Here is a 44,258-nt window from a genome sequence, read left to right as displayed (position 1 = left end):
TGTTGCTCCAGACCGTGTCCTTGCTCTGCCCCTGGAAGTCCTTGCCGAGGCCGCTCTTGAACTCCCCGCCCTGGACGACGATCACATGGTCGGATTCACGGTGCCGGGGGAGCGGGCCGGCCGAGGGCCCCGGCATGAGGAGCGGCATGCCGTTCCATACGCGCGGGGCCGGTGGTGTGTTCAGCGGCGACCCGGCTTCTCGGCTTCCTCGGAGCTTCCTCTGAGCCTCCTCGGAGCTTTCTCGGAGCTTTCTCCAGGACCGAAAGCCGCGGACGCGGCCACTCCGGGCTCGGGGCTCGGGGCGGGGGCGCCCGCTCGTCAGCCCCGTACGCTCCCCGCCCCCCGGTCCAGATACGCCAGCACCGCCAGCACCCGCCGGTTGTCGTCGTCCGACACCGGAAGGCCCAGCTTCCCGAAGATGTTGGAGGTGTGCTTGGCCACCGCCCGCTCGGTGACCACCAACTGCGCCGCGATGGCCGCGTTCGACCGGCCCTGCGCCATCAGCTCCATCACCTCCAGCTCGCGCGGCGTCAGCCCGCCCATCGGCCGGTCCAGCGATCTGCGGGACAGCAACTGCGAGATGACCTGCGGATCCATCGCCGTACCGCCCAGCGCCACCCGCCGTACCGCGTCCACGAACTGGTCCGCGTCGAAGACCCGGTCCTTGAGGAGATAGCCCACCCCGCCGTCCCCGTCCGCCAGCAGCTCACGGGCGTACAACTGCTCCACGTGCTGGGAGAGCACCAGCACCGGAAGGCCGGGCCGGGCCCGCCGCGCCGCCAGCGCGCACTGCAACCCCTCGTCCGTATGGGACGGCGGCAGCCGGACGTCGACGACCGCGACGTCCGGCTCCAGTTCCGCGAACGCCCGGGTCAGCTCGGGCCCGGTCTCGACCGCCGCGAGTATCTCGAAGTCGTACGCCTCCAGTAGCCGCACCAGACCGTCGCGGAGCAGGAACAGGTCTTCGGCTAGGACAACGCGCAAGGGATCTCCATGGTGACCATGGTGGGACCGCCGGCTGGGGAGCTGACGGCGAGGACGCCGTCGAATGTACCCAGCCGCCGCTCCACCCCGCTCAGACCCGAACCGGCGCCGACGACCGCCCCGCCCCGGCCGTCGTCGGTGACGGAGATCCGCAGCGCGCCGTGCTCGTACGACACATCCACCCAGATCCGGCTCGCGCCCGCGTGCTTCACCGCGTTGGTCAGCGTCTCACTCACCGCGAAGTACGCGGCGGACTCCACCGGCGCCGCCATCCGGCCCGGCAGCTCGTCCACGTCCACCTCCGTGGCGACCGGCAGCCGCAGCGCCAGCGCCTTCACCGCGTCCCCGAGCCCCCGCTCCGCCAGCACCGGCGGATGGATGCCCCGGACCAGGTCCCGCAGCTCCGTCAGCGCCTCGGCCGACGACTCCCGCGCCGTCGCGATCAGCGCCTTCGCCTTCGCCGGGTCCTTCTCCACCAGCGCCTCGATCGCCCCCAGATTCATCCCCATCGCCACCAGCCGGGCCTGGGCGCCGTCGTGCAGATCCCGCTCGATCCGGCGCAGTTCCGCCGCCGAGGTGTCCAGCGCGTCGTGCCGGGTCTCCGTCAGCCGGTCGATCCGCCGCTCCAACTGCTCCTGCCGGTCCGGGGTGAGCACCGCCGCCACCAGCTGGAAGTGCACCCGCACCAGACCCGGCCCGAACACCAGTCCCGCGGTTAGCATGCCCGCGCCGACGACCCCGGCGAGCAGCGCCGAACCCCAGTCGCCGACCGGGACGAAGGTGTACCAGTGGGGATCGTCCACCGCCGTCACCGGCAGCCACAGGCCCCCGCCGAGCAACAGTCCGTACAGACCGTGCCCGGCCAGGCCGAACGCCAGCAGCGCGACGATCGCCCCGGCCGTCATGTCCACCAGCAGCCACAACAGGTCCCGCCAGGTCGCCGGGTCCTTCAGCAGGACCGCGCACCGCTCCACCTGGCCGGTGATCCCGGACCGCGGATCGCGGGGGAAGGGGCGGTACGAAGGGGGGATCCGGATGCCCGCCCAGCGCGCCGCCAGCAGGCGCCGCTGTCCGGCGTGGGTACGGACGAGACCGACCAGTACGGGGGTGGAGAACACCCCGACCCCCAGGGGCAGCAGCACGATCGACACCACGGTCAGGACGAAGAGGCTGATCGAGCCGACGAGCGCGTACAGACCCAACGCCAGCCCGCGGGCCGGTGCCGTCAGGAGCCTGAGCGCCGCGTTCCCCGCCCGGGCGGGCCCGGGGCCCGCCGTCACCACCCCGTCCCGCGCCGTATCCGTATCCACCGGCGTCGTCTCCATGAGCCCGTACCCCCTTATCCGTGCGACCGCTCATCGTTGCACCCCCGATTCTCCTTCCGGCCGCCGACCGGGGCACTGGGCCGGGCCCCCCGCCGGGGGTGTTGCCGGCACCACCCCCGCGACCTCGCCCTACGGCTCCGCACAGGGGCCTCTGACGGCTGGGGCCGCCGGGCCCGGATTCCTAACGTCGTCCCCGAACCGAAAACCGCTCGTCGAAACAGGGGGCCCCGGCACCATGAGACACAACCTCGCCGCACGCGTCGGCATCTGGAGCGCGCACCATCGAAAGACCGCCATCGTCGGCTGGCTGCTGTTCGTCGTCCTCGCGACCGTCGGCGGCAGCTCGGTCGGCATGATCGAGATGACCGAGTCCGAAGGCGGTGCCGGGGACTCCGCCCGGGCCCAGAAGATCCTCGAAGACGCGGACCTGGAATCACCCGCGGGCGAACTGGTCCTCGTCAGCAGCCGAACCGAGGGCGGCTGGAAGGCCACCGCGGCCGAACTGACCCGGACCGTCGCCGCGACCGGCGAGACCACGCGGATCGAACCGCCCCTGCCGTCGGCCGACGGCAAGGAAGCGCTGATACGGATCGAGATGAAGGGCGCCCCCGACACCGCGGGCAAGCGCGTCGAACCCGTCCTGAAGGCGGTCCGGGCCGCCGGGGACGCACACGAGGGCGTCGAGGTCCATCAGTTCGGGGCGGCCAGCGCCGACAAATGGCTCAACGACCTGCTCGCCGACGACTTCACCAAGGCCGAGTTCACCGCGATACCGCTGGCCCTCGGCATCCTGCTCGTCATCTTCGGTACCGTCGTCGCCGCCCTGCTGCCCGTGGCGCTCGCCCTCACGGCCTGCGCCGCCGCCTTCGGACTGCTCACCCTCGCCAGCCACCAGCTCCACCTCTTCCAGACCACCTACTCCGTGATGTTCCTGATGGGCCTGGCGGTCGGCGTCGACTACTGCCTGTTCTATCTGCGGCGGGAACGCGACGAACGGGCCGCGGGCCGCGACCCCGACACGGCCCTGCGGATCGCCGCCGCCACCAGCGGGCGGGCCGTCCTGGTCTCCGGCGTCACCGTGATGCTCGCCATGGCCGGGCTGTTCCTCTCCGGGATGATGCTCTTCGAAGGCTTCGCCCTCGCCACGATCATCGTCGTCCTGATCGCCGTCATCGGCTCCGTCACCGTCCTGCCGGCGCTGCTGGCATGGCTCGGCGACCGGGTCGACGCCGGGCGGATTCCCCTGGTCTCCCGGCGCGGCAAGCGGGCTCGCGACGGCCGCGTTCGGGGCGGTCGCGCCCGCGAGGGCGGTGCGCTCGCGGGCCGGATCCTGCGGCCCGTCCTCGCCAGGCCCGGACTCTTCGCCGTCCTCGGCACCGTCGTCATGCTCGCCCTGGCCGCGCCCGCGATCGGCATGAAGACCGAACAGCTCGGCATGGAGAAGCAGTTCGGCTCCGACGCGCCGCTCACCGTCGCCCATGCGAAGATCACCGACAGTTTCCCCGGCGGGCCGGACCCCGCGCGGATCGTGGTGAAGGCCGACGACATCGACGCGGCGCCCGTCCGTGCGGCGCTCGCCGCCTTCGACGCCGACCGCGTCACCGTGCACCGGGCCCGGGACATCGCCGAGATCGAGGTGCCCCTGCCCGGCGACGGCACCGACCAGCGCTCCCGGGACGCCCTCACCGACCTGCGCGAACGCACCGTCCCCGCCGCGTTCGACGGCAGCGGCGCGACGGCGTACGTCACCGGGGAGCTGGCCGAGTCCGTCGACTTCAACGAGAAGCTGAAGGACGGAATCCTCCCCGTCTTCCTCTTCATCACCGCGGTGACCTTCCTGGTGATGCTGTTCTGCTTCCGCTCCTCCCTCATCGCCGTCACCGCCGTACTGCTGAACCTGCTCTCCGTGGCGGCGGCGTACGGAGTGATGGTCGCCGTCTTCCAGCACGGCGTGGGCGCGTCGCTGCTCGGCACGGAGAAGGTGGGCGCCATCGAGAGCTGGCTGCCGCTGTTCGTCCTCGTCGTGCTCTTCGGACTCTCCATGGACTACCACGTCTTCGTGGTCTCCCGGATCCGCGAGAGCCGCGACGGCGGCGCCGACAACCGCACCGCGATCGCCGAGGGCATCCGCCGCACGGCGGGCTCGGTCACCGGAGCGGCCGCCATCATGGTCGCGGTCTTCGCGGTCTTCGGCACACTCACCATGCAGTCCATGAAGCAGATGGGCGTGGGCCTGGCGGTGGCGATCCTGCTGGACGCGACGCTGGTCAGAATGATCCTGCTCCCGTCGGTGATGTCCCTCCTGGGCGACCGCCAGTGGCACTCGCCGCGCAAGGCGCCCGCCTTGGAGCGCGTCGACTGACCGGATGACCGGATGACCGGATGGGTGCGGGGTCCTGTGGGGGTCTTGTCGGCTGGGCGTTGCTCCAGGACCCTGCGGGCCCTTGCTCTGCGCGGGTTGGTCGGTCGGTCCCGGGGCCACCTCCTCGCCATCGGCGGAACTCGGGGCCTTGGAAACGCTGACCGCTGCATCCCGCCGACGGCTGCGGGGGCGACCCCGCACCCGCCCTCCCCACGACGACGGACATGCCGCCGTCGAGCGGTCTCGCGTCAGTCCGCCCTCACTTCTACGAGACGATACGTATCGTCTTGACATGGGGGCCGGCGTCCCGTACCTTCTTGCTCATGGGAACTCTGTGATGACAGCACGCGCCACCGCGTAGAGCCTGGCTCCGCCGTGGGCGCACCGTCACCTGTCCGTCACCACCGAAGGGGGCCCTGTCTTGCGTACCCATACCGCCCAACTGGCCGTGCACGACCTCACCAAGCGCTACGACGAGAAGCTCGTCCTCGACCATGTCCATCTCTCCATCCGGCCCGGCGAGAAAGTCGGCGTGATCGGGGACAACGGCTCGGGGAAGTCCACGCTGCTCAAGCTGCTGACCGGCCATGAACGGCCCGACAGCGGCGAGGTCACCGTCAGCGCGCCCGGCGGCGTCGGCTATCTCGCGCAGGCGCTCGACCTGCCCGCCGACGCCACCGTCCAGGACGCCATCGACCTGGCACTGACCGAACTGCGAGCCCTGGAAGCCCAGCTGCGCCGCGACGAGGAACAGCTGGAGAGGGCCGGCGATGGCCCCGCTCTCGAATCCGCTCTCACGGCCTACGGGCGGCATCTCGCCCTATACGAGGCGCGCGACGGCTACCGGGCCGAGGAGCGCGTCGACATCGCCCTGTACGGGCTCGGCCTGCCCGGACTGGCGCGCGATCGCCGGCTCGGCTCGCTCTCCGGCGGTGAGCGGTCCCGGCTCGCGCTCGCCGCGACACTCGCGGCCCAGCCGGAGCTGCTGCTGCTCGACGAACCGACCAACGACCTGGACGACCAGGCCGTCGGCTGGCTCGAAGCGCACCTGCGCGAGCACCGGGGCACGGTGGTCGCGGTCACCCACGACCGCGCTTTCCTGGCCAACCTGACCAGCACGATCCTGGAGGTCGCAGAAGGAAGGATCACTCGGTACGGCGACGGTTACGCCGGCTACCGCACGGCGAAGGCCGCCGAGCGCAGTCGCCGTCTCCAGGAGTACCGGCACTGGCGTGACGAGCTCATACGCAGCCGTCATCTGGCCGAGTCGAACGGGGCGCGCCTCGGGGCGATCCCGCGCAAGGCGCCGATGGCGAAGTTCGGGCACGGCGCGTTCCGCGCCCGGGACCGCAGCCACGGGGTGATGGTACGGATCCGGAACGCGAAGGAGCGGGTCGCCCGGCTGACCGCCGCACCGGTCGGACTGCCGCCCGATCCACTGGTGTTCTCCGCGTCGGTGCCCACCGGGACGACCAGCGGCGAGCCCGCCGCCGAGCTGATCGACGTCCATCTGGACAACCGGCTCGACCTGCCGGAGTTGTCGCTCGCTCCAGGAGAGCGGCTGCTCGTCACCGGGCCGAACGGTGCGGGCAAGTCCACTCTGCTCGGCATCCTCGCGGGCGAGGTCCGGCCGCGGCGCGGCACGGTGCGGGTGTCCGGGAAGGTGGGGATACTGCGACAGCAGCAGGTGCCGTGGCCGTCGGACCTGAGCGTGCTCGGCGCCTTCGCCCACGACCGGCCCGGCGACCGGGAGGAGCAGCGCGACCTGCTGCTCTCCCTCGGCCTGTTCCGGCCCGCCGACCTGCGGCTGCGGATCGGCGAGCTGTCGTACGGCCAGCGGCGCAGGATCGAGCTGGCCCGGCTGGTCACGCGCCCGGTCGATCTGCTGCTCCTGGACGAGCCGACGAACCACCTCTCCCCGGCCTTGGTCGAGGAGTTGGAGCAGGCCCTCACGTCGTACGAGGGCGCGCTGGTGGTCGTCACCCACGACCGGCTCATGCGGGAGCGGTTCACCGGCAGCCGCCTCGAACTGGCAGGTGGGCGACCCGTCGTGAGCGTCCGACATAAGGAGGTCGCGAGAGGGACGGTCTAGTCGATCATGTCGTCGGGGGAGGGGCCCGCGCCGTGTCTGGTCGCGCAGGCGGGGCAGGCGTACTGGACCATCGGGGGGCCGCTCGCGCGTTCGGTCACACCGACTATGACCGGGGCTCCGGTGGTGTGCCCGCAGTACGCGCAGGGCGGGGTGAAGGGCTCCGGGGCGTCGTTGAGGAGTGCCTCGCGGGTCATGGGGTCACCTCGGTGGCGAGACGTCCGATCAGGCGTCGATCGCCGTCGTCGCCACGGGTACGTCGTCGTGCTGCGGATGGCGGCGGAGCAGAACACGGCAGTCGACGGCGAGGGTCTCGTCCTTCATCCGTAGTGCCTGCCACAGGCGAGCGCGGAGAACGTCGCACTCCCGGCAATCTTCCTTTTGGTTCACAGCGGACCTCCCGCGCGCCGGTTGGCGCTCTCCACCTGGGGGCGGAGGCGCGTCATGGTGGGACTGAAGGAGCGGTCGTCGCGGAGTGCGCGCTCGTCCTGCGGGACCGCGTCGGGGCATGTGGGGCCGCCGCACTCGCACGGCGGCCACGTGAGCGTCTTCACGGAGGCGGGCCGGTCCCCGTTCATCCGACGCCCGCCCTGCCATCCGTCGCCCGGCGGTGCGGATGCTGGGCGATGACCTCGTTGAAGTGATCCCGAGTGGACGTGTGCTCGGTCCACCTCCGTCCCCGGTCCGCCGCCGAGCAGATCCGGCAGCCCGCCACCGGGGCCGGTTCGGGCGGTGGCGAGGCGGTATGAACCCGTTCACGCCCCTCCGTGTTACCGGACCGTTGAGCACTGGTCACCCGGGGTACCTCCTTGTGCTCCACCGGGGTTTCGGTGGGTGACCAGATGAGCACAACTAGGGCTGGTCGAAACACCGTTGCTCGGCTGTCGTTAACAGGTCGAACGCCGTTCGGCAGCTCCGAAAGCAGAAAGAGTACGAGGTCGACATCGTGGACGACGACAACGCGCAGACTCCGTTGACTCCCGTTGAGCGCTTCGGGGTTCACGTTCGGGAGATGCGGATGGCTCGCAAGATCGGCGTCCGGGGGCTGGGCAAGGCAGTCGGCTGCTCGGGCGCGTATGTGTCGAAAGTGGAGAACGCCAAGCTTGTACCCAGCGCCCGTTTCGCAGAGGGGTGCGATCGCGTTTTCGGCACCGGAACCCTGTTGGCACAGCAGCGCCAACAGGCGATCGAAGGGGACCATCCGTCCTGGTTCGAGCCGTACACCCAGCGTGAACGCAAGGCGCATCAAATCCTTGACTACTCCACCGTGTTTGTGCCGGGGCTGTTCCAGACGCCCGAGTATGCGCGCGCCCTCTATCGTGCGAGCACTCCCCGACTCTCGGCGTCAGCTATCGAGTCTCGATTGGCCGCTCGTATGCGACGCCAAGAGATCCTCGGACAGGAGAATCCTCCGGAAGTTTGGGCAATTCTGTATGAAGCGTGCGTGCGAACGCTAGTCGGCTCACATCGCGTAATGGCTGAACAACTCGAGCGTCTGGTGTGCGAGGCGGAAGCGCCCAACGTCACATTTCAGTTCGTCCCCTTCGACGTGGTACCGCCGATCGGCACCGCTTTCACGTTGCTGGTCTTCGACCCTGGCCCAACGGTGCTGCATGTCGAAGGGCCCCAAGGGGGGCGTCCGTTGGAGACGCCGAAGGCCGTGAAGACGGGGCAGGCGATCTTTGATCGCCTGCGGTCTGAGGCGCTGGGGCATGATGCGTCCGTGGCCCGCATCCGAGAGATTCACGAGGAGTACGCGCAATGACTGCCAAATTCGATGCAAAGGCCGCTATATGGGTCAAGAGCATCTATAGTGGTCCTGATGGTGGTACCTGCGTCGAGTGGGCGCCCAAGCACGCGTCCGCGACCGGCTTGGTCCCCGTGCGGGACTCCAAGTGCGCTGACGGCCCGGTACTGATGCTCTCCGCCGACGCGTTCGCCGGGCTGGTGGCGCTCGCCAAGAAGGCGGACATCTAGTTCAGCGATACAAGGAGCCCCGCACCCCGGCCGATGAGGGCGGAAGTGCGGGGCTCTTGTTGTTCAGGTCCCGGCATCCCGATGTTGTTCAGGTCCCGGCATCCCGAGCTGTTGATGATGCGGCACGTTTATGAAACTCCTTTGAGGACCACGGTCCGCATGCCGCCCGGCCCGGTCTGCTCGTGCGTGACATGAAGTCCGGCGAGGCGAAGCTGCTCCAGTACCCAGGCATGGTCGAGCCGCAGTTTCCGGTAGCTGTGGGAACCCAGGTTCCAACTGCCGCCGGGGCGGTCTCGGGTGTGAACCAGGTCGTGCACCAAGACGGTGTAGTCGTTGTCGTCGTCCGGGTACTCCAGGAAACAGGTCATGATCCGGTCTTCGGTGGAGTGGACCGGGAGGAAGCGGTCCGTGCCCGTGAGCGGGACTGTCAGATCGCGGTAGGCGAACACGGCGATACCCTCGGGCGCGAGTGCGGCGGTGACATCGGCGAACAGCGCGGCCACGTCCCCTCTGGCGGGCAGATGGGTCAGCGTGTCGCCCAGACACACGATGGCTCCCGCCGAACCCGGACGGACCAGGTCCGCCAGGACGGTACGCACATCCGCCCGCACCGGACGCACGGCGGGCAGGTCGGAGGCGTGCCCGGCCAGCTCGCCCAACAACGGCCGGCTCAGGTCGACGGCCAGTACGGGATCGAAGCCCAGACCGGCCAGGGCGAGGCTGGTGTGTCCCGGGCCGCAGCCCAGGTCCACGGCCAGTGACCCGGCCGGGCCGGGAACGACACCCCACTCCGACAGCTGGGTGCGCTGGACTGCGGCGAGCGAGTGGAGATCACCTCCCAGCATCCACGTGTAGTGCTCCGCGAGAAAACGGTCGTAGTGGTCGACGGCGGTCGTCATGGGATGTGAGCTCCCCTCGGATGCGGGCAGGCGAAGGGAAATCTAGAGGGTGATGCGGCGGTCTTGTGGACCGGCCGAATGATGTTCGGAGGACTGCGGAGAATGACGGCCATGGACGACACTGATTCGGCGATCCTCAGCCATCTGCAACGCGATGCACGGCTTACCAACCGCGAGTTGGCCCGCAAGGTCGGCGTCGCGCCGTCCACCTGTCTGGAGCGGGTGCGGGCACTGCGGGCCCGCGGTGTGATCACCGGCTACCACGCGGCCGTCCAGCCGCGCCTGCTGGGCCGCTCACTACAGGCCCTGGTCTTCGCCCGGCTGCGCCCCCTCAGCCGGGACGTGATCTCAGGCTTCGAGGCGTACCTTGCGCAACTGCCCGAGGTCGTGTCCGTGTTCGTGGTCTCCGGCGACGACGACTTCATCGTGCAGGTCGCCGTGCCGGACATCGAGCATCTCCACGCGTTCCTCATGGACCGGTTCAGCGCCCGCCGGGAGGTGGTGAGCTTTCGGAGTTCCGTGATCTACCAGCAGACCAGCACACGCGTGCTGACTCCCATGAACAGCTCTGATCGCGGCGACGGAATGTAAGGGGCCTCGGCTGCCACGCCACTTCCCGTGCCGGTGGACCCGCTTCGGCGTCCTCCCTCTCAGCGGAAGTCCGCCGCGTGATCCACCGCCCACTCCCGGAAGGAACGGGCCGGGGTGCCCGTGATGCGCTCGACTTCGTCGTTGACCGGCTCCGGATTGGCGAGCATCTCCGCCTGGGCCGGCACGATGGCCTCCACCAGCTCCGCCGGGTAGCCCGCGGCCTTCATCTGCTCGGCGGCCTCGTCCAGCGTGATCTCCTCGAACCGCACCGGGCGCCCGATCGCGTCGCCGATCAGGGCCACCTGCTGTTCCTGGGTGATCAGTTCGGGGCCGGTGATCAGGGGGCGGGCGCCGAGCAGGGCATCGGTCGTGAGCGCCTGAACGGCGACCGCGGCCATGTCCGCTTCGTGGATCAGCGGGCGGGCCAGCCTCGCCAGCGGCGCCCGAACCGCACCGGTGGTACGGACCTCCTCCGCCCAGCCCAGCGTGTTGCTCGCGAACCCGGTGGGCCGCAGCGCCGTCCACTCCAGGCCCGATGCCTCGATCAGCCGCTCCAGCTCCGTGTGGAACATGGTGATCGCCTCGCCGGGCTCCTCCTGCTCGTTCCCGACCCCGGTGGACGACAGGTACACCACCCGTCGAGCGTGCTTCCCGATCGCGTCGATCACGTCCGACGCGCCCTCGGCGCTCAGGAACGGCCACACCAGGAAGACCGAATCGACGCCCTCCAGAGCCGTGCCCAGCGACGCGGGATCACCGAGATCGCCGCGCACCGCCTGCACCCCCTCCGGGAAGTCCGCCTCCCCCCGCACCAGCGCCCGCACGGGCACACCCGCCGCGTGCAGTTGTGCCACCACCGCGCCGCCGACCTTTCCCGTCGCGCCGGTCACCAGGATCCTGGGCTGTGTCATCCGAATCTCCTCGTCTCGCCGTTCGATGACACGACTCTCGTACATCAACCAAGGTTCAGGTCAAGCACGGTCGAAGCGGGAGCGGGCTGCCGTGCGATCGGCGTTCATCGATCCGGGTAAGCCCTCGCCGGGCGGGGCCGCGCCCCGGGCGCGGCCCTACCCGGAGGGGTCCGGGAGGTCACCCCTCCAGGAGGCGGGCCTCCACGTCGGGGGCGAGGCCCACGCCCGGGCGGCGGGGGGCGGGGGTGGGGAGGTGTTGGAGCCAGGACCAGGTGTCCTCGACGGTCTCCGCGAGGGGGCGGCAGTGGAGGCCCGCCGACATGGCCTTGGACACGTTCAGGGTGTACAGGGCGCCCGCGAGGTCGGGGGCCTCCTGCGGTGGGACCCAGATCGGGAGGTCGGTCCAGGGGGAGACGCCCGCCTCCAGGATGCGCGCCGCCGGGGTCCACCGGAGGTTCAGGGGCTTGTCGGCGCGGGCGGCCGAGGTGACGCGGACGCACTCCGCCAGGACGTCCCCGAACGTCACGGCACCTTGGTCGCCGACCATGTTGTACGGGCCGCTCAGCCCGGCCTCCGCCGCCGACAGGATCCACGCGGCCATGTCCCGTACATCGATGTACTGCACGGGCGCGTCCGCGGGCTCCGGCGCGAGCACGGCGCCGCCCCCGGCGAACCGGGACAGCCACCACGGCAGCCGGCCGATGTTCTCCCAGGGCCCCAGCAGCAGCCCCGCCCGGACCAGCAGGGTCCGGTCCGCCCCGAACGCCCCGATGGCGGCGAGTTCACCGCCCCGCTTCGACTCCGCGTACGGCACGTCCTCGTCGGCCCCGTCTTCTGCGGATGCGGCCACCACGGGCGCCGACTCGTCGGAGTCCGGCGGCGCGGGCCAGGTGTAGACCGAGCAGGTCGATACGTAGACATAGCGGCCCGCCCGGTCCGCGAGCAGCCGCGCCGCGTCCCGTACGGCGGTCGGCGCCTTGGTCCAGGTGTCGACGACGACGTCCCACGACCCGTCGGCGAGCACGGCCAGATCCTCCGGCCGGGTCCGGTCGCCGACCAGCGCCGTCACACCCTCCGGCGCCGGCCGGGTGCCCCGGTTGAAGACCGTCACGTCCCAGCCGCGTTCGAGCGCCGCAGTCACGACCGCCCGCCCGGCGAACTCCGTACCACCCAGCATCAGAAGTCTCATACGCCCGACCCTCCCCCGCGGCACCTGCCGTGACCAGCCCTTCCGCTGATGGAGTAAATCCACACGCGCCACGCACTACACACCCGTAACACAGCAGTGGCAGCATGGGGCCACCATGTCCGATGCCCGGCCGCCGTTGCGCGCCCTACGGGCCGCACTCTTCGCGGCGGTGTGTACGGCATTGTCCGCGACGGGGCATATCTGGATGTCCGGACATGAGATCCCCCCGCTCGTCCTGCTGCCCGCGTTCGCGGTGGCCTGCGCCACCGGCTGGCTCGCCGGTACCCGGCGTCGCGGCCCGCTGTTCATCGGTACGGGACTCCTCGCCGGCCAGGTTGCCATGCACCTCCTGTACGCGGGCGCCCAGGGGCACTCCGCCCCCATGGGGCGCCACGGGCCCGATCCCCTCACGGTCCTCGAACAGGGGCTTCCGGCCGGGGGAGCGCCCATCAGCGGTACGGGCATGATCGCGGTGCATCTCCTGACCGCGGCGATCGGCGGGCTCTGGCTCGCCCGCGGCGAGGAAGCGTTCCTGCAACTGGCCCGCGCCCTCGGCGCCCTCGCCTTCGTCCCGTTGCGGTCCCGCCTTGTTCCCGTACGGGCGCCGGAGCTGCCGGGGCGCGTCGCGGCGCCCCGCACCACGGCCGCCGAGCGGCCCGGCGGGGCCGTCGTCCTCGGTCACATCCTGGTTCGCCGAGGGCCGCCCGGACCGCTCCGTACCAGCGTCACGGCCTCCGGAGCAGCCGTCTGACCGGGGGTCGATTCCCCCTGTCCTGACTCACTGAACCGGGATCACCATGACCGTTGACACCGCTGCCTCCAGCGGACCCGAAAGACCCGAAACATCCGATATATCCGCAGTCGGCGACTCCGTCGAACAGACCGAGCGGACCGAACAGGCCGAGCAGACCGAGCGGACCGAGACCGAACGCGAGGCGTCCACCGGCTCCGTCTGGAGCGGGCTGCGTCCCCTCGTCCTCCGGATGCACTTCTACGCGGGGCTCCTCGTCGGCCCCCTGCTCCTGCTGGCCGCCGTCAGCGGACTGCTGTACGCGCTCTCCTTCCAGGCGGAGAAGGTCGTCTACCGCGACGAGCTGACCGTGCCCGCGGGCAACCGCTACGAGGGCACGCTCCCGCTGGCCGACCAGATCGCCGCCGCCCGCAACGTACGGCCCGACGGCACCGTCACCGGCGTCTGGCCCGCGACCGGCGAGCGCGACACCACCCGGGTCCTGATGGACGCGCCCGGTGTCGCCGAGGGGAAGTCCCTCGCGGTCTTCGTCGACCCGCACACCGGTGAGATGCGCGGCGAGCTGCCCTCGTACGGCGGCTCCGGCGCCCTTCCGCTCCGTACCTGGCTCGACGAACTCCACCGCGATCTGCGGCTCGGCGAGATCGGCCGCAACTACAGCGAATTGGCCGCGAGCTGGCTGTGGGTGGTGGCCCTCGGCGGGCTCGCCCTGTGGATCGGCCGCCGCCGGACATCGCGGCGCGCCCTGGTCCTGCCCGAACGCGGCGCCAAGGGCCGCCGTCGCGTCCTGTCGTGGCACGGCACGGTCGGCCTGTGGGCCGTCGTCGGGCTGGTCGTGCTCTCGGCGACCGGACTGACCTGGTCCCGGTACGCGGGGGAGAGCATCGGCAAGGTCCAGGACCAGCTCGGCGGGGCCACCCCGGCGGTCTCCGCCACGCTCGACGGCGCGGCCGGCTCCGGCGGTGAGCACGCGGGCCACGGCGGCGGCCACGGCGGCGCCTACCAGGGCGCCGACATCGGGATCGACCGGGCGCTGGAGTCCGCCCGCGCGGCCGGGATCGACGGCAGCCTGTCGATCACCCTGCCCGGCGACGGCACCGGCTATGTGATCAAGGAGACGGACACCACCTTCCCGGTCCGGCTCGACTCGGTCGCCGTCGACCCGGCGGACGGCGCGATCATCGACGAACTCCGGTTCGACGACTACCCGCTGCTCGCCCGGCTGACCCGGTACGGCATCGACGCGCATATGGGCGTCCTGTTCGGGGTGGTCAACCAGCTCGTCCTGGCGGCCCTGGCCCTCGCCCTGATCCTGGTGATCGTCTGGGGCTATCTCATGTGGTGGCGGCGACGGCCCACGAAGAAGCGGTCCTTCGGCGGCCGTCCGGTGCCGCGCGGCGCCTGGCGGAAGGTGCCGCCCGCCGTGCTGCTGCCACTGGCGGCGGCGGTCGCGCTGGTGGGCTGGTTCGTCCCGCTGCTCGGGATCAGTCTGCTGGTCTTCCTCGGGGTGGATCTCGCCCTGGGGGCGATGGCCCGGCTCAGGGCCCGGCGGGCGCGGGCCTGAGGAGGCCGGTCCCATCGATGAGCATGTCCGAGGGGTGGGACCGTAGCTCCGAAGTGTGAGATCCGCCCCGTGGCCACAGTTCGGGGCCGGAACCGGCCGGGCCGGGACCCCCAGGGGTCCCGGCCCGGTCCGGAGCCGTAAGAGATCCGGCGTCGTACGTCCCGGCTCAGGGCGCGTACTTGTATCCCACGCGGCGCACCGTCTGGATCGCGCGCCGGTGCTCGGGGCCCAGCTTCCGCCGCAGCCGGGCGATATGGACGTCGACCGTCCGGCCGTCGCCGACGTGCCCGTACCCCCAGACCGTCGTCACCAGCTGGTCGCGGGTGTGCACCCGGTGCGGCCTGGCCACCAGATGAGCCAGCAGTTCGAACTCCAGATACGTCAGATCGAGGACTTCCCCGCCGACCCTGGCGACCCGCTCGGCCTGGTCGATCCGGACCGGTCCCTCGCCCTGGTCCGGTACTCCGGCGAGCACCCCGGCGGGGTCGCCGGCCGTCCCCGGGGTCCGTACGGAAGACGCCCCGGCCGCCGCGGCTGTCACCGGCGTGAGCTGCGACGACGGCAGCTGGTCCGCCGGGACGAGGACGAGATACCCCACCATCGGGGGCCGCCCCGGCAGGCTCGGGACCTGGCTCTGCGGCGCGGGCAGCCAGGTGGCGCCCGGCGGCAGCAGCTCCGTCAGGGAGCGCAGTGTTCCGGGAGGTACGACCTCGTCGGGATCGACGGCCCGGAGCCGGTGCCGGGCGGCGCGCGCCGCGGCCGGGAGCGTACCGGCGCGGCCCGGGACCGCGGGACGGTGCGGGGGAACGGCCGTGGCCGCCGAGAAGGTACGGGAGTTGACGATATTCGCCATGAGAGGTCTGCTCTCTTTCGCGCGGAGGGTTCGACGAGTCGGTGGAACGGACGTACGTCGTGCGCGCTGGCCGAAGGCCGGAAGACCGGTTTTAGAGGGCCCGCGCGTTCATCGCGCGGCAACACACCCGGTCGAAGTCGTGGTGCTGCCGGGAAGGCCAGAACGGCTCCAGGTCACTGGGACCCGTCGTGAGGTTCTGGGAGCCGGTCATGGGCTCATTGAAGCAGATGAACACCGCATGCAGGAGTGCATTGCCCACGGACCGAGACGCCGATCTCATCACACTCGGCCGAGGTTTGACGCGCCGAAGGGGTGTACGCCCGCGCGGCGTACACCCCTTCGGTCCCGCGGTCCCCGCCGGACTGCCGGCGGGGCGGGCTCAGACCTGTCCGGCCTTCTCCAGCGCCGTGCAGCAGGTCTCGACCATCAGCCGTGTCACCACGTACGGGTCGACGTTCGCGTTCGGCCGCCGGTCCTCGATGTAGCCCTTGCCGTCCCGCTCGACCTGCCAGGGGATCCGTACCGAGGCGCCCCGGTCCGAAACGCCGTAGCTGTACGCGTTCCACGGGGCGGTCTCGTGCAGCCCGGTGAGCCGGTCGTCGATGCCCGCGCCGTAGTTCTTGACGTGGTCCATCGGCCGGGAGCCCTCGCCCAGCGACTCGCAGGCCGTGATGATGGCGTCGTACGACTCCCGCATCGCCCTGGTCGAGAAGTTGGTGTGCGCGCCCGCGCCGTTCCAGTCGCCCTTCACCGGCTTCGGGTCGAGCGTCGCGGCGACCTTGAAGTCCTCCGCGGTGCGGTAGAGCAGCCAGCGGGCCACCCACAGCTGGTCGGCGACCTCCAGCGGGGCGAGCGGGCCGACCTGGAACTCCCACTGCCCCGGCATGACCTCGGCGTTGATGCCGGAGATACCGAGCCCGGCCGTGAGGCAGTTCTCCAGGTGGGCCTCGACGACGTCCCGGCCGTGGATCTCGTCCACACCGACACCGCAGTAGTAGCCGCCCTGCGGCGCCGGGAAGCCGCCGACGGGGAAGCCGAGCGGACGGTCGCCGTCGAAGAAGGTGTACTCCTGCTCGATCCCGAAGATCGGCTCCTGGGCGGCGAACCGCTCGGAGAACTCCACCAGGGCGGCCCGGGTGTTGGAGACGTGCGGGGTCATGTCCGTGTTGAGGACCTCGCACAGGACGAGGATGTCGGCACCGCCGCGGATCGGGTCGGGGCAGCTGAACACCGGCTTGAGCACCAGGTCGGACGCGTGCCCCTCGGCCTGGTTGGTGCTGGAGCCGTCGAAGCCCCAGAGCGGCAGGTCGGACCCGGTCGGGAGGATCCTGGTCTTCGAACGGAGCTTCGCCGTCGGCTCGGTGCCGTCGATCCAGATGTACTCGGCCTTGAAGGTCACGGTGTCGTCCTTTGCGGGGCGGGCTGTGCGGGCGGGTGCTTCGCAGCCTGCCAAGGGGCGATTTCCCACCCGTTGCCCGTTTGTGAACCCCGTGTTACGCCCCACGGCCCCCGGGCGTCACGTTTACCCGGGCGTCACGTGTGCCCGGCATTACGCGCCCCCGGGCCTTACGCTCCCCGGGTGTCACGCGCCCCCGGGCGCGCCTTCGCGCAGCAGCGCCCCGAGGCCGGCGCCCCTGATCCGCCGTACCAGCTCGTCGGCGGTCGTGCCCAGCGCCGCCGCGGCCCGCTCCGGATGCCAGTCCGCCGTGTGCAGCGCGTCCAGCAGATGCCCGCGCCGTACCTGCGTCTCCGACAGCCGGAACGTCTTCAGATACGCCGTCCGCCCCTTGTGGTCCCGGATCAGCTCGCCGATGTGCTGCTCCCGGCCCGGCACGAACGGCGGCAGGAACCGCTCCAGGGTGAACCCGCCCAGCGTGTACACCCGCTCGAACCGGTACGAGCCGTCCAGCAGCCCCGCAGCCATCACCGTGTCGTGGTCGCGCGCCCAGGCCGCCTCCTCGCGACGGGCGGCGGCCCGCAGACCGGCCAGGTCCCGGATCCCGAGCCCCCGGCCCAGCCGGGCCTCGAACGCGGGCACCGGGCGCCCGTAGACCGCGTGATGGTGCACCTGCTCCCCGTACAGATCCTCGACCAGGGTGGCGTGCAGCGCCCGGTAGTCGTCGGGGTGGGGGACGACGAACGCCCCCGCCAGGTCGTCCGCCGTGTACAGCAGCACCCCGCACTGCCCGGGATGGATCTCGAACACCCGCAGCGCCTCGGCGAGCCCCGGTACCGGCGTACCCGCGTACGCCGCCTCCTCGCGCGGTGAAAGACCCCGCCGCAGCGCCTCCCGCGACCAGGTGTCCCACGCGACGGACGGGCGGCGGAAGTGCAGCGCCAGATAGCCGCCGAGCGCCAGTTGGAGCGGCAGGAACCGCAGCCGGTCCTCCCGTACGCGACCGGACCCGCCGCGCGCGGGACCGCGCAGCCGCCGGACCGGGAGCCGCCGCGGGGACACCGGTACGCCGGCGGGCGGCTCCCCGCGCCCCAGCCGGGTCCCGTACGCGGCCGTGCCCCCGCTCCCGCCCCCATCGCCGGACCAGTCGGCGACCAGGCCGTGGGGGACGTACGCCACCTCGTCCTCGCAGGGGCAGCGGTCCGGATCGGGTTCGTCCGGTGTCCGGTGGAGCCGCAGCCCGTCGACGGGCGCGGCACGCAGCAGCGGCACCAGCCGGACCCCGCCCCACACCTGCGCCGGGCCCGTGGTCAGCCCGGTCGTGTCGAGTCCGCTCAGCACTCTTCCCCCTCGGGCGCGGGCTCGGGCGCGGGCTCGGGCCCGAGGAACAGTTCCGTACGGCGGTCCAGATAGGCCCGCAGTTCGGCCGCGCCGGTACGGCCCTCGGTGAACCGGGCGATCTCCACCAGCGCCGCCAGATCCTCCGCGTCCCGGATCCCCACGGTCGGCACCGAGGGCGCGAGGCGCCGTACGTCGAAGCCGTCCGCGTCGTAGACCGGGTTCACATGCGTCACCGCCGTACGCCGGCCCGGATCGAGCCGGGTCCGCCACAGCCGCAGCACCTCGCCCGCGAGACCGGGCGGCGCGTTGTCCCAGCCGTCGGAGACGATCACCAGCCGTCCCGGTGAGTCCTCCAGCGCGTCGAGGATCCGGATACCGAGCGGTGTCGGACCCCGGGGGTGCGCCATCAGCGGATCGGTGAGCCCCGACGTCCAATGGCCGCGGTACGCGCCTTCGGCGGCGAGCGCGCGCAGCAGATGGTGCGCGGCGAGGGCGACCGCGAGCGGACGGCGGCGCTTGACCCCGGAGCCGTACGAGGAGTGGCTGTCGTCCAGCACGGCCGAAACCCGCCCCCAGGTACCGGCGTGGGGGCCCGCGGCCCGGGCGGCGGCGGTCCGCAGCGCCGCCTCCAGACCGGCGCGGCGCCCGGCGCGCTCGGCGAGGGGGAGGGAGAGGACGAAGAGCGCGAGCCGGGTCAGCGGCATGCTCCCCAGCGCGTCGTCGTCGAGCCCGGTCGCCCCGGCGGTCCGCAGCCGCTCCAGCCGCGTCATCCGGGGCGCGGCGCGCTCCAGGAACCGCTCGCGCGGGACGCGGTGGCGGGCCGCGAATCCGGCGGCGACCGTGTACGGCAGCTCGTAGATCGCCCGCTGGTCGTAGCGGGCGCGGCGGTGGGCGTCGAGCAGCGGATGCGAATAGCGGACCCGGGCGCGCGGCCGGAAGAGGAAGTCGCCCAGCTCGCCGGATGCGCCCGGCTCACTGGGAGCGTCCGGCGCACCGGGCGGCGCGTCGAGCGCGCGGGCCGGCAGATGGATATGCCGGACGGCCGACTTCAGACCGCGGCGGTACTTGACCGCGTCGAGCCCCGGATCCGGCCGGGCGGTCAGCCAGTCGCGCTGGATCGCGCGCGTCCTGCGGTTGTTGACCCCGGCGGCGCGCAGCGCCCGGAACAGCCGGTACACCCGCTGCGGCGGCAGCACGGCGAGCCGGGCCGCGATCAGCCGGCCCTCGGCGCGCTTCTGCTCGGCCGTGGCCTCACCGGCGGTGCGCAGCAGCCCTTCGACGATGAGGGCCGCGTTGTGGTCGTTGACGTCGAGCGCGAGCGCCGCGGCGTACAGGGGACGGTAGTTGCCCCGTACGTACTCGTGGAGGAAGTCCAGCGACAGCCGCTGCTCGGCGGCGCCGGACCGGAACTCGCGCTGTCCGGTGGCGGTGACGGCCGCGTTCACGAACAGCAGGACGTCCTCGGCGGCGACGAGATCGGCGTAGGACTCGTCCGCGATATCCGTATCCGTTACGGGCTCGGTTACGGGCTCCGCGGCGGGCGACGGCTCCATGGTCTCCCCCAGGAGGCGCGGGTATGGGAAACCGGCCGGGGAATGGGGGAGCGAGCAGCGTCGACAGTGCTTCACAGGCAAGTTTCGGAAGTCGCACCGGAGTCCCGCGGCCGGTGCGCTCAACGTAACATCACTCGAATTCCGGGTCCTGTGGATTACCGCGGGCCCGGTCGGCGGGGAACGTCCACACTGGACGGAACGCGGGAATCGGAACGCGGGAAGACGCGTGGGACACGCACGGCGGGCGACCGCACGGGACGTACGGGGGAGCCATGGCATCCACGGCATCGGAACGATCGGGACAGTCGGCATCGGGGCGGCCGGCATCGGGAACCGCGGCGCCCACCGGGGCGGCGGCGGCCCCGGGTGACCGGCCGCGTATCGGCCTCTTCGGCGCGGGCCCCTGGGCGGCGGCCACCCAGGCCCCGGCCATCGCCGGACACGACGGCGTTGCCTTCGCGGGTGTCTGGGCCCGGCGCCCCGAGGCCGCGAAGGCCCTCGCCGAGGCCCATGACACCGTCGCCTACAGCGGTGACGACGGCGTCGGTGAACTGCTCGCGGCCTGTGACGCCGCCGCCTTCGCCCTGCCGCCGGACATCCAGGCCCCGCTGGTGGCCAGGGCCGCGCGGGCCGGACGCCATGTGCTGCTGGACAAGCCCGTCGCGACGGACGCCGCGGCCGCGCGGGAGACGGCGGACGCGGTGGCCCGCGCCGGTGTCGCGTCCGTGGTGTTCTGCACCCTGCGATTCGCCCGGGAGACGCGGCTCTGGATCGACGAGCAGATCGCCGCGGGCGGCTGGTTCACGGCCCGCGCGCAGTGGCTCGGTTCGTTGTACGCCCCCGGGAACACCAGTCCGTACGCGGCCTCGCCCTGGCGGCGCGAGCGGGGCGGGCTGTGGGATCTGGGGCCGCATATGCTCTCGGTCCTGATACCCGTCCTCGGCGAGGTCACCGCCGTGACGGCGGCCCGCGGCCCGAAGGACACCGCGCATCTCGTCCTGCGCCACGCGTCGGGCGCGTCGAGCACGGCGACCCTGGGGTTGAGCGCCCCGCCCGGGGCGGCGGGTGTGGTCCTGGAGTGCCTCGGGGAAGCCGGCTCGGCGGTCATGCCCGAGTGGTCCGATCCGCCGGGCGCGTTCCGCGACGCGCTGGACGCCCTGCTGGAGAGCGCCCGCACCGGCCGCCCGCACGCCTGCGACATCCACTTCGGGGCGCGTCTGACGGAGATCCTCGCCACGGCGGAGACTCTGATGGACGAGGCGGACCCCCGGCCGTTCTAGGCCGTGTCTTCAAAGTAGCGCCGTCCGCCCGCAGGGCGGGGCCTGCGGCGTCCGGTGCGTGCATCGCCAAGGCGGTGGGGGTCCCCCCGGCGAAGCCAGGGGGCGGTTGACCTCGTACTGGACGTACTTGGGAAATCCCGACAACGCTGGGGGCACCTCCCGTGCCCGAAGGGCTACGGGGGAGAGTGTGCGTGCCGGGCGTCGCGGGCCAGGCGGGACTTTGACGACATGGCCTAGGCCCGGTGACGGGTGGGGCGGCCGTCAGGCCCGGTCGCCCCGGTTCAGCGCGTCCAGCACCGCGTCGTCCGTACGGGCGACCACGGCGGTGCCGTCGTCCGCGGTGATGATGGGCCGCTGGATCAGTTTGGGGTGCGCGGCCAGCGCCTCGATCCAGCGCTCGCGCGCCGACGCGTCCCGGGGCCATTCCCTCAGTCCCAGCTCCTTCGCCACCGCCTCCTGGGTCCGGGTGATGTCCCACGGCTCCAGACCGAGCCGGGTGAGCACCTCCCGGATCTCGGCCGCCGACGGCACGTCCTCCAGATAGCGCCGGACGGTGTACGAGGCCCCTTCGCCGTCGAGCAGCCGGACGGCGGTACGGCACTTCGAGCAGGCGGGATTGATCCAGATCTCCATGCCGCCAACGGTAGCGCGCACCCCGTCTGGCCAGGGCCGATTGTCAGTGGCGCTCGATAGAATGAACACTAGTTCGGGATGGTCCCGCCACCGCAACTGGAGGTTGTCGATGGCCGTATCCAGACTCATGAGGAAGCCCGCCGCGAGCGGGCACACAACCCTGCCCGTACCGCCGACGAAGGTACCGCTCCCCGCCGGCCGGCCCCGGGAGTGGTATGTGACACACAACCGCCGCCTGAAGGCGATGCGCCTGGCGATAGCCCTGCTGGACTCGGGCGTCTACCACCCGGCGACCGCCGACAACGCCAGGATCCGCACCACGGCCGACCACATCGGAATCCATCCCCCCTCCGACACCACCTGCCGCATGGTCCGCGCCCTCATCCGCTACGGCCGCTGACCCCACCACCCCGGGGGCCGTACCCTTGCGGGCCCCCGGGGCGGCGCCCGGGCCCCGGCGAGTGCTTTCAGGCGCGCCGGGGAGGTTTTCAGGGGCGCGAGGAACTGCGCGATCAACCACAATGCTCCTGTGGCCGGCGCATCCACCCGAGGAACCGCTCCCCCTTTCGGCCCGCGGCCGACGCGGCCCGCGGCGAGCGTCCGGTCCCATAGGATTTCCACATGAGTTCGCGAGCCGTCCCCGGTGGTCAGCCCAGTGTCAGCGTCGTCGTGATCACCTACAACGACGCCGTCCATGTCGCCGACGCCGTCCGTTCCGCGCTCGCCCAGGGGCCGGTCGTCTCCGAGGTCGTCGTCGTCGACGATCATTCCTCCGACGACACGCCCACCGCGCTCGCCGCCTTCGACGGCGAACCCCGCGTCCGGGTCGTCCGCCGCGAGACCAACAGCGGCGGCTGCGGTACGCCCCGTAACGACGGCATCGCCGCCGCCACCGGCACCCATCTGCTCTTCCTCGACAGCGACGACCTCCTCGTGCCCGGCGCCGCCGACGCGCTGCTCGCCGTCGCCCGCGAGCACGACGCCGATGTGACCGCCGGGGTCTGCGTCCGCCGCGAGCTGCCCGGCGGCCGGGAAACGGTCTGGGCCCCCGGGATCTACGACCGGGAGCAGGGCGCCGAACTCCCCGGCACGGTCGTCGACGGCATCGCGGACCACCCCGAGCTGCTCCACGACACGCTCTCCGTCAACAAGCTCTACCGCCGCGCCTTCCTCATGGACCACGGCCTCACCTTCCCCGACGGCGCCTTCCACTACGAGGACTTCGTCTTCACCGCCGGGGTCTACGCCGCCGCGCCCCGCATCGCCGTCACCGACGTACCCGTCTACGTCTGGCACGTCCGCCGCAGCGCCGCCACGCTCTCCATCTCCCTGCGCCGCGCCTCCATCGCCAACTGGGAGCACCGCCTCGCCGCCCACGCCGGGGTCGTCGAGGTCTTCCGCAAGAGCGGCCTCGACGCGCTCGCCACCGCCGCGCGGACCAAGTTCGTCGACTACGACCTGCCGATGTATCTGCGGGAGCTGCCGCAGCGCTCCGCCGAGTACAAGGGGCAGTGGTGGACCGCGACCCGCGCCCATCTCGCGGAGTTCGACCCGGCCGCCGTCGCCGCCGCCCGGCCCGCCGCCCGCTGGTCCGCCGCCGCCCTGCTGCACGCCCCCGAGCCGTACGCGGTGCCCCGGCTGGTGGAGCTGGCCGCCCCCCGGCCCCGGCTGATCCCGCCGTACGCCACCGGTGACGGGGGCGCCCCCGTGCTCGCCCCCGCCCCCGGCGACGTACCGCTGGACGGTCTTGCCGCCCTCCCGCCGGACGAGCTGCCCCTCGCCGTCGACGGCCGGGTCACCATAGGCTCCGCCGTACGGCTGTCCCTCACCGTCCACGAGCTGTACGGACGCCTCGCCGCCCTCGGCCCCGTCGCCGCCACGGTCACCCTCACCGAGCGCACCGGCGCCGCGCCCGCCCTGACCGTACGGGCCCCCCTCCTCCCCGGCGACGGCTGCTGGGAGGCGACGCCCTCCTTCTCCCTGGACGATCTGGTGCCATCGGGACGGCTCGCCGCCTGGGCGGTCGAGGCCCGGGTCGAGTACGCGGACGGCTCGTCGACCACCGCCGAGGTGCGCTCCGTCGCCGGGCAGTCCGCCCGCCGCCGGGTCGTGGTCAAGCGGGGCCGCCCCTTCTTCGTCCAGGCGGGGGCCTCGCCCCGGCGCGCCCTCGTGCTGCGGACCGCCGACGGAGTCGAAGGGGTACGGAGGGTGATCGGCGGCCGGCTCCGGCGGCTGATGGCCCGGCGCTGAAGCCGCCCCCGAAGCCGCCCGAAGCCGTCCGAATGCCCGGAGTCACATACTCCGCTTCCGTCCCGCCCGGCGCGCGCCACCACCCCCGCCCCGGCCCGCGCGCCACGCGCCGGTGAAACGCGCTCCGGAAGCCCCCGCATGACACTTGACTTTCACCGGGCTTCAACCCCGGCGGCTCCCCGCATCCTTTTGGAGCCCGCTCCGCGGGCAAGGTAATCTTTGCCCCGCGCCAGGATTCACAAATGGGGCCTGTGCGCCCTACTGACACCGGTGGCAGCACGTCGGTGACCCACGACCTGTGCCCCGTTGGTTCGTGTGCTGCATTTTTTTTGAGAGGACACGGATGCCGACACGCGATGTCCCGGATGTGAGCGTCGTGATCATCGTCTACAACGATGAGGAGCGGCTCCCCCGAGCGGTACGGTCGGTACTCGACCAGACGCTCAACAACCTCGAAGTGATCATCGCCGACGACTGCTCGACCGATGACACCGAGCGGGTCGCCCGGTCCCTGGCCGCGGCCGACCCCCGGGTCCGCTACGAGCGCCTGGAGCAGAACAGCGGCGGCTGCAGCGCGCCCCGCAACCGCGGTATCGCCGTCGCCCGCGCGCCGCACATCATGTTCCTCGACAGCGACGACGAACTGCCCCGGCACGCCTGCAAGAGCATGCTGCTGGTCGCCGAGGAGACCGGCGTCGACTTCGTCACCGGTGAGGTCACCCGGTATTTCGAGGAGAACGACACCACCGGTCTTTGGTACCCGAGGCTGTTCACCAAGCAGCAGGTCGTCGAGGGCATCGCGGAGGAGCCCGACTACTTCTTCGACCACCTCTCCACCAACAAGCTCTACCGGACCGCGTTCATCCGGGACAACGGCCTCACCTTCCCCGAGGGCATCCACTACGAGGACCAGCTGTTCTCGGCCCAGGCCTACACCCTGGCCGAGTCGTTCGCCGTGGTCCCCTGGTCCGTCTACACCTGGCGGCTCGCCCCGGAGAGCGTCTCCATCTCCTCCAGCCGCCACAAGATCCAGAACGTGCGCGACCGGATCGGGGTCGCCCGGCTGATCGACGCCTGGTTCGACGAGCACGGCCACTCCGCCCTGCGGCCGGAGAAGGACTACAAGTTCCTCCGCCACGACTTCCGCCTCTACCTGGGCGACCTGCCGTTCCGCGATCCGGAGTGGATCGCCGAGTTCGCCGAGGCCGTCAACCCGTACCTCGACGAGATCGCCGACGAGACCTACGCAAGGCTCTCCCGCGAGGAGCGCGTCTGCCTCCACCTGCTGCGCGTCGGCCGGCTCGCCGAACTCCAGATCGCCGCCCGTGAGCTGGGCCACCCGCTGATCGCCCCGCGTTTCGTCTGCGAGGCCGGCGACGGCACCGTCTACTGGGGCACCGAGGTCCCCGCCGACCCGCGCGGCCGGTCCGAACTCGACCTCGACGAGCGCCACATCAGGGACCAGGTCCTCAGCGGCGGCCAGATCCGCCACGAGATCGAGTCCCTGGTGCCCGACGGCGCCGTCCTCCGGCTCGGCCTGCGCACCTACGACCCCGCCGGGATCATCGGCGAAGGCGTCGAGGCGTCCCTCAAGCTCGCCGCCCACGGCAAGCCGCTCACCGTACCGCTGGAGCTGCGCCCCGACGGCGAGGGCCAGTACGTCTCCGAGGCCGGGCTCGATCTGCGCCGCGTCCCCGTCGGCAAGGCCGGTGTCGCGGTCCGCCGCCACCCCGTCGTCTCTTTGGAGTACGACGGCGTCCGCCGCGCCGACCCGATCCTCGCCCCCCACGACCTGCCCGCCCACCGCGCCTCCGTGACGTACAACACCGTCGGCGTCCACGAAGCCCTGGTCCGCCCCGAGCTGCGCGGCATGGGCCGCCTCGAAGTCTCCTGGGAGCGCCAGGGCGTCCTCAAGGCGCTCCAGCCGATGGGTCCGGTCGCCCGCAAGGTCAAGAAGAAGGTCGGCCGGGTCAAGAAGGTCTTTGCCGGCAACGAGGGCAAGGCCACCGTCTACGACACCTTCTCCAAGCTGCCCCGCAAGCGCAGCCTCGCCGTCTTCGAGGCGTCCGAGGGCCGCGGCTACTGCGACAACCCCCGCTACATCTACGAGGAGCTGCGCCGCCGCAACCTCCCCATCGACGTGGTGTGGTCCTACAACGGCGACCGCTCGTCGTTCCCCGAGGGCGTCCCCCTCGTCCGCCGCGGCAGCTGGGCCTACGGCCGGGCGCTCGCCCGGGCCAGCTACTGGGTCGACTCCCACAACCTGCCCTATCTGTACGGCAAGCCGAACGGCACCCGTTATCTCCAGACCTGGCACGGCCAGACGCTGAAGGCGATGGGCTTCGACGTGCCGTCGCTGCGCCAGGCCCCCGCCCCCGACCAGCAGGCGTTCCGTGACGGCGTGGCCCGCTGGGACGCGCTGGTCTGCCCCAGCGCCGAGTTCGAGCGGACCTTCGTGCCCGCCTTCGAGGTCGACGCCGAGCTGATCCGCTCCGGCTACCCCCGCAACGACGTCCTGGTCCGCTGGGCCGAGCCGGAGCAGCGGGCGCGCGCGGCGGCCGTCCGCGAGAAGCTGCACATCCCGCAGGAGAAGAAGGTCCTGCTGTACGCCCCGACCTTCCGGGACGCCGCCCGCGGCACCGGCCAGTCGATCCGGGTGGACTTCGAGGAGCTGGCCGCCACACTCTCCGACGAGTGGATCGTCGTCGTCCGGGCGCACCCGTACGACCGCTTCAAGGTCGCCCCGCGCCTCGCGCACTTCCTCCGCGACGGCGCCGGATTCCCCGACATCAACGATCTGCTGCTGAGCTGCGACGCCGTCCTCACCGACTACTCGTCGCTGATGTTCGACTACGCCAACACCGGGCGTCCGATCCTGCTGTACACGGACGACTACGACGACTACCGCGGCGGTGACCGCGGGATGTACTACGACCTCGAGGAGATCGCCCCGGGGCCGATGCTGACCTCCACGGATCAGCTCGCCGCCGCCATGGGGAACCTCGAAGGAGTCGCCGAGCGGCACGCGGACCGCTACGCCCGCTTCCAGGAGATGTTCTGCTCGTACGAGACCGGCTACGCGAGCAAGATGGTGGTCGATGCTTTTTTCGAAGGCGGTACCCGTGACTGAGGCCAACCCCGTGCGCAACGTCTTCTTCGTCGGGATCGACGTCGACTCCATGGGCGGCTCCCAGCGGGTGCTGCACACCCTGGCCCAGGGCATGGGCGACCGGGGCCACCGGGTGGAGCTGATCGGCATCCGCCCCAGCCCCGAGCCCTTCCCGTACAACGCGGACGGCCGTTCCTACGCCCACGCCACACTCCTCGCCGAGCCCAGCACACCCCGGCCCAAGCCCCGTACGGTGGGCAACCGGATCAGCCCGGCCCGGCGGGCCGAGGCCCGTCAGCTGCGGTCCGAGCGCGACGACGCCAGGGCCGATCTGGCCCGCAGGCTCGCCGCCGTACCCGACGGATACGTCGTCTTCGGCTCCCCGTGGGCCGCGGACTGGGTCCTCAGCCTGGAGTGGCAGCACCTCAAGGGCATCGGGCAGTACCACGAGTCCTTCGCCCAGGCCCGGCGCGGCCCCAACCTGGGGCTCATCAAGCGGCACTACCCGCTGATGGAGAAGTCGCTCGTACTGAGCGACGGCGACGCCGAGGAGTTCCGCAACCAGCGGGTCCCCAATGTCTCGGTGATGCCGAACCCGCTGCCGTTCTACCCCGAGACCGCGGCGCCGCTGAACACCAAGAAGATCGGCGCGGTGGGCCGGCTCGACCCGATCAAGCGGCTGGACCGGCTGATCGAGGCGTTCGCGGCGGCCAGGCCCGGCCGGGACGGCTGGGAGCTGCACCTCTTCGGCGACGGCCCGCTGGACGCCGATCTGCGCCGGGTCGCCGAGCGGCTCGGCGTGGCCGAGCAGGTCGTCTTCCGGGGCACGGCCAACGACATGGCCGCCGTCTACCGGGAACTGTCCGTGGTGGCGATCAGCAGTGAGCGCGAGGGCCGCCCGATGGCCCTGGCCGAGGCCGCGGCCTGCGGTGTCCCCTGCGTCAGCTTCGATCTGTCCGGCGGCGTCCGCGAACTGGTCGACCACGGCCGTACGGGCACCCTGGTGCCGTCCGGCGACGTGCCCGCGCTCTCCGACGCGCTGGCCGAACTGATGGACTCGGACGATCTGCGCGCCCGCTACGGCGCCGCGGGACGCGGGCATGTCGAGCATCTGTCCCTGACACATGTGCTGGACCGCTGGGACCGGGTCTTCGAGGAAATCGACCGCTGACGGCCCCCTCCGGGGGTATCCGGAAAGTGCCGCCCGGCGCGCGACGCCCGGCATATGCGGTCTCCTCCCGGGGAGGACCCCGTGCTGCCGGGCGCCGGGGTACGTGCCGTACGAGGGCGGTCCCGCCCCGGCTTCGTACGGGCCTCCGCCCGTCGGGGCGGGGAGCCGCGGGTCCGCCCCGCGGGCGGACGGTCTGCGTTCCGGACGCGGCCCGAGTCCCGGCCGCCGGGCCGCGCCGGGGGCCCGGGGTCATCCCGTACGATCCGGCCGGCCGTGTCACAGCCCTGTCCCGACCGGCCGGGATCGGCCGGTGGCGGGCCCGTCATTGGTAAAATGCCCCAATGACCTGGCTCATCACCGGCGGCGCCGGATACATCGGCTCGCATGTCGTCAAGGCAATGACCGAGGCCGGCGAGGACGTCGTCGTCCTCGACGACCTCAGTACCGGCAACCCCGCGCGCGTGCCGCAGGGCATCGTGCTGGAACAGGGCACGGTCCTCGACCGCGCCTTCGTGGACCGGGTGCTGCGCGAGCACGCCGTCGACGGCATCGTGCACCTCGCCGGGAAGAAGCAGGTCGCCGAGTCCGTCGAGCGCCCCCTCCACTACTACCGCGAGAACGTCCAGGGTCTGGAGACCCTGCTGGCCGCCGCGGCCGAGGCGGGCGTCACCCGCTTCCTCTTCTCGTCCTCCGCGTCCGTCTACGGGATGCCGGACGTCGACCTCGTCACCGAGGACACCCCCTGCGCCCCGCTCAGCCCCTACGGCGAGACCAAGCTCGCCGGCGAGTGGCTGGTACGGGCCGCGGGCCGGGCGCACTCCATCTCCACCTCCTGCCTGCGTTACTTCAACGTGGCGGGCGCGGCCACCCCCGAGCTGGCCGACACCGGCGTCTTCAACCTGGTGCCGATGGTCTTCGAGCGCATCGACGCCGGTGCCGCCCCCCGGATCTTCGGCGACGACTACGCCACCCCCGACGGGACCTGCATCCGCGACTACATCCACGTCGAGGACCTGGCCGACGCCCACCTGGCCGCCGCCCGCAAGCTCGCCGAGTTCTCCGCCGCCGGCGAGGTACGCGACCTCACCCTCAACATCGGGCGCGGCGAAGGCGTCTCGGTGCGCGAGATGATCGGGCTGATCGACGAGGTCACCGGCAACACCGTCGAGGCCACCGTCACCCCGCGCCGCGCCGGTGACCCGGCGAAGGTCGTCGCCTGCGCCGACCGTATCCACACCGAGCTGGGCTGGAAGGCCCGCCACGAGGTACGGGACATGATCTCGTCCGCCTGGGAGGGCTGGAACCGCAAGGGCTGACCCCCGCCCCCCGCTCCGTACATCCGGAAAACCGAAGGGCCGCCGACCGGAGTCGGCGGCCCTTCGGCGTGTCACACGTCAGTGGGGGATCTCGTCGATCAGCTCCCGGGCGCCCTGGCGCAGCAGCGCCACCGCCACCGAGGTGCCCAGGGTCGCCGGGTCCAGCGGGCCCGCCCACTCATGGGCGTTGATGACCCGCTTGCCGTCTGGGGTGAAGACCTTGGCGCGCAGCGACAGCTCGCCACCGCGTTCGGCGCGGGCGTAGCCGGCGATGGGGGAGTTGCAGTGCCCCTGGAGGACATGGAGGAACATCCGCTCCGCCGTGGCCTCGCGATACGCCGCCGGATCGCCGAGCCCGCTGACCAGGTCGATGGTGTCGGTGTCGGTCTCGCGGCACTGGAGGGCGAGGATCCCGGCCCCGATCGGCGGGCACATCGTCTCCACCGACAGGATCTCGGTGATGACGTCCGTCCGTTCGATCCGCTCCAGACCGGCCGCCGCCAGCAGCAGCGCGTCCGCCTCACCGGCCGCCAGCTTCTCCAGCCGCCGGTTGGCGTTGCCCCGCATCGGGACGCACTCCAACTCCGGGTGGGAGGCGGCGAGCTGGGCGATCCGGCGCACCGACGACGTACCGATCCGGGTGCCCGGCGGCAGTTCGTCCAGCGTCAGACCGCCCGGGTGGATCAGGGCGTCCCGGATGTCGTCCCGGGCCAGGAAGGCCGCGAAGACGGTCCCGGCCGGCAGGGGGCGGTCCGCGGGGACGTCCTTGACGCAGTGCACCGCGAGATCGGCCTCCCCGGCCAGCAGGGCGGCGTCCACCTCCTTGGTGAACGCGCCCTTTCCGCCGAGCTTCGCCAGATCGCCCATCCAGCGGTCGCCGGAGGTCGTCACGGGGACGACCTCGGTCCTGATCCCCGGGTGCAGGGCGGCCAGTTCGGTCCGTACGCGCTCCACCTGGGCGAGGGCCATCGGGGACGAGCGGGTGACGATGCGGATCAGCTCGGGATCGGACATGCGGACCACGATAGGGCGTCCTGGGGCATGATCCGTCCACCCCGGCCGCCGCGGCACGGGAATTGCGCCACCAGGACAACCGGACGTCCTCATCGCGCCTTGTGCGCGCCCCCGTTCACATGCAGGACCTGACCGGTGATGTGCCGGGCGGCGGGGGAGGCGAGGAAGACCACGGCTCCGGCGATGTCCGACGGCGTCCCGGCACGGCCGGTCGCGGTCGCCGCCACCAGGGCCCCGCGCCGCTCGTCGGTGAGCCGGTCCCGGAAGAACTCGGTCTCCTTCGTATAGCCGGGTGATACGACATTGGCCGTGATGCCGCGCCCGCCCAACTCGCCCGCCAGGCTGATGTTCCACGCCACGAGCCCGGCCTTGGCGGCGCCGTACGACCCCGCCCCCTGGTCCGCGGCGATCGAACCGATGTGCACCACCGCGCCGCCGTCGGCGAGCCGGCCTTCCACGGCGCGGGTGGTGAGGGCGGCGCTCAGCAGATTGGCGTCCAGATTGGCGCGGAAGTCCCGGGCATAGGCGGCCAGATCGTCCGCCCCGTCGGCGTCGAAGTCGGTATTGCCGCCCGCGTTGTTGACGAGGACGTCGATCCGGGCGGGCAGCCGCTCCACGAGCCGTATCAATGTGTCCGGATCCGTATGGTCGCAGACCTCCGCCAGGACCGACACTCCTTCGGCCGCCGCCGCTGACAGCTCCGCCGCCGCCTTCTCCAACGGCTCGGCCCGGCGGCCGGTGAGGACGATCGTCGCCCCCGGCTCGGCGGTCGCGAACTGCCGGGCGATCTCCAGACCGATACCCGTACCGCCCCCGGTGACAAGGATGCCGCGTGTCATATGCTGGCCCTCTCCATCCGTTCAGGTCTAAATTTAGACCTCAACATAACCCGTGGACGTGACCCCGTGGCAAGTCAGCACCCACCGGTCCCCGAGAAATCGGCCCGCGCCATCGCCGACGCCTGGAGCCGTGAACTCCCCGGCGTCCCCGTCTCCTCGATCGGTGTCGTCACCCCCCTGTGGCGGCTCGCCAAGCTCTTCGGCGACGACCGCCGCCGCGTCCTCGCCCGGGTCGGCGTGGACGCCGCCACCCTCGACCTCCTCAGCGTGCTGCGCCGGTCAGGTCCCCCGTACACCCTCACCACCCGCGAACTGGGCCACCGCTCCCTCGTCACCGCGGGCGCCGTCTCCCAGCGCGTGGCCCGCGCCGAGACCGAAGGGCTGGTCACCCGGACGCCCCTCGGCGGCCGGCCCCGTACCGTCGAGGTCACCCTCACCCCCACCGGCCACGCCCTGGTCGAATCGACGGTCGAGTCGGTACTCGGCCGGGAATCGGAGCTGCTCACGGGCCTGACCCCGGAGGAGCGGGGTCAGCTGGCGACCCTGCTGGAGAAGCTCTTCGGCACGGTCGCGGAGGCACTGGACGACCATCGCGTCACCCATGTGGGGGACGACGACGCCTGATCCGCCCCCGCAGCCGAACCGCAACCGCGCCCGCGCCCGGACCGCGCCCGCGCCCGGACCGCGCCCGCGCCCGCTACCGCGCCCGCAACCGGACCGCGAGCACCGCCATCACCGTCATCAGCGCGGGCAGGACCAGCATCGCCACCCGCAGGCTCGTGGACTCGGCGACGAAGCCGATCAGCGGCGGGCCCGCGAGGAAGCCGACATAGCCCACCGCGGAGACGGCGGCGATGGAGGGTCCCGGCCGGTCGGGGCGCAGGTTCGCGGCATGGCTGAAGACCACCGGGACGACCGCGGCCATCCCCAGGCCCAGCAGCGCGTAGCCGAGGAATCCGGCGACGACCGTGGTGGAGACGACCGGCACCAGGCCCCCGGCCGCGGCGACCACCGCACAGCCGAGGACGAAGCCGGTGGTCCCGACGCGGGAGCGGACGCGGTCGGCGGTGAGCCGGCCGACGACCATCCCGGCCGAGAAGACGGCGAAGCCGATGCCCGAGAGACCGGCGGACGCGCCCGTCACCTCGTGCAGATAGACCGCGCCCCAGTCGTTGACGACCCCCTCGCCCATCAGCGCGCAGAAGGCGACGAGGCCGGGGATCCACAACCCTGGCCCCGGCAGGGCCAGCAGCGGGGCGGGCGGTTCGTCGTCGTGGGCCGGGTGCGGCGGATCGGGCGCCAGCGCCGTCACCGCCGTGGCGGCGATCGCGCCCAGCACCACCGCCGTGATCGCGAAGTGCGGCCCGATCCCGACCCCCGCCCAGGCCACCAGCCCGCCGATGCTCGCCCCCACGATGCCGCCGAGGCTGAACATCGCGTGGAACCCGCCGAGCACCGGCCGCCCGTAGGCCCGCTCCACCAGCACACCCTGCGTGTTCATGGCCACGTCGACGGCCGTGTTGCCGCACGCGAAGAGCGCCAGGACCACCGCCAGCGCCGCCAGCCCCGGTACGACGGAGAGCGCGGCCAGGGCGGACAGATACAGGGCCATGCCCGCGCAGAGCACCGTACGGCTGCCGTACCGGGCGACCAGTCCGCCCACCAGGGGCAGTCCGAGGAACGCCCCGCCGCTCAGCCCCACCAGCGCCACCGCGAGCTGCCCGGCGGACAGATCGAGCCGGTCCTGGACGGCGGGTACCCGGGCGGCCCAGGTGGCGAAGGCGGCGCCGGTGACGAAGAAGATCGTGCTCACCGCCAGCCGCGCCCGTCTCGGGCGGGCCGTCGCCGGGGCGGGGGAGGCGAGCCGCGTTCCCGCGCGGTTCGTCGGGTCCGGTGCCAGGCCGTCGGCCCCGTCCGGGTATTTCGGCATAAAAGAAGTGCGTCCTCACCGTGCCGAGAAGATCTGCGTCCGTTGTCCACCCTCGCGCATCCGCGGGGGTTCCCGCCTGCTCTACGAGTCCGTGTCCCCCTCCCGGGCCGCGATCCGCCGCGCCCGCGCGATCAGCGCCGTCCGCTCCTCCACCAGCACCTTGTGGAAGACGTCGGCGAACAGCCGCATCGTGGCGGTGTCGTTCGGCGGCCCCAACGAACTGAAGCTCTGGCCGAGCACCAGCCGCCGGCGGCAGATCTCCTCGGCCACCGGATACTCCTCGGGCCGGTACACATGCCCCGGGGCCGCGTGACCGCAGCTCCACGGGCAGCCCCGGCCGTAGCCGCGCAGCTCCTGGAAGAGCGTCTGGGCCGGGACCGGCCGCGGCTGCCAGCGCATGATGCCGAGGCCCTCCGCGTTCACGGCCTCCTCGACGGCGTCGCGGAACGCCGGTACGGGCACATCGGCCGGATCGAGGCCCAGCTCCTCCGGCGCGACGAGGAGCGGATAGAAGAAGTAGACATGCGTACGGTCCGGGGGGACGACCGGCGGCCGGATGCCCGGGATCCCCGCCAGCGCCGCGGTGAGCGCCGCGCCATTGGCCTCGCGGACCCGGGTCATCTCCGCGAGCCGGCCGAGCTGGGAGCGGGCGAACGCGGCGGCCAGGACGTCGATCCGGTAGTTCCAGCCCATGATCCGGGCGTTGTAGTCCCGCCCCTGGCCCGGCAGTTCCTCACCGAACATCAGCACCCGCCGGGCGAGCCGGAACGCCTCCTCGTCCCGGGTCGCGAACAGCCCGCCCTCACCGAGCGCCGACAGGGTTTTGGAGCCGTTGAGACTGGCGCCGCTCATCGCGCCCAGCGATCCCACGGGCCGCCCCCGGTACACCGCGCCGTGCGCCTGCGCCGCGTCCTCGATCAGCGTCAGGCCGTGCCGGTCGGCGACGGCGCCCAAGGCGTCGTAGTCGGCGGGCAGCCCGTTCAGGTCGACCGCGAGGACCGCCCGCGTACGGGGGGTGATCCGCTCCTCGATCCGGGCCGGGTCGAGGGCGAACGTCTCGATGTCCGTATCGACGAAGACGGGGATCGCGTTGGCCTGCAGCACACAGGAGGCCGAGGCCAGGAAGGTGTCCGCGGGGACGAGGACCTCGTCGCCCGGCTCCACCCCGGCGGCGCTGATCGCCATGTGCAGCGCCGCCGTACCCGAGTTGGCGGCCAGCACGTACGGCATCGAGGTGTACGCCCCCCACGCCTCCTCCAGCTCCTGAACCGCCCGCATCGGCCAGTGCCAGGGCGTCGCCGAGTCCATGGCCGCCATGACGGCCGCGCGGTCCTCGTCGACGATGTGCGGCCAGGGCGCCACCGCGCCCTCGGGCACCAGCCGCGTACCACCGTCAGCGGCTAGCACCCCGCGGCCTCCTCCGTACCGACGGCCCCGGCCGTCGCCGCCCGGACGGCCTCAGCCTCCGCCGCCGCGACGGACGCGCCGGCCCACCTGCCGCGAACCGGCCGCTCCCGGCGGAACACCGCCTTCGCCGACGGCAGTTCGGGCGCCGCCCCGAGCAGGGCCGCCAGCGCCGCCAGGCCCTCCGCGAGGGGGACCCGGGGCGCGAAACCGAGGCGGGTCAGCCGGGAGACGTCGGCGACGAGCGGGAAGCTGTCCTCCAGACTGCTCGTATCGGCGTCGAGCAGCGCGGGCCGCCCGGTGGCCCGCCCCACCGCGTGCGCGAGTTCCCGCATCGAAACCCCCGTACCACTGCCCAGGTTGTACGTCTCCCCTTCCGCCCCGCGGTCGGCGAGCGTGACGAGCGCCCGGCACAGGTCCTCCACATGGATGAAGTCCCGGGTCTTGCGGTCGATGTCCCCGACGACGGGGATCGGTCGCTCGTTGAGGTGCCACCGCAGGAACTGCGACACCTCCCCGCCCGCGTGCCGCGGGTCCTCGCCGGGCCCGTAGACGACGAAGGAGCGCCCGATGACGACGGGCAGTCCGATGGACTCGTACAGGCTGCGCAGGGTGAGTTCGCCGGACAGCTTGGAGGCGCCGTACGGCAGGAAGGGCCGGGTCGGATGGTCCTCACCCATCGGCGAGTACCGAGGCGTGCCGTAGACGATCGCGGAGGAGAGGTAGACCAGCCGCCGGACGCCCAGTTCGAGGCAGGCGTTGCCCACATGGCAGGTGCCCAGGGCATTGAGCTGGAAGTCGTACCGGGGATGCTCCACCGATACGGTGCCGCTGGCGTTGCCCGCCAGATGGAAGACGACGTCGGCGCCGCGCAGGGCGAGCAGGGTCTCTCCGTAGTCCCGTAGATCGGCACGGGTCTCACGGACGCCGGGTAACGCCGCGATGTCGTCGGGTAGCCGGACCCGGTCGACGACGGTGACCCGCTTGCCGAGACGGCTGAGCAGCGTCACCAGCCGGCGGCCGACGAACCCGGCGCCGCCGGTCACCACCGCGTCGTAGTGCTCTCGTAGTCGGTCGGACTTGTCTACCGCGTGGATCAAGATCGCTCCTGGGTAGGTGGAAGCCGGAACCGCCCTCGGGGCCCAACTCCCACGGTGGACCTTCGGAGTCGACACCCGACGGACCGACGGACCGACGGACCGGCATCGGGCCGTCCCCGCACGTCGTCCCGCCATCGGGTCGTTCGACATCACGGCCACCGGGGATCCGGGACCGTGTCGCTACGCGTTGACGAGGCCCGCTCGCGTCGGGGACACCGGCTGGTGGCGACGAGTCTCGGCGGGACGGACCGGGCGTAGGACCCCTGCGCCCCGTCCTGCTCCAGTGGACCACGCGCCCCGGCAGCGGGGACAAGCCCTCCGGGCCGTAATGGCCGATGTGCCGCTCCCGCCCTCCGGACGCGCTGCGATACGGAACACGTCGCGGCCCTCCCCCACGGGGGCGAGTCCGGCCCCGCGACCCGTACCGGAGCGGTGGACGGACCCGCCCGGAGAGGCCGGGATGGCTGATTCCGCCGCCCTATCGCCCCGCGATACCCACCGAACGAAGGGCGGCGCGTCCCGACGGGTGTCGGGGCGCGCCGCCCTGGGACGGTACGGAGTCCGTGATTACTTCGGGTCGCGGTTGAACAGGGACTTGGACCAGCGGTATCCGAGCACCACCAGGACCACGGACCAGGCGAGGGCGAGCCAGCCGTTGTGGCCGATCTCGGTGCCGAGGAGCAGGCCGCGCAGGGTCTCGATGACGGGGGTGAAGGGCTGGTACTCGGCGATCGGCTGGAACCAGCCCGGCATCGCGTCGAGGGGGACGAAGGTGCTGGAGATCAGCGGGAGGAAGATCAGCGGCATGGCGTTGTTGCTGGCCGCCTCGGCGTTCGGGCTGGACAGCCCCATGCCGACCGCGATCCAGGTGAGCGCCAGGGTGAAGAACGAGACCAGACCGAAGGCGGCGAGCCACTCGACGACGGTGGCGTCCGTGGAGCGGAAGCCGATGGCCACGGCGATGGCGCCGACGAGGACGACACTGACGAGGGCCTGCAGCACGCTGCCGACCACATGTCCGATGAGGACCGCGCCGCGGTGGACGGCCATGGTGCGGAAACGGGCGATGATGCCCTCGGTCATATCCATCGACACGGAGACCGCGGTGCCGACCGTGGTGCCGCCGACGGTCATCAGCAGCAGACCCGGGACGAGGAAGGCGATGTACGCGGAGCGGTCGGCGGTCCCGCCGTTCATCCCGGCGCTCATGGTGTCGCCGAAGATGTAGACGAACAGCAGCAGCAGCATGACCGGCGTGAGCAGGAGTTGCACCGTCATCGACGGATAGCGCCGGACGTGCAGCAGATTGCGCCGCAGCATCGTGGACGAGTCACGGACGGCGAGGGAGAGGGAGTTCATCGGGCGTTCTCCTTGGACTTGCCGGCCGGGCCGGGCACGGTGCCGCTGGTCAGGGCGAAGAAGACATCGTCGAGATCGGGGGTGTGGACGGTCAGCTCATCGGCCTCGACTCCGGTGGAGTCCAGCCAGTCGAGTACGGACCGCAGTTCGCGCTGGCTGCCGTCGCTGGGGATCTGCAGGGCCAGCGCCTCGTCGTCGCGGGTGGTCTCGCGCAGGACGGAGGCGGCTTCCTGGTACGCCGCGGGGTCGGTGAACCGGAGGCGGATATGGCCGCCGGGGATGAGCCGCTTCAGCTCGTCCGCGGTGCCTTCGGCGGCGATCCGGCCGTCGTTCAGGACGGCGATCCGGTGGGCGAGTTCATCGGCCTCCTCCAGATACTGGGTGGTGAGGAAGACGGTGACACCGCCGGAGACCAGCTCGCGGATGATCTGCCACATGTTGTGCCGGGACCGCGGGTCGAGGCCGGTGGTCGGCTCGTCGAGGAAGATGATCCGCGGGGCGCCGACGAGGGTCATCGCGATGTCGAGGCGGCGCTTCATCCCGCCGGAGTAGCTCTGCGCGGGCTTCTTCGCCGCCTCGGTGAGGTCGAACCGCTCCAGCAGCTCGGCCACCACCCGACGGCCCTCCTGCCGGGGCAGCCGGTGCAGATCCGCCATGAGGAGCATGTTCTCCTCGCCGGTGATCAGCCCGTCCACCGCGGAGAACTGACCGGTGACACCGATCGCCGCGCGGACGGCCTGGGGCTCGGCCGCCAGGTCGTGGCCCGCGATCCGGGCGCTGCCGCCGTCCGCCGTGATGAGGGTGGAGAGGATCTTCACGGCGGTGGTCTTGCCCGCGCCGTTCGGACCGAGCAGCGCGAACACCGACCCGGCCGGGATGTCGAGATCGATGCCGTCGAGCACGGTCTTGTCGCCGTAAGACTTCCGCAGACCCGTGACGGAGATGGCGGCCGACGGCCGCGGGTCGTCTCCGCGACTGGCTGTGGACATGACAGAGTAAGGCATGGGGACGTCCTGTTCGAAGGGGGATGGTAGGGGGAGTGGGGGGTCAGACCTTGGCGCGGAGGATGTCGATATTGCCGTGACGGGTACGGGCGTGGACCTTGACGGCGTTCTCCGAATCCGTCGGAGTCCCGGACGAGGCCAGTGTGTTGCGCACCCGCCCGCTCCCCGCGTGGGCGTCGAGCCAGACGGGAGTCCCCTCGCGGACGCCGACCTCGATGGCGCCGTACGGGGTCTCCAGCTGTACGGTGCCGCGGGTGACCTCGCCCACCCGCACGGTGCCGTTGGAGGTGGTGGCGGTGACCGAGTCCTCGGCCCGCCGGATGTCGATATCGCCGTGGGAACCGTCCACCCGCAGCTCGCCGGTGGAGGCGCCGACGCTCGTGGTGCCGTGCGCGTTCTTCACAACGGCCGGCCCGTCGAGGAGCCCGAGCCGCACACTGCCCGATCCCGTGGTGATCTCGGCGGTCCCCTCGACCCGGTCCACGGTGATCGAGCCGTGCTTCGCGGTCAGCGTCAGCGGCCCGGTCGTATCGAGCCGGACATCACCGGACGCGGTCTTCACCCGGACCTCGCCGAGCCGCCCCTCGCCGAGCACCTGCGCCCAGGCGCCGGTCATCTCGATATGCGAGTCCGCGGGCAGCTCGACCGTCACATCGACGATCCCGGACCGCCCGAGCGGACGCGGTCTTGGCGTCCGCACGGTCAGTGTGCCGTCGGCGTACCCGACCTCGGTCCGCTCGGCCGTCCGCACATCCAGCTCCTTCCGCGGATCGCGGGGCCGTACGTCGACGACGGCACCGGCCCGGTCCCCCGCGGCGAACCGAATGGAACCGGCCTCCACATGGGCGGTGACCGAGACGGGTCCCGTGGTGTCGAAAGAAGGCATGACTGTTCCGTCCTCTTGGTTCATCAACAAGGAAAAGAAGGCGAACGCGCCGGTACGAACGGGCTAGCGCACCCAGCCCGTGAAACTCTGTCCCGCGGTCTTGCTCCCGCCCGTGGACCGCGTCCCCGAGCCGCCACCGGCCACGGTCGCCACGGCCCGCACCAGCCAGGCGTTGAGCGACAGCCCCTCCCGGCCCGCGGCCTCCTCGGCCCGCGCCTTGAGATGAGCCGGCAACCGCAGATTGACCCGCGCGGTCCCGCCCTCGTCCCCCTCGGCGGCCGCCTGCGCCACAAACGGTTCCAGCGGCTCCACGGTGGCGCCATCCTGCGCCGAAGGCGCGTTCACCACAAAGTCGGGCTCGAGACCCCGCAGCCGCACATCGGCCGACCCGGGCGCCAGCTCCCGGCTGACCTCCTCCATCGCGGCGGACAGCACACCGAGCATGGCCAGCCGGGTCGCCGCCTCCAGTGGAGCCGCGATCCTCTCGATCAGCTCACGGGCGTCGTCCCCGCCGACTTCGGCGGCCACCGCGAGTTCGCGGTGGAGGGTGTCGACATACGGGGTGAGGTCCATGACGCCATCATGGCACCATGGCGCCGCCATGCGCAACCCCGAATGGCGCCGCACATGGCGCGAGTCTTGGCGTGAGGGCTGTGAGCTGCGAAAACGCGCCCGCATCCGCTGGAAGCAGGGTGGTGCCATACCCCGGAATCAACGCCACCCGCCCTGACATGGCGCCGCCTGGCGCCATGCGCCGACGCCACTCCGCCCTTACACGTCCCGCACAGCGAGCAGCTCGACCGCCGCCCCCGACGACTCCAGCAACGGCGCGGCGGCGACACGCCGGGCATCAGCCCGGAAGGCGTCGAGATCCTTCCCGTCGGGAAAGGTGACGAGATGGGCCTCGACCCGATCGTCGACGCTGCGCAGCCGACGCTCAAGCCGCCCGCCGTACTCGGCGAGAAGCGGCAGAACGACGCGCTCATACCCCTCGAAGTCACCCAGACCACCCTCGGGCACGCGCGCGAGCATCAGGTATGTGACGGCCATGGATCCCCCGTAGCGGTCTCGGAACAGTGATCGCCGAGACTAGCCGGAGTCGGGATACGCACGAACGCTCCCGGGCGTCTGCTGGAATGCGCCCGCCGTGGATCCGGTGGGCGGGGCCGGGGGCGGCTCATGGTCCCTCTCGTCGACATATTGCAACGCCGCCCCGGCGCCGTACGTGTCGCCATAGGCTGGCGCCCGGATCTGGGTAGTTCAGCGGTGGCCCCATCACAGGGCTTGACGGTCTGATGTGTGGGCTGGTCCCAGGAGGCAGAAGTGAACGAATCTTGCCGGACGGTGACCAGATGTCCTGCCTTCTCCAGTCATGGCAGGGTTACCTCGACCGGCGGGTGTTGGCGCATGTGCTCGGTGAGCAGAGCGGCCAGCTCTTCGCCGAGAGGGAGCGAAGACGAGGGTGCTGCGGTCCTGAGTGATCTGTCGGCGGATGTGGACGACCTTGTCCGTCCGTAGCCGGTCGACGTCCTCAGGGCCCCCCCGCACTGCACGCTCGATACCGTCTGGAGTGGCGGTTCCGGGCAGGACCCGAACACGCAGCGGACCAAGGGGAGTTCAGTTGATGGACGTTCGGCCCAGCCGGCAGATGCGCGACCTCGGCGTCGTCCAGGAGGGCGCCGCCATCCTCACCACAGCTGCCCGTCCCCTCGACCTGCCCACCGAGCGCGACGAGGCCGAGCGCATCGTGGACGAACTCTTTGCCGCTCTGAACCGCATCGGTCAGGTGCACCCCTTCGCCAAGGGCATGGGCATCGCGGCCCCACAGATCGGCATCAGCCGCTCCGTCGCAGTCGTCCAGCCGCCGGGGGACGCTCCGGCAATCATCCTGCTCAACCCACGGATCACGGCGTGCGCGGATACGGGTGACGAGCAGTACGAGGGCTGCCTTAGCTTCTTCGACGTCCGCGGCCTTGTGCCCCGCCCCCTGGAGATCACGGTGGAGACCACGACCCTGAACGGCGAGACCTCGGCCACCGTGTACGAACACGGCCTCGCCCGCCTCATCCACCACGAGGTCGACCACCTCGATGGTTTCCTGTACTCCGCCCGCATGCGTTCCGGAGTGACGCCGATTCCCGTGGAGCAGTACCGACAGAGTGGCCGGGCTTGGGCGTACGACCGTTCATGACGTGCGAGGGCGGAATCCGTCCGCTCGAATCCGCAGTGACTCTCAGGAGGGGACACCGTGACCAGTTACGTTCCATGGCGGCAACGTCTGTCCACCGGTACCGAGGCGATCCAGGACGAAGTCGTCCGCCGATACCAGGAGACGCGCGAGGGCGTGGCGTATGTGCCCTCCATGGTCTGGGGGACGCTCCAGACGGAGGCGTACGCCACCGTGATCCTGGGCCAGGTGGTCGAGTTCCTGGGCGTTCCGGACGACGTACCGGCGGGGGTTGCCAAACGCATGCTGCGCCAGCAGGTGTTGTACGACGGTGAGCACCACTACGACGTCGTCCTCGGGGAACAGGCCCTTTACACGGATATCGGTGGCCCCGAGGTCATGCGCGAGCAGATCGGCCGGATCCTCCGCGACATCGACCTGCCCTCACTCACGCTCGGCATCGTTCCCGTCTCGGCTCGGGTGAACATGCACCCCGTCCACGCCTTCAACATGTACGGCGACGAGGTCCACGTCGAACTGGTCTCCTCGGGCGTGACCGTCACCGAGGAGGACGAGGTCGCCCTCTACCGCAAGGCGTTCGACAGGATGCGCGAAGCGGCTCTGCACGGCGACGCCGCCAAGGAACTCCTGGGGAAAGCGATGTCCTTCTGGACCGGCGCGCCACGCGGCTGACTGTACGACCGAGGGCCGCCACCTCCGAGGGGAGGTGGCGGCCCTTGTGTGTCCGGTCCGACGGCTTAGATGTCGAAGTACAGCTCGAACTCGTGCGGGTGCGGGCGGAGCTGGATCGGGGCGATCTCGTGGGTGCGCTTGTAGTCGATCCAGGTCTCGATCAGGTCGGCCGTGAACACACCGCCCGCCTGGAGGTACTCGTTGTCCTCTTCCAGGGCGTCGAGGACGGCCGGGAGGGAGGTCGGGACCTGGGGGACGCCCGCGTGCTCCTCGGGCGCCAGTTCGTAGAGGTCCTTGTCGATCGGCTCGGCCGGCTCGATCTTGTTCTTGACGCCGTCGAGGCCCGCGAGGAGGAGGGCCGAGAAGGCCAGGTACGGGTTGGAGGACGGGTCGGGGGCGCGGAACTCGACGCGCTTGGCCTTGGGGTTGGAGCCGGTGATCGGGATACGCATCGCGGCGGAGCGGTTGCGCTGCGAGTAGACCAGGTTGACCGGGGCCTCGAAGCCGGGGACCAGGCGGTGGTAGGAGTTCACCGTCGGGTTGGTGAAGGCCAGCAGCGACGGGGCGTGCTTCAGGATGCCGCCGATGTAGTAGCGGGCCATGTCGGAGAGGCCGGCGTAACCCTGCTCGTCGTAGAAGAGCGGGATGCCGTTCTGCCAGAGCGACTGGTGGACGTGCATGCCCGAGCCGTTGTCGCCGAAGATCGGCTTCGGCATGAAGGTCGCGGTCTTGCCGTTGCGCCAGGCGACGTTCTTCACGATGTACTTGAAGAGCATCAGGTCGTCGGCGGCGGCCAGCAGGGTGTTGAACTTGTAGTTGATCTCCGCCTGGCCCGCGGTGCCGACCTCGTGGTGCTGGCGCTCGACCTGGAGGCCGGACTTCTCCAGCTCCAGGGAGATCTCCGCGCGCAGGTCGGCGAAGTGGTCGACCGGCGGGGCGGGGAAGTAGCCGCCCTTGTAGCGGACCTTGTAGCCGCGGTTGTCCTCGACCGCACCGGTGTTCCAGGCGCCCGCCTCGGAGTCGATGTGGTAGAAGCCCTCGTTCGCGGAGGTGCTGAAGCGGACCGAGTCGAAGACGTAGAACTCCGCCTCCGGGCCGAAGAACGCGGTGTCCGCGATGCCGGTGGAGGCGAGGTACGTCTCCGCCTTCTTGGCGATGTTGCGCGGGTCACGGCTGTACTGCTCGCCGGTGATCGGGTCGTGGATGAAGAAGTTGATGTTCACCGTCTTGTCCCGGCGGAACGGGTCGACCCGGGCCGTGGACAGGTCGGCGCGGAGCGCCATGTCCGACTCGTGGATCGCCTGGAAGCCGCGGATCGACGAGCCGTCGAAGGCCAGCTCCTCCGCCGGGTCGAAGATGCTCGCCGGGATCGTGAAGTGCTGCATCACGCCTGGCAGGTCGCAGAACCGCACGTCGATGAACTTGACGTCCTCGTCGGCGATGAACTTCTTCGCGTCGTCGGCGTTCTGGAACATCCAACTCCTCCTACTCCCGTCCCGGCGGGGCGGGGTGGTAGCTCGTCCGTGCGACCAGTGCGGTGGCCCACGCGACCCCGACCATAGGCAGGGGGCATTTCTCCAGCATGACCCGATTGTTTCGGCCGCGTTAACCGGCCGGGTGGTCCGCGTCGGGTACATCACCCCAGGTCGTACCGGCGGTGGTGACCCGGCCGCAGGGGGACGGAACGGGGCGCAGTACCGTGGACGGGTGGACAACAGGCAAGCAATCGGATCGTGGCTCTCCGGACCCCGCGCGGCGGCCGAGGACATGGGCGTCGACTTCGGGTACCGGGGCAAGCGGCTCGGCCTGCCGGAGGAGGGGCCGGGCTCCATCGCCCCCACCGGGCGGCGGCTCGGGGCCGTCTTCGTCGACTGGGGGCTGTGCTTCCTCGTCGCGAGCGCCTTCTTCGCCGACGGCAACCGTCAGACCGCGGGCAACTGGGCGCTGGGGATCTTCTTCGTCCTGAGCGTACTCACCCTCGGGACCGTGGGCTTCACCCCCGGAAAGCGGCTCTTCCGCCTCCAGGTGGTCGCCGTCGAGAGCGGACGGCTCTCCCCGGGGCGGGCCGTGCTGCGGAGCGTCCTGCTCTGTCTGGGGCTCCCGGCGCTGATCTGGGACCGGGACGGGCGAGGACTGCACGACCGGATCGCCAAGTCCGTCGAGGTGCGGCTCTGAGTCGTTGATACGACAAGAGGGGCGGGCGGCGGGGGTTAGGCCCCCCCCCCCCCTAGAGGGGTGGGGGGTGGGGGTGGCGGGGGGGGGGGGCGCCCGCCGGCACCCCACCCCCCACGGCCAAAACGCCCAAGGGGGTGGGGGAA

General features: G+C 71.5%; 39 protein-coding genes. 17 read left to right on the top strand and 22 right to left on the bottom strand.

The annotated features are described in order from the left end of the window. Positions 1–318: 318 nt before the first annotated feature. Together ACFXG1_RS13410 and ACFXG1_RS13405 are read right to left on the bottom strand one after the other, a co-directional pair. Complete coding sequence (locus tag ACFXG1_RS13410; protein WP_384722638.1) at positions 319–984, bottom strand: LuxR C-terminal-related transcriptional regulator; 666 nt, start codon at positions 982–984, stop codon at positions 319–321. Beyond that, a complete protein-coding gene (locus ACFXG1_RS13405; RefSeq protein ID WP_384722641.1) occupies positions 969–2,309 on the bottom strand; it encodes a sensor histidine kinase in 1,341 nt (446 codons plus the stop codon). Before ACFXG1_RS13405 ends, ACFXG1_RS13410 begins: the two co-directional genes overlap by 16 nt. Positions 2,310–2,544: 235 nt before the next feature. On the opposite strand from ACFXG1_RS13405, the gene ACFXG1_RS13400 reads away from it, so the two are divergent. Both ACFXG1_RS13400 and ACFXG1_RS13395 read left to right on the top strand, forming a co-directional pair. After that, positions 2,545–4,671, top strand: coding sequence for an MMPL family transporter (locus tag ACFXG1_RS13400; protein ID WP_384742407.1), 2,127 nt, complete (start codon positions 2,545–2,547; stop codon positions 4,669–4,671). Between the two features lie 421 nt (positions 4,672–5,092). Next, positions 5,093–6,763 carry a TlrC/CarA/OleB/SrmB family ABC-F type ribosomal protection protein gene (locus ACFXG1_RS13395; RefSeq protein WP_384716114.1) on the top strand — a complete coding sequence of 557 codons (1,671 nt, stop codon included), beginning with the start codon at positions 5,093–5,095 and terminating at the stop codon, positions 6,761–6,763. Here ACFXG1_RS13395 and ACFXG1_RS13390 read toward each other — a convergent pair. Further along, entirely contained in the window at positions 6,760–6,957 is a 198-nt protein-coding gene (locus tag ACFXG1_RS13390; protein WP_384716117.1) for a hypothetical protein, read from the bottom strand. The genes ACFXG1_RS13395 and ACFXG1_RS13390 overlap by 4 nt on opposite strands. A 749-nt stretch (positions 6,958–7,706) precedes the next feature. Between ACFXG1_RS13390 and ACFXG1_RS13385 the strand changes: the two genes are divergently transcribed. Both ACFXG1_RS13385 and ACFXG1_RS13380 read left to right on the top strand, forming a co-directional pair. Next, a complete protein-coding gene (locus ACFXG1_RS13385; RefSeq protein ID WP_384716120.1) occupies positions 7,707–8,525 on the top strand; it encodes a helix-turn-helix transcriptional regulator in 819 nt (272 codons plus the stop codon). Continuing rightward, positions 8,522–8,737 (top strand): DUF397 domain-containing protein, encoded by a 216-nt coding sequence (locus ACFXG1_RS13380; RefSeq protein ID WP_384716122.1) that lies wholly within the window; start codon positions 8,522–8,524, stop codon positions 8,735–8,737. Before ACFXG1_RS13385 ends, ACFXG1_RS13380 begins: the two co-directional genes overlap by 4 nt. Positions 8,738–8,865: 128 nt before the next feature. On the opposite strand, the gene ACFXG1_RS13375 is transcribed toward ACFXG1_RS13380, so the two are convergent. Beyond that, complete coding sequence (locus ACFXG1_RS13375) at positions 8,866–9,636, bottom strand: class I SAM-dependent methyltransferase (RefSeq protein ID WP_384716125.1); 771 nt, start codon at positions 9,634–9,636, stop codon at positions 8,866–8,868. A gap of 111 nt (positions 9,637–9,747) precedes the next feature. On the opposite strand from ACFXG1_RS13375, the gene ACFXG1_RS13370 reads away from it, so the two are divergent. Beyond that, positions 9,748–10,227 carry an Lrp/AsnC family transcriptional regulator gene (locus tag ACFXG1_RS13370; protein ID WP_384716128.1) on the top strand — a complete coding sequence of 160 codons (480 nt, stop codon included), beginning with the start codon at positions 9,748–9,750 and terminating at the stop codon, positions 10,225–10,227. 59 nt (positions 10,228–10,286) lie between these two features. Here the strand turns inward: ACFXG1_RS13370 and ACFXG1_RS13365 are convergent, their stop codons facing one another. Together ACFXG1_RS13365 and ACFXG1_RS13360 are read right to left on the bottom strand one after the other, a co-directional pair. Then, the gene (locus ACFXG1_RS13365) at positions 10,287–11,138 is read right to left on the bottom strand and encodes an NAD(P)H-binding protein (protein WP_384716131.1); all 852 of its coding nucleotides are present in this window, start codon (positions 11,136–11,138) and stop codon (positions 10,287–10,289) included. 178 nt (positions 11,139–11,316) lie between these two features. Next, positions 11,317–12,327 carry an NAD-dependent epimerase/dehydratase family protein gene (locus ACFXG1_RS13360; protein ID WP_384716018.1) on the bottom strand — a complete coding sequence of 337 codons (1,011 nt, stop codon included), beginning with the start codon at positions 12,325–12,327 and terminating at the stop codon, positions 11,317–11,319. Between the two features lie 205 nt (positions 12,328–12,532). Here ACFXG1_RS13360 and ACFXG1_RS13355 point away from each other — a divergent pair, with 205 nt between their 5' ends. Both ACFXG1_RS13355 and ACFXG1_RS13350 read left to right on the top strand, forming a co-directional pair. After that, positions 12,533–13,078 (top strand): hypothetical protein, encoded by a 546-nt coding sequence (locus tag ACFXG1_RS13355; RefSeq protein ID WP_384716015.1) that lies wholly within the window; start codon positions 12,533–12,535, stop codon positions 13,076–13,078. A gap of 46 nt (positions 13,079–13,124) precedes the next feature. Further along, positions 13,125–14,642, top strand: a complete 1,518-nt coding sequence (locus ACFXG1_RS13350; RefSeq protein WP_384716012.1) for a PepSY-associated TM helix domain-containing protein — start codon at positions 13,125–13,127, stop codon at positions 14,640–14,642. A gap of 166 nt (positions 14,643–14,808) precedes the next feature. Here ACFXG1_RS13350 and ACFXG1_RS13345 read toward each other — a convergent pair whose 3' ends face one another. The 4 genes from ACFXG1_RS13345 to ACFXG1_RS13330 all read right to left on the bottom strand — a co-directional run bounded on the left by ACFXG1_RS13345 (position 14,809) and on the right by ACFXG1_RS13330 (position 19,797). Continuing rightward, the gene (locus ACFXG1_RS13345) at positions 14,809–15,486 is read right to left on the bottom strand and encodes a winged helix-turn-helix domain-containing protein (protein WP_384716024.1); all 678 of its coding nucleotides are present in this window, start codon (positions 15,484–15,486) and stop codon (positions 14,809–14,811) included. Positions 15,487–15,874: 388 nt separating this feature from the next. Beyond that, a complete protein-coding gene (glnII, locus tag ACFXG1_RS13340; RefSeq protein WP_384716009.1) occupies positions 15,875–16,894 on the bottom strand; it encodes a glutamine synthetase in 1,020 nt (339 codons plus the stop codon). A 183-nt stretch (positions 16,895–17,077) separates the two neighbouring features. Further along, positions 17,078–18,229, bottom strand: a complete 1,152-nt coding sequence (locus ACFXG1_RS13335; RefSeq protein WP_384716021.1) for a hypothetical protein — start codon at positions 18,227–18,229, stop codon at positions 17,078–17,080. Beyond that, positions 18,226–19,797 carry a hypothetical protein gene (locus tag ACFXG1_RS13330; protein ID WP_384742437.1) on the bottom strand — a complete coding sequence of 524 codons (1,572 nt, stop codon included), beginning with the start codon at positions 19,795–19,797 and terminating at the stop codon, positions 18,226–18,228. Before ACFXG1_RS13330 ends, ACFXG1_RS13335 begins: the two co-directional genes overlap by 4 nt. Before the next feature lie 260 nt (positions 19,798–20,057). On the opposite strand from ACFXG1_RS13330, the gene ACFXG1_RS13325 reads away from it, so the two are divergent. Beyond that, positions 20,058–21,065, top strand: a complete 1,008-nt coding sequence (locus tag ACFXG1_RS13325; RefSeq protein ID WP_384723327.1) for a Gfo/Idh/MocA family protein — start codon at positions 20,058–20,060, stop codon at positions 21,063–21,065. 261 nt (positions 21,066–21,326) lie between these two features. On the opposite strand, the gene ACFXG1_RS13320 is transcribed toward ACFXG1_RS13325, so the two are convergent. Beyond that, positions 21,327–21,698, bottom strand: coding sequence for an arsenate reductase family protein (locus tag ACFXG1_RS13320; RefSeq protein WP_384722028.1), 372 nt, complete (start codon positions 21,696–21,698; stop codon positions 21,327–21,329). Positions 21,699–21,825: 127 nt separating this feature from the next. On the opposite strand from ACFXG1_RS13320, the gene ACFXG1_RS13315 reads away from it, so the two are divergent. The 5 genes from ACFXG1_RS13315 to galE all read left to right on the top strand — a co-directional run bounded on the left by ACFXG1_RS13315 (position 21,826) and on the right by galE (position 29,544). Beyond that, positions 21,826–22,098, top strand: a complete 273-nt coding sequence (locus ACFXG1_RS13315; protein WP_384722031.1) for a hypothetical protein — start codon at positions 21,826–21,828, stop codon at positions 22,096–22,098. A 221-nt stretch (positions 22,099–22,319) separates the two neighbouring features. Beyond that, positions 22,320–23,948 (top strand): glycosyltransferase family 2 protein, encoded by a 1,629-nt coding sequence (locus ACFXG1_RS13310; protein WP_384742402.1) that lies wholly within the window; start codon positions 22,320–22,322, stop codon positions 23,946–23,948. Positions 23,949–24,291: 343 nt separating this feature from the next. Next, entirely contained in the window at positions 24,292–27,078 is a 2,787-nt protein-coding gene (locus tag ACFXG1_RS13305; RefSeq protein ID WP_384742400.1) for a CDP-glycerol glycerophosphotransferase family protein, read from the top strand. Continuing rightward, positions 27,071–28,228, top strand: coding sequence for a glycosyltransferase (locus tag ACFXG1_RS13300; protein WP_384742398.1), 1,158 nt, complete (start codon positions 27,071–27,073; stop codon positions 28,226–28,228). Before ACFXG1_RS13305 ends, ACFXG1_RS13300 begins: the two co-directional genes overlap by 8 nt. 341 nt (positions 28,229–28,569) lie before the next feature. Then, positions 28,570–29,544 (top strand): UDP-glucose 4-epimerase GalE, encoded by a 975-nt coding sequence (gene galE / locus ACFXG1_RS13295; protein ID WP_384724297.1) that lies wholly within the window; start codon positions 28,570–28,572, stop codon positions 29,542–29,544. A 78-nt stretch (positions 29,545–29,622) separates the two neighbouring features. Here the strand turns inward: galE and hemC are convergent, their stop codons facing one another. Both hemC and ACFXG1_RS13285 read right to left on the bottom strand, forming a co-directional pair. Further along, complete coding sequence (gene hemC, locus ACFXG1_RS13290) at positions 29,623–30,558, bottom strand: hydroxymethylbilane synthase (RefSeq protein ID WP_384717313.1); 936 nt, start codon at positions 30,556–30,558, stop codon at positions 29,623–29,625. 89 nt (positions 30,559–30,647) lie between these two features. After that, the gene (locus tag ACFXG1_RS13285; RefSeq protein ID WP_384717316.1) at positions 30,648–31,397 is read right to left on the bottom strand and encodes an SDR family NAD(P)-dependent oxidoreductase; all 750 of its coding nucleotides are present in this window, start codon (positions 31,395–31,397) and stop codon (positions 30,648–30,650) included. Between the two features lie 66 nt (positions 31,398–31,463). Between ACFXG1_RS13285 and ACFXG1_RS13280 the strand changes: the two genes are divergently transcribed. Beyond that, positions 31,464–32,021 (top strand): MarR family winged helix-turn-helix transcriptional regulator, encoded by a 558-nt coding sequence (locus tag ACFXG1_RS13280; protein ID WP_384742395.1) that lies wholly within the window; start codon positions 31,464–31,466, stop codon positions 32,019–32,021. Between the two features lie 73 nt (positions 32,022–32,094). Here the strand turns inward: ACFXG1_RS13280 and ACFXG1_RS13275 are convergent, their stop codons facing one another. From ACFXG1_RS13275 to ACFXG1_RS13240, 8 genes are all read right to left on the bottom strand, one after another. After that, a complete protein-coding gene (locus ACFXG1_RS13275) occupies positions 32,095–33,327 on the bottom strand; it encodes an MFS transporter (RefSeq protein ID WP_384717322.1) in 1,233 nt (410 codons plus the stop codon). An 81-nt stretch (positions 33,328–33,408) separates the two neighbouring features. Next, entirely contained in the window at positions 33,409–34,734 is a 1,326-nt protein-coding gene (locus tag ACFXG1_RS13270; protein ID WP_384717325.1) for a DegT/DnrJ/EryC1/StrS family aminotransferase, read from the bottom strand. Continuing rightward, on the bottom strand, positions 34,728–35,831 hold the full coding sequence (locus tag ACFXG1_RS13265) for an NAD-dependent epimerase/dehydratase family protein (RefSeq protein ID WP_384717328.1): 1,104 nt from the start codon (positions 35,829–35,831) through the stop codon (positions 34,728–34,730). The genes ACFXG1_RS13270 and ACFXG1_RS13265 overlap by 7 nt, the downstream gene beginning before the upstream one ends. Before the next feature lie 567 nt (positions 35,832–36,398). Beyond that, positions 36,399–37,190, bottom strand: a complete 792-nt coding sequence (locus ACFXG1_RS13260; protein ID WP_384724474.1) for an ABC transporter permease — start codon at positions 37,188–37,190, stop codon at positions 36,399–36,401. Beyond that, positions 37,187–38,179 carry an ATP-binding cassette domain-containing protein gene (locus tag ACFXG1_RS13255; protein WP_384742393.1) on the bottom strand — a complete coding sequence of 331 codons (993 nt, stop codon included), beginning with the start codon at positions 38,177–38,179 and terminating at the stop codon, positions 37,187–37,189. The genes ACFXG1_RS13260 and ACFXG1_RS13255 overlap by 4 nt, the downstream gene beginning before the upstream one ends. 58 nt (positions 38,180–38,237) lie before the next feature. Next, a complete protein-coding gene (locus ACFXG1_RS13250) occupies positions 38,238–39,080 on the bottom strand; it encodes a DUF4097 domain-containing protein (protein ID WP_384719490.1) in 843 nt (280 codons plus the stop codon). Positions 39,081–39,143: 63 nt separating this feature from the next. Next, positions 39,144–39,653 carry a toxin-antitoxin system HicB family antitoxin gene (locus ACFXG1_RS13245; protein ID WP_384719492.1) on the bottom strand — a complete coding sequence of 170 codons (510 nt, stop codon included), beginning with the start codon at positions 39,651–39,653 and terminating at the stop codon, positions 39,144–39,146. 198 nt (positions 39,654–39,851) lie between these two features. Then, positions 39,852–40,130, bottom strand: a complete 279-nt coding sequence (locus ACFXG1_RS13240) for a hypothetical protein (RefSeq protein WP_384719494.1) — start codon at positions 40,128–40,130, stop codon at positions 39,852–39,854. A 574-nt stretch (positions 40,131–40,704) separates the two neighbouring features. Here ACFXG1_RS13240 and ACFXG1_RS13235 point away from each other — a divergent pair. Continuing rightward, entirely contained in the window at positions 40,705–41,271 is a 567-nt protein-coding gene (locus ACFXG1_RS13235) for a peptide deformylase (RefSeq protein WP_384719496.1), read from the top strand. Positions 41,272–41,328: 57 nt separating this feature from the next. Continuing rightward, complete coding sequence (locus tag ACFXG1_RS13230) at positions 41,329–41,940, top strand: DUF5753 domain-containing protein (protein WP_384719498.1); 612 nt, start codon at positions 41,329–41,331, stop codon at positions 41,938–41,940. A 65-nt stretch (positions 41,941–42,005) separates the two neighbouring features. On the opposite strand, the gene glnA is transcribed toward ACFXG1_RS13230, so the two are convergent. Beyond that, complete coding sequence (gene glnA / locus ACFXG1_RS13225) at positions 42,006–43,415, bottom strand: type I glutamate--ammonia ligase (RefSeq protein ID WP_384720639.1); 1,410 nt, start codon at positions 43,413–43,415, stop codon at positions 42,006–42,008. A 232-nt stretch (positions 43,416–43,647) separates the two neighbouring features. Between glnA and ACFXG1_RS13220 the strand changes: the two genes are divergently transcribed. Next, entirely contained in the window at positions 43,648–44,115 is a 468-nt protein-coding gene (locus ACFXG1_RS13220) for an RDD family protein (RefSeq protein WP_384720642.1), read from the top strand. Positions 44,116–44,258 lie beyond the last annotated feature (143 nt).

The organism is Streptomyces sp. NPDC059248 (assembly GCF_042753905.1).
Lineage (GTDB): Bacteria > Actinomycetota > Actinomycetes > Streptomycetales > Streptomycetaceae > Streptomyces.
The sequence above is the reverse complement of the archived record's forward strand: the minus strand, read 5'-3'. Positions and strand labels throughout refer to the sequence as shown.

Coding starts and splice junctions, on each gene's coding strand:
- ACFXG1_RS13405 (WP_384722641.1), bottom strand. CDS start 2,309: ATGGAGACGACGCCGGTGGATACGGATACGGCGCGGGACGGGGTGGTG.
- ACFXG1_RS13400 (WP_384742407.1), top strand. CDS start 2,545: ATGAGACACAACCTCGCCGCACGCGTCGGCATCTGGAGCGCGCACCAT.
- ACFXG1_RS13390 (WP_384716117.1), bottom strand. CDS start 6,957: ATGACCCGCGAGGCACTCCTCAACGACGCCCCGGAGCCCTTCACCCCG.
- ACFXG1_RS13380 (WP_384716122.1), top strand. CDS start 8,522: ATGACTGCCAAATTCGATGCAAAGGCCGCTATATGGGTCAAGAGCATC.
- ACFXG1_RS13375 (WP_384716125.1), bottom strand. CDS start 9,636: ATGACGACCGCCGTCGACCACTACGACCGTTTTCTCGCGGAGCACTAC.
- ACFXG1_RS13370 (WP_384716128.1), top strand. CDS start 9,748: ATGGACGACACTGATTCGGCGATCCTCAGCCATCTGCAACGCGATGCA.
- ACFXG1_RS13365 (WP_384716131.1), bottom strand. CDS start 11,138: ATGACACAGCCCAGGATCCTGGTGACCGGCGCGACGGGAAAGGTCGGC.
- ACFXG1_RS13360 (WP_384716018.1), bottom strand. CDS start 12,327: ATGAGACTTCTGATGCTGGGTGGTACGGAGTTCGCCGGGCGGGCGGTC.
- ACFXG1_RS13355 (WP_384716015.1), top strand. CDS start 12,533: ATGTCCGGACATGAGATCCCCCCGCTCGTCCTGCTGCCCGCGTTCGCG.
- ACFXG1_RS13350 (WP_384716012.1), top strand. CDS start 13,125: ATGACCGTTGACACCGCTGCCTCCAGCGGACCCGAAAGACCCGAAACA.
- ACFXG1_RS13325 (WP_384723327.1), top strand. CDS start 20,058: ATGGCATCCACGGCATCGGAACGATCGGGACAGTCGGCATCGGGGCGG.
- ACFXG1_RS13320 (WP_384722028.1), bottom strand. CDS start 21,698: ATGGAGATCTGGATCAATCCCGCCTGCTCGAAGTGCCGTACCGCCGTC.
- ACFXG1_RS13315 (WP_384722031.1), top strand. CDS start 21,826: ATGAGGAAGCCCGCCGCGAGCGGGCACACAACCCTGCCCGTACCGCCG.
- ACFXG1_RS13310 (WP_384742402.1), top strand. CDS start 22,320: ATGAGTTCGCGAGCCGTCCCCGGTGGTCAGCCCAGTGTCAGCGTCGTC.
- ACFXG1_RS13305 (WP_384742400.1), top strand. CDS start 24,292: ATGCCGACACGCGATGTCCCGGATGTGAGCGTCGTGATCATCGTCTAC.
- galE (WP_384724297.1), top strand. CDS start 28,570: ATGACCTGGCTCATCACCGGCGGCGCCGGATACATCGGCTCGCATGTC.
- hemC (WP_384717313.1), bottom strand. CDS start 30,558: ATGTCCGATCCCGAGCTGATCCGCATCGTCACCCGCTCGTCCCCGATG.
- ACFXG1_RS13285 (WP_384717316.1), bottom strand. CDS start 31,397: ATGACACGCGGCATCCTTGTCACCGGGGGCGGTACGGGTATCGGTCTG.
- ACFXG1_RS13275 (WP_384717322.1), bottom strand. CDS start 33,327: ATGCCGAAATACCCGGACGGGGCCGACGGCCTGGCACCGGACCCGACG.
- ACFXG1_RS13260 (WP_384724474.1), bottom strand. CDS start 37,190: ATGAACTCCCTCTCCCTCGCCGTCCGTGACTCGTCCACGATGCTGCGG.
- ACFXG1_RS13255 (WP_384742393.1), bottom strand. CDS start 38,179: ATGTCCACAGCCAGTCGCGGAGACGACCCGCGGCCGTCGGCCGCCATC.
- ACFXG1_RS13250 (WP_384719490.1), bottom strand. CDS start 39,080: ATGCCTTCTTTCGACACCACGGGACCCGTCTCGGTCACCGCCCATGTG.
- ACFXG1_RS13245 (WP_384719492.1), bottom strand. CDS start 39,653: ATGGACCTCACCCCGTATGTCGACACCCTCCACCGCGAACTCGCGGTG.
- ACFXG1_RS13240 (WP_384719494.1), bottom strand. CDS start 40,130: ATGGCCGTCACATACCTGATGCTCGCGCGCGTGCCCGAGGGTGGTCTG.
- ACFXG1_RS13235 (WP_384719496.1), top strand. CDS start 40,705: ATGGACGTTCGGCCCAGCCGGCAGATGCGCGACCTCGGCGTCGTCCAG.
- glnA (WP_384720639.1), bottom strand. CDS start 43,415: ATGTTCCAGAACGCCGACGACGCGAAGAAGTTCATCGCCGACGAGGAC.